We start from the raw sequence: 57,671 nt of genomic DNA on the forward strand, positions 1-57,671 counted from the left end.
GCTCAAACGCTTATTAAGGACGTCCTTGCGGGCGTGATCATGCTGTTCGAGGATCTGGTGGCCGTTGGCGATTACGTCGATCTTCAGTTCGCAGAGGGAACCGTCGAAAACGTGAATTTGCGCGTCACCCAGGTGCGCGGCCTCAACGGCGTCCTGTGGACGGTGCGCAACGGTGAAATCATTTCGCTCGGCAATTACTCTCGAGGCCTCGGAACCGCGTTTGTCATGCTCGATATCGCGAGCGGCGCCGATGATGCTGCGGTGACGGAGGCGATCCACACCGTGTTCGATGCGCTCAAGGCCGACCACAAGTGGTCAAAGCTCATTGTCGGCGCGCCCGAGGCTACTGGAATTCTTTCGGTGGACGGTGCCCGCTATCAGCGCCGAATTACTGCCGACACCATCCCCGGCAAACAGTGGGAGGTGGAGCGCGAGATCCGCAAGCGCCTTCGCGTCGAGTTCGATAAGCGGGGCGTCGAGTTTGCGCTCCCCCGCTTCCAGGAGTCGGCATAAACGACTTTAGGTGCGCCTGAAGGTGGACGGTGCACCCGTGATGCTCTCGAGGGCCGTGCGCAGCTGTTCCGGCATGCGCACGGCCTTTCCCGTTGGCGCCTCGACGATCACGATCACGGTGCGTGCCTTGGCGTAAGGGTGCTCGGGCTCCTCGGCCGTGTGAATCTCGTAGTCGAGGTCGAGGGACGCACCGCCGATCTTCGATACCCACATGCGCACGATGACACCATCACGGCGATAGCCAAGTGGGCGCATGTACTCGATTGTGTGGGCCGCCACGAGTGTCTGGAACGGTCCGCCCGGAGAGAGTTCCTCGAGCGCCGTTGGGTAGGCAGGTGCACCGTTCGCGAGTTCAGTTTCCGACGGTTGCCAAAAAGCCCTCGTGCGGGCTTCTTCGAGGAGCCGCAGGTACGCCGTGTTGTTCACGTGCCCGTACCCGTCCAGGTCACTCCACCTGACGGGTACGGGGATGTCGAGATACGCCACGGGCTGGCCGCTAGTCGGTCCTGTGATCGAACGTGCCGTGAATGCCGACGCTTTGGATCACGCCGGTCGTGGGGTTTGGTTCGCGGTGGCGGAAGGCAAGGGCGATGATGACCGCTCCCGCAAGTGTGAGCGCGAGCGCGACCCACCACGAAGCACCTGCCATGACGAGCGCCGGAAGCGTCGCGATCGTGAGGATATCGACGAACCCGATCGGAATGTACGCGATTCCGTAGTAGTCGAGGGTCTTCGACTTCATGTCGGGGTCGACGATGCGAAGGAGCGCCATGCCCATGCCGGCAGTGCCGGTGTTCCAGCCCCATGTGAAAATGCCCTGCTCAACCTTGTGTTCGGCGAAGAGCTGCTTCGATACGAAGACGTAGTAGGCGAGCACGAAGAGGGCGCCCGCGGTAATGAGGATGAGAAGCGGCTGCCAGTAGGACGCAACGACCTTCGGATCGATCGACGCCACGCCAAATGCCACGAGGAGGTCGGTCGACATGCCGCTGCCACGTTCAAAGATCTTCCCTTCAAACGCGTTCTCGGCCTTGAAGGCCTTGAGAATGAAGAGCACAACGTAGCCAAGGAGGAAGGACACGCTGAAGGTGGGGACCGAGAGCCACTCGACCTGGCTATTCGCCCACGACGTGAACATGTACGCGAAGGCCGCGATCATGAAGAGCAGGCCCAGGTGGTAGGTGATCGGGTCAAGGCTCGTCGCGGACACGGGGGAAACGCCGATCGATTCGCGGTTCTCCTCGGCGATGATGCCGGTGCGCAGGTCTTTCGGAAGCGACTTGAAGTCCTTGAGGTAGGCGGTGTTGCCGCGCATCGATTCGACTTTGATGATCGCAATGCCGCCCACAACTGAGAGGACGATGCCGATGGTGGCGGAGGTCATGCCAAGGGAAAGCGCCTCTGGCCATGTGTCCCCGAAACCGTCGGCAATCGCAGCCGCAGTGCCGTGCCCGCCCATGAAGCCGGCAGCCAGGAGGAGACCGAAGCCGTCCGGCAGATCGTTAAAGAAAAGGCTCAGGATCCCGAGCGCAAAAAGGAGGCCGAAGCCCCACTGCAATACCGAGATGGCCTGGGAGACGGACCACATGGTGCGCACGGCGCGAAAAACGTTGCCGAGCCCCGCGATCTTCGAGGTGAACGGCAGCGCCGCGAAGACGACAGCAATGAGAATCGACGAGTAGATCGGGACGGAACTGCTGAACGGAATAATGTTCAGGACGTTGGGACCCAAAATCAAGCCAAGGAGGCCGGCGATCAGGCCGGCCGGCAAAAAGAGAGACTGGATGGGCTTGACCCAGGCGCGCAGCAGCACGCCGATGAGGATCAAGAGGCCCATCCAGCCAAGGTCGGTAAAGACATCCCACGCGCTCATGGTTCACATCCTTTGACTCGTCTCGGTGATAGAAGGAAACGAGTCACGGTACCACGCGCGAAGGCACCTGAGTCACGTTCAGGTAACGGGGAGCACCGAACGGGACTTAGTCCGCGAGTTCTCCCATGGGGCCCCAGCCTTCTCCTTCAATCTCCTTCGAGATAATCTCGGGGGTTTCAGCAACGAGCGGGCGCATGGTGTCGAGGCCGGCCTGGAAGTGCGGGTAGTTGACGTGCTTCTCGCCCGCTTCGCCGTCGCGGTACATCTCCACAAGAAGGAACTCGTTCTCGCGTTCCGTGCTGCGGTACCACTCGAAGAAGAGGCAGCCTTCCTCCGCGCGGCACGCGTTCGTGTAATCGGTGAGTTTCTCGAGGAAGGTGGCGGTTTCTTCGGGCTTGACCTGGTATTTCACGTTGATGAAGATCATGCCCTCACCTTAGCCCTCGACGCTGTACGTGGCCTTGCCGCCAAATCAGCAGGTGCGCGAACCAGCGCTAAGGCCGGCGACGATGTTCTCCACAACGTCTCTCGCGGGCGGCTCGATGCTCGCGATAATCCCGGCTTCGTCATCGCCAAGCTGTTCGAGGGTCGCGAACTGGGAATCGAGTAGCGAGGCAGGCATGTACTCGTGGTGACGGTGCGCAATACGCCCGGCGATGAGTTCTTGGCTTCCTGCAAGGTGGACGAACGTGAGATCGGGTGCGTAGGAGCGGAGCTGATCGCGGTAGCAGCGTTTCAGGGCCGAGCACACGATCGCGCACGTCACCCCCTTCGCTCGCTCGGTCGCAATCGTGCGGCCAATAGCGTCAAGCCACGGGGCACGGTCGTCGTCGGTGAGCGGCGTGCCGGAGGCCATCTTCTCCTTGTTCGCGGCCGGGTGCAGGTCGTCCCCGTCAATGAACGCAAGGCCCAACCGTTCGGCGAGGGCTCTTCCGACGGTGGACTTCCCCGTGCCCTGCACACCCATGATGATGAGCGGGGTTTGGCTCACGACGCGTCTCCTTTTGACTGTGGGCGGCAAAAATCTGCCTTCCACTCTAGAGGATCCATCAGGATGCGCACCTCTAGGATTAAGAGAACGAAAGGAACGCCATGCCTGCTTCGAGCACCCACAATCTCACCCTTGCGATCGCCGTTGACCTTCCCGAAAAAGAGTGCGCCTTAATCCGCGAGCGCGAGCCCCGTGTGAATGTCGTTCCCACGGGCCCTCTCGCGCGGCCGCGCCGCTATAACTCCGATTGGGTGGGCGATCCTCATTTCGCACGGTCCGAAGGTGACGAGCGCCGCTACCGCGAGATCCTCGAGAGTGCCGATGCCGTTGTGGGACTTCCCGATGATGACCCGCAAAAACTCGCCGCTCTCGTGCGGAGCAATCCGAAGCTTCGCTGGGTCCATACGATGGCTGCGGGCGGGGGCGCCCAGGTGAAAGCCGCGAACCTGAGCGAGGAGGAGCTCACGCGCGTGACCTTCACGACCTCGGCTGGCGTGCACGGCAGTACTCTTGCAGAGTTCGCGATCTTTGGGCTTCTCGCGGGCGCGAAGAATCTGCGCGGCCTCGAGCGCGACCAGTTGGCACATGAGTGGCCGATCATTCGCGTGCATCCGCGGCACCTCGATGAAATGACGGTGCTCGTGCTCGGCCTCGGCGGTATCGGTAAGGCCGTGGCCTCGCGGCTCAAGGCTTTCGGCACCGAGGTCTGGGGAACCTCGCGCTCGGGTCGCGCTGTCGAGAATGTGGACCGCATCGTGCCGCTCGCCGACCTTCACGACGCACTGTCGAAGGTCGACGCGATCGTGGTCACGCTTCCCGGTACGGACGAAACACGGCATATGCTCGATCGGCAGGCGTTTTCTTCGATGAAGAAGGGCATGCTTCTCGCGAACGTGGGTCGCGGAAGCGTGATCGACGAAGCGGCGCTACTTGACGCTCTCGACGACGGCACTGTCGACTTCGCCGCACTCGACGTGGTGGAACACGAGCCCCTGCCCAGCGATAGTCCGCTGTGGGATCACGAGAAGGTTCTCCTCAGCCCCCACTCAGCTGCACTGAGCTCGCAGGAGGGCATGCGCATCGCGGCAATCGTGGCACGCAACGCGACGGCACTCCTCGACGGTGAACCGCTCACGAATGTGGTCGATACCCTCAACTTTTATTAGGAGAGCGTTCATGCGCCCTTCGTTAAGATGGGCGCATGTCGATTCCCGAGCCAGAAGCCGTGACCCGCAGCCTCCTCGATCTTTTCGAACTTCGGAAGATCGATGGGCCTGAACACACATTTGAGGGAACCTCGCTCCCCCAGCCCGGTGGGCACGTGTTTGGCGGGCAGATGATGGCGCAGGCACTCATCGCCATGGCGCGGACCGTGCCGGAGGGGCGCCGCGTGCACTCGACCTACGCCTCGTTCCTCGAGCCCGCTCGCGCGAGTGAGCCGCTGACCTTCACCGTGCGTACGCTTCGAGACGGCGGGTCGTTCTCCACCCGCGCACTCGAGGTGACGCAGAACGGAAAACTCATCCTCACGGTGAACGGTTCGTTCCAGGAGCGTCAAGAGGGCGTGCACCACGTGGACGAGGTAGCGTCGGAACACTCCCCCGAAACTCTCCCAAGCACACGCGAAGAACTGGGCCAAGTAAACCACCCGCTCGCGCAGTTCATGGCGTACCAGCGCCCCGTGGATATCCGTAACGCGACCGGCTCCCTATATTTCACGCCCGATCCTGAAAAGCGCGCCGAACAGGCCGTGTGGATGCGCACCCTCACCCCGATCGGCACCCGCGATCCACTCACCCATGAAGCGTTCCTCACGTACGCGAGCGATTACACGCCCTTCGAGCCGACCATCCGCCGCCAGGGCCTCACGTGGCTTACGCCCGGCCTGCGCGTCGCCACTCTCAACCATTCGATGTGGTTCCACTCGGATGTCAACGTTGACGACTGGCTGCTGTACGTGCAGCGCTCCCCCGCCGCGACCGGCGGCCGCTCGCTCAGCGTTGGTCAGATTTACACGCGCGAAGGCTCGCTCGTCGCGACCGTGAACCAAGAGGGCATGTTCCGCATCCGCTCGGAGGTGAAGGACAGTGACCACCCCGCCCTTTGATCCGAGCGCCCGCGTCGAGAAGGTTGCCACCGGAGCGGCCTGGGCTGAGGGCCCTTTGTGGTACCCCCTCGAGAAGGTTGTGCGCTTTAGCGATATCCCGAACAACCGCATCATCCAGCTCGATCCCGCCACCGGCGAAACACTCGTGTGGAAGAGCGGCGTCAACTACACGAACGGCCGCGCTCACCACCCCGATCTGGGGGTCGTGGAATGCAATCACGGGACTCGCTCGCTCGATAAGGCGCCGCTCGTGCCGTTCATGGACGCAGAAATGCTCATCGACTTCTTCGAAGGCGGGCGCCTCAACTCCCCGAACGACGTTGCCGTGCACCCGATCGAGCACACGATCTGGTTCACCGACCCTCCCTACGGGATTCTCAGCGAGGGCCAGGGGCAGCCGGGCGAGATGGAGTACGGGCGCGCGTACGTGTTCAAGCTCGATCATCACGGCGACCTCGAGGCCGTTGTGACCGAACTGAGCCGCCCGAACGGCATCGCTTTCAGCCGAGATGGGAAACGCCTGTACGTCACGAACACCGCCGACAACCCGAACAAGCCCGAAGAGAACGCCCCCGAATCCGTCACGGATAGCGCGGGCCGCCACCACATTTGGGCTTTCGACCTTGACGCCGACAACGCGGTCGTCAAGGGCAGCGGGCGCCCGTTTGCCTGCCCCGAGGCTGGGGTTCCCGATGGCATCACCGTCGACGAAGAGGACCGCGTATGGTCCTCCGGCGGGGACGGGGTGAGCGTGTTCGATTCCGACGGCTCTCTGATCGCCCATGCGCCCGTTCCAGAAGTGGTGTCTAATCTCTGTTTCGGCGGTGAGAGCGGCCAAGACCTGTTCATTACGGCTACCACGAGCCTCTACCGGCTGCGCACGAATACGCGCGAGCCGTGGAGTTTCGCCTAGCGATTACTCGTTGCAGCCTCGGGAAAGAGCATCGCGGTCCACGATTCGACGAGCCGCTCGAGAATCTCCCCGCCTACTTCGTCGAGGCCCGGACCGAGCTGACCGAAAACCTCGGCGCTGATCGTGCCGAGTAGCGCGCACCAGAGGTCGATCGTGGTCGCCGCGCGTCGAGTGGCCTCGCCGCGGTCTATTGCGCAGTCTTCTCCTGTCTCGGCCTCCGCGTTGTCGAGAGCGTGCCGGCCAACGGCCCCGAACACGTCCTCCAACCCACCCTCGAGGAAAGCGGCATACGTGTCGCTCGGGTTTGCGCCGACGGAAGTGCCGGACGCGACGATTCGCGCGAGGCGGGCGAGTAGCCGAGTACCCGGTGCGATTGTGCGTTCGGCTGGCGCGGTATAGCCGGGAACGGGTGTGCCGTACACGAGGCCCCATCGCGCTGTGTTTGCGAGCGCCCATGCGCGCATGGCGCGCGCGAACGTTCCGAGATCCTCGGGGCTTTCTGCGCCGCACCGCTCTTCTGGGTCCAGACCCAAGGCGTCGTCAACGGCATCAGCAAGGTCGGTGTAGGCGTCGACGACGAGTAGCGTGAGCAGCTCATCGCGGTCGCGAACGTATCGGTACAAGGCCGATGACGCGACCGACATGTCGCGGGAGATTTCCCGCAACGAGAGGTCTGCGGGGCCTTTCTCCTCAAGCTGCTGCTTGGCGAGGCGCAGGATTTCGGCTTCCATGCGCCGCCGATTCTCGGCGCGGCTTCGGCGTTCATTCATGCGTCCATCCTCGCATTTCACATTCTCGAATTCGATATCGAGAGCAGTGCTCTTGTTTTAAGGAGCGCGAGCACCTATATTTTTCAAACGAGAGCACTGATCACACTTTTGAGAGGCGTCATGAAGATTCTCATCACGGGGGCCGGACAGATCGGCAATGCAATCATCAGATCACTGCGCGCAACGGGCGACGATGTGACAGTCATCCGGCGCAGCACACACCCAATCGAAGGTGTGCGCGTTATTTCTGGCGATGCAGGCGAACGCGCTCTACTCGAACGCGAAGCGCGCGCCGCGGACGCGATCATGCACTGCATCCACGCGCCCTACACTGCACAGGCCTGGCGAAAAGAACTGCCCCACCGCGAGCAAGCAGTCATGGACGTCGCCGCAAGCCTTGGGATCCCCGTCATCTTCCCCGAATCCGTCTACGCCTTCGGGACGCAGGCGCACGATCTGCACGAGGGTGCGCCGATACATCCGTGCTCTCCCCTGGGGGACGTGCGCGCCGAGCTCCTCGACGCTCGCGCGGCACACGCGGCGCACACCGCGAGCATCGTCGCCGCCGACCTTGTGGGAAAGGGCGCCTCCGCGAAGGCATCGGTGCCAACGATGAGCATCGTCAACCCCACCCTTGCCGGTAAAGCGTGCTGGACATTCGGAAGCCTCGATACCCCTCACGCCATGACGTTCGTATCGGATCTCGCCGAAGCCATGATCCACGTGGCGCGGGAGCACACGCGCGTTTTCGCGAGCAACTCGAGCGTGACGCTCAATGCCCCCTCCCCCGCTCCAATCACTTTCCGAGAACTTGCACGCACCGTCTCCGCCCGCGCGAACGTGAGCGAGCCGAAGATTCGCACAATCCCGGCCTGGGCACTCTCTTTAACGGGGCTGGCGAGCCCCACACTCCGTTCGCTTTCGCAGCAACGATATCTGTGGGACTCGCCATCACGCCTCGCGCCTGGAGCGCTCACCGAAGAGCACGGCCTCGAGTCAACGAGGTGGAGCGAGGCGATTTTCGCCTAGAGCGCGGGGCTCACGCCATCGCGGCGTTGCCCTCTTCCTGGGCTTTCTTGAGACCTTCCTCGGCGGAGAGATTGCCCGCGAAGATCTCCTGGAAGATGGGCATCACGGCATTGAGGCCGGCGAGGGACTTTGCGCCGGTATCTGCGGGGCCGGGGTTCTTTGCCGCTTCGATGAACTGCTCAACGTCGACGCCCTGATCCTTCCAGAAGTCCACGAAGGACTGCTGCGCATCCACGTGGCCAGGGAACGAGATTCCCTGCTCACCGAGGGGAATCTGCCCCTCCTTCGAGCCGAGCCATTCGAGAAGCTTCACAACCGACTCCTGGTCCTCGCGCTTCGCGTTGCCCGCGGCAACCACGCCATGCACGAGCGACTTCGCACCGTTCGGGCCCGCCACCATGGGGGCGATCGCCCACTCGAAGGCGCCGTCAACCGAATCGTGGATCGTCTTGAGGCTAAACGGGCCGCTCTGGAAGAGACCGAGTTTGCCCTGAATAAACAGGTCACGCGCGAAGTCGCCATTCGTGTTCGTATCGGCGGCCGAAGGCGCAACCTTGAGTTCGTTCACGAGGGCAGCGAGGTAGGAGAACACCTGGATGCCCTGCTCAGAATCAAACGCGTACATGTCGTTGTCGTCCTGCCACTCGGCACCGTTCGAGCTCAGGAAGGGGCCGATGATGGACTGGCGATCGCACGCCGCGTTGAAACCAAACATGCCGTCCTTCGTGAGTGCGGTCGCGGCATCGCGAAGGGCATCCGAGCCGGCGGTGGGATCGAAGGCGAGGGTCGTGGGGTCCACACCGGCAGCGTCGGTGAGGTTCTTGTTGTAGAAGAGGGCGATCGAGTCCCAAACCTGTGGAACACCCCAGAGCGAGCCGTCGCGGGTGTACAGGTCAACGACGGCCTTCTCCCAGTCCTTCACGGATCCACCAAGCTCCTCCGAAACATTCACGAGCGCTCCGGCCTGCTGGAATTGGGTGAAGCTCGCGGAGTTCAGCCAGAACACGTCTGGGGCGCTATCCGAAGCGCCGTCGGAGAGATCGAGCGGGAGCTTCGTCCAGTAGTCATCCCACGGAACAACCTCGACATCGACCTTGATCCCCGATTCCTCGGTGAATTTCTTGAGCGATTCCTCGTAGGCTGCCTTCGCCGTGTCATCCCAAATGCGGAACTTCAGCGCCCTGGCGTCGGAACCCGAGCCCTTTTTCGCGGACGAGCCCGAATTCGACGGCGAGCACGCGGCGAGTGCCGCGGCCGCGGAGGCGGCGAGTCCACCGGAGAGAACTGTGCGACGTGAAACCATGGGAAGCCCTTTCTTCAGCGGTCGTGCGGGCACGAACGCGCCACGCAATGTCTTGAGACCTAAGCATACCCGATATTTATGGGGGGCATAAGAGATCTTTAGCGCAGCTCGGTTCCGCCGATCGATTGCGCCACCTGCTTCTGGAACACGAGATACAGAAGAATGAGCGGAATCATCGCGAGCGTCGTTGCCGCCATGACCATCGTCCAGTTGTTGTTGTACTGGGTACTGAGTGCCGAGGTCGCAACCGTGAGGGTTTGCCACGTCTCACCCGTGGTAATAATGAGCGGCCACATAAAGGAGTTCCAGTGGGTCACCACCGTGATAACGACGAGCGTCACGATGATCGGACGGTTGAGAGGCACCACAAGGTTGCGAATCAAGCGTAGGTGCCCCGCGCCATCCACGCGCATCGCATCGAGGAGCTCTTGTGGAACGCTACGAAAGTTCTCGCGCAGCAGGAACACGGCGTAAGGGCTGCCAAACATGAACGGTAGTACGAGAGCCCAGAACGTATTGCGAAGCCCCAACTCTTGGAATGCCAGGAAGAGCGGCACGACAACCACGACTTGAGGCACGAGCAGAGTCGCGATGAAGGCCCAGAACAGCAGATCGCGGCCGGGGAACTCCAAAAATGCGAACGCATATGCGGCAAGAATCGAAAAAATGATCTGCCCCACGAGGATCACCGCGACCATTTGGGCCGTCACGGCAAATGGGGTCACAAAACTGTGCGGCCCCGTGAAGAGCGCCGTAAAGTTCTCGAGCGTCGCAGGATCCGGGAGGTGGATGGGGCCCTGGCGAAGGAAGTCACTCGGCTCACGCAGCGCCGTCATGATCGACAGCGAAAACGGCGCGAGAGTGAGCACGGCAGCAATGATGAGGATCGTGTAGGCCACGATCGCCGAAAGAACCGACTTTTTCTTCATGAACACCACCCTCAGGACATGTCGTAGGTGATGCGGCTCGAGAAGAACCGCTGCTGAATAAACGAGAGAGCAGCGAGAATCACGAAGAGAATCACGGCCACCGCCCCGGCGCGGCCAAGGCGCCCAGCACCGAACGCCTCGTTATAGATCAGCGAGGCCACCACCTGCGTGCTATTACCGGGGCCTCCCCCGGTCAGCGAGTACACGGTGTCAAACACCTGGAAGCTCGCGACCATTTGCGTGAGGGCCACGAAAAACGTCGTGGGATTCAAGAGCGGAAGGGTAATCGCGAAGAAACGGCGCACGCTGCCCGCGCCGTCGAGCTCCGCAGCCTCGTAGATCGATGGTGGGATCTTCTGAAGGCCGGCCTGATAGAAAAGCGCGTTATATCCGACGGCTTGCCACACCGCCACGAAAGCCACGGCCGGAAGGGCGAGCGTGTGCGACGTGAGCCACTCGATTCGTGTTCCGAGCAAGGCGTTGAGGGCACCGTAGGTCGGCTGGTAGATCCACTTCCACACCACACCGATCGCCACGGGGGCGCACACCCACGGGATCACCACAATGATCCTGAACAGTGTCGACCCGGGGAACATTTTGTTGAGTTGAACCGCGAGCAGGAGGCCTAGCGCAATGCCGAGAGGCACGCTCATGAGTGTGAACAGAAGCGTCACGAAGAGCGAGTTCCACAGCGCGTCGCCGCTGAACAAGATCTCGTAGTTTTTGAAGCCGATGAAGTCGCGGGAGCCCACGATCTCCCAGTTCGTCAGCGAAAGACCGAAGGCCACGACGACGGGAAGAAGAATAAAGGCGAACACGCCGATCGCTGCAGGCAACACGAAAAGCCACGAAAGAATCGGGTGGCGGAGTCGCATCACAGATTCAACTCCTTCCACCCGATTCTCTCTGGACTGTGGCCGGAACTTATGCCCGGCCTAACGATTGGCTATGCCAGCGTACACCCCGATCACTGGGCAACGCGCACAAGGCCAAGCTCAGCGGTGTGAGCAAGAACGCGATGCGAGGGGACAACGCGCACGGTGTAACCAACCGCACCCAGGCTCTCAAGCTGGCGCGAGGCCGCGTAGCGACCGTCAACGCCCTGGGTCATGGGGGCCACGATCGTGTCGGTAAGGTCCCCCTCGTCGTTGACGTTGCCCACGATGAGCTGCACCTCGACATCCTCAACATGGATCGAGGCCAGTTCAACGCTCGCGCTCACGGCAAGAACATCACCGTCAACCGAATCCTCGACGTCGTGAACACTCACGCCGCCCCAGCCCTGCGCGAGGCGCTGCTTGTATTCGGCGAAGTCGTGCGACAGGCCCGGCTCGTTCGCAAACAGCGCAACCGCCTTTGATGCGGGCGCGTACAACTCGTTGACGTAATCGCGCACCATGCGGGTCGCGGTGACCTTCGGCGCAATTTCCACGAGGGAATTGCGCACCATTTGCAGCCACTTCGCCGGAACGCCGTTCTCGTCGCGGTCATAGAACAGCGGAACGATGCGGTTTTCGAGAATGTTGTAGAGGCTCTCCGCTTCGAGGCGGTCACGCTCAGCACGGTCCTCGATGTCGACCGTATCGATCGTCCAGCCGGCATCGTCGGTCGCCATTTCGTCCCACCAACCGTCGGACGTCGAGAACGTGAGCCCGCCGTTGAGCGCAACCTTCATGCCTGAGGTTCCCGAAGCCTCCTCGGGGCGGATCGGGTTGTTGAGCCACACGTCCGAACCCGACACGAGGTACTGCGCCATGCGAATGTCGTAATCCGCGAGGAACACGATGCGGTGGCGCACCCCGTGATCGTCTGCGAATTGCACGAGGCGCTGCATGAATTCCTTGCCCGGGTAATCCGCGGGGTGTGCCTTACCGGCCACGACGATCTGCACCGGATGCTCCTCGTTGAGGAGAATCTTGCGCAAACGCTCAGGCTGGCTCAGCATGAGCGTGAGGCGCTTGTAGGTCGAGACGCGGCGCGCAAAACCAATCGTGAGCACGTTCGGGTCGAGAACCGAATCGACCCAACCGAGCTCGCCTGGGTGAGCACCGCGGCGCACCCACGAGCGACGCACATCTTCACGCGCACGCTCGACAAGGTTCGTGCGAAGCGTGTTGCGCACCTCCAACAGCGACTCATCGCTCAAAGTTCCAAGCGCAGACCAATCACTGAGCGCCGAAAGATCCACGTCACCGAACACGCTCTTGTACAGCGCATCCATGGGGCGCGAGATCCACGTGCGACGGTGCACACCGTTTGTGATCGACGTGATCGGCACTTCCGCCTCGTCAAAGCCCGGGTAGAGGTCCTTGAACATGCGGCGACTCGTCTCGCCGTGGAGCTTCGCCACACCGTTCGACCGCTGGGAAAGCCGGAAGCCCATGTGGGCCATGTTGAACACGTGGCCGCCATCCTCGACGCCGAGCGCGAGGGCTGCTTCAACCGGCAGGTTCGGCACGAGGTGCGAGATCCCGTTGCCATCGGCATCGAGGAAGTGGCGCAGTTGACCGGCGTCAAAGCGGTCGATGCCGGCGGGCACGGGCGTGTGAGTCGTGAACACCGAGCCCGCGCGGGTCTGTGTGAGGGCGGCATCGAAGCTCAGCCCCTTGCCCATGAGCTGGCCGATCCGTTCAAGGCCGAGGAAGCCCGCGTGGCCTTCGTTGAGGTGGAACACATCGCGTTCGCGGCGCCCCTCGAGCTCCGCGAAGCGCTCAACGGCGCGCACGCCACCAATGCCAAGAACGATCTCTTGCTCGATGCGGTGGAAATGGTCGCCGCCGTAAAGACGGTCAGTGATCTGGCGGGCGCCCTCGTCGTTGCCCTCGACATTCGTGTCGAGCAGGAGGAGCGAAATACGGCCCACCTGCGCTTTCCACAGTGCAATCGTGACGATGCGCTCGCCGGGGAACGTGACATTCACGCACACCTGGTCACCGTCGGCATCTGTCACTGGCACGACCGCGAGATCTTCCGTGACGTTCTGCTTGTAGTTTTCCTGCTGCCAGCCTTCCCGGTTGAGCGATTGCGAGAAGTAGCCCCACTGGTAGAGCAGGCCCACGCCGATGAGGTCAACGCCGAGATCGGAGGCCGACTTGAGGTGGTCGCCCGCAAGGATGCCAAGGCCACCGGAGTAGATCGGGAGGGTCGGCGAGATACCGAATTCCATCGAGAAGTACGCAATCGCGGGAGATCCCGGCGCTTCCTTTTGGAACCAGCGATCGGAACTCATGTAGTTCTCGAGATCCGCGAGACGCGCGTCAAGAGCCGCGCGGAATTCCGGATCTGCAGCGACCTCGCTGTAGCGGCGCGCGGGAACCATCCCAAGCTGCACAACGGGATTGCGGTTGCTCTCCTCGAATGCGCGCGGGTCAAGCGCCTCGAAAAGGTCGCGAGTTTCGGCGTTCCAGGTCCACCGGAGGTTATAGGCGAGGGTGCGAAGTCCCTCGAGCTCAGCGGGAAGTTCGGACGTGACGGAAAGGGTACGTAGTGCCTTCATACCCCTTAAGGTAGCCGAGCCCGCCGCTCACCATGGCTTTTCCGCATGAAATGTTCTTGCGGAGTTTGCTCAAGGTTAGCGGCGGGCTCGACCTCGGCGATCGTTACTGGATATCGCGAACTTTCGAACAGTCCCACGCACACCAGATGAGAAGCGCGAGCGTGACGAGGCTTTGGAGAACAGGAAGTGCGATTGGGAGCAGCGGAACCTCCGCATCCGTCTTCACAGCGTTGATGATGGAGCCGAGGATGCTCACCGTCTCAATAGACCACGAGTCGACATTAAACGACAGGGGAATGAGGATGGACACCACACCCACGAGTTGCGACACCACGGCCCACATGAACACCGCGACAATCACGGGCCCCGCGACTCCAAGCTTGCCCAAGAACCCCTTGCTTCCCACAAGCACGGCGAAATACACGTAGACGAGGAACGACACGACCCCAAGCACAATCCACATAAGCCCGCACGTCAACACCACCGGATGCTCACGGAAAAGTTGCCCAACTGCGGTCAGGAGATCATCGAGGGCGAGGGCTCCTTTGGGTGCAAGAAACGCGAACGAAAGAACCACCATCACGAGCATCCCCACGACCGATACGGATAGAGCGAGCACGCCGCTCACGAGCTTCCCTGCCAAAAGGGCGAGCCCACCGACGGGCCACGTGCGAGTGACCGGGGCTTCACGCCCCACCATGCTCACGTAGAAATACCCCGCAAGCACTAGGCCGGTCGCGGCGACCAACAGGCCCGCAGCCATCCATACACCCACAAAAGCAACCGGCTTGAGAGGCGCCACGAGGGCCCCTAGGCCGGAGAACGCGAGTGCCACCGCAATACCTGCGAGCGTTGCCATGCCTGTCATCGGTAGCATCCGGCTCACATCGAGCCGAACGACGGTCCCGACCCCAGGCAACCTCATGCTATCTGCGTGTGCGTTCATATCCATACACCTTCCTCAGTCGATCGACGAGCCCGTCGCCCGTCTGTTCACGCAGTTCATCGGGACAGACATCGTCGACGATCTGCCCGCGGCGCATGAGAAGCGCCCGATCCACGATCAACTCGAGATCCTGCACCATGTGAGAAGTAATAAGGAGACAACAGTCGTCGCCGAGAGCCGCGATCACCTCGCGCAACGTTTGCTCGCGCGAAAGCGGGTCGACGCCAGAGATCGGCTCATCGAGAAGGAACAGCCGCGCGTCGCGTGCCATGGCGAGCGCGATATGCGCCTTTTCCTGCTGCCCTTTACTAAGTTCGCGCAAACGCCGTGTTGGCTCTACCCCGAAGTTTTTGAGTATCGCACGCGCCTTAGCCTCGTCGAAGTCCGCGAACACCTGCCCAAACATGCGCATGCAGGACTCGACAGTAAAGCGCGCAGGAAGCGCCGACCGATCCGGCAGGTAGCTCACCATCGATTTCGATCGTGGCCCGACTAATTCGCCGCACACCCGCACTTCGCCAGAATCCAGTCGAACGAGGCCCGCGACTGCCTTGAGGAAGGTCGATTTTCCACAGCCGTTCTCACCGATCAGACCGACGATGCTTCCAGGCTCGACGTCGAGATCGACGCTGTCGAGGGCAGTCGTCGCCCCGTAGGCCTTTGAAGCCTTGGCTACTCGCAAAAGTTGCGAAGTCATGGTTTTTCACCCTTTCGAGAGCGATCTAAGAGACGCTCACGGAAGAGCGTTTCAATATCCTGGGGCGAGAGTCCTAGCCCCGTGAGCTGCTCGAGTGCACGATCCGCGATCGCTTCACTCTCGCTAGTTTTGAGATCATCCGTAGCGCCATCAGTCACCAGCACTATGCGCCCCGATGTTCGTTCACTCTTGGTATGGCCCCGACGGTCCATCTCGGCGAGGGCTTTCTGCACAGTGTTGGGGTTGACGCGATAGTCGAGGGCGAGGTCGCGAGTCGAAGGGACCTTTTGGCCCGCAATCCATTCGCCCGACGCAATTTTTCGCGTGAACTCCTCGACCAACTGAACCCACACCGGTCTCGAAGTGTCGAACTCCATCCACACCACCTTGTCTTACTGTATTACGCACTTAGTACAGTAGCACACTTGTGAGGGCAAAGAAAACCCGGGACCTCAAGAGTCCCGGGTGTTCTTATCGACTCCTTCGCTCAAAGGAGCGAGCGACGTTATTAGTCCCTCGTGAGGCGGCGATGCGTCACACGATGCGGACGCGCGGCGTCCTCTCCAAGACGTTCAACCTTGTTCTTCTCGTACGACTCGAAGTTGCCCTCAAACCAGTACCAGTTCGAGGGGTTCTCCTCGGTGCCCTCGTAGGCGAGGATGTGGGTCGCCACTCGGTCAAGGAACCAGCGGTCGTGGGAGACCACCACGGCGCAGCCGGGGAAGTTCAAGAGCGCATTCTCGAGCGAGCTCAGGGTTTGAACATCGAGGTCGTTGGTCGGCTCGTCGAGAAGCAAAAGGTTGCCGCCCTGTTTGAGCGTGAGGGCGAGGTTCAAGCGGTTACGCTCGCCGCCCGAGAGCACGCCGGCCTTCTTCTGCTGGTCCGGGCCCTTGAAGCCGAACTGCGACACGTACGCACGCGAGGGAATCTCCACCTTGCCAACCTCGATGAAGTCGAGGCCATCGCTCACGACCTCCCAGAGGTTCTTCTCGGGGTCGATGTTCTCGCGGTTCTGGTCAACGTAGCTGATCTTGACGGTCTCGCCGACCTTGAGCTCGCCCTCGTCGAGAGGTTCGAGCCCCACGAGGGTCTTGAAGAGGGTGGTCTTGCCCACGCCGTTCGGGCCGATCACGCCGACGATGCCGTTCGGTGGGAGCGAGAAACTCAGGCCATCGATGAGAACACGATCGCCGAAGCCCTTCTTGAGGTTCTTCGCGTCGATCACGACGTTGCCGAGGCGCGGGCCCGGCGGGATCGTGATTTCTTCGAAGTCGAGCTTGCGCATCGACTCGGCTTCCTTCGCCATCTCCTCGTAGCGAGCGAGGCGCGCCTTGGACTTCGCCTGGCGACCCTTCGCGCTCGAGCGCACCCATTCGAGTTCTTCCTTGAGGCGCTTTTGGAGCTTTTGATCTTTCTTGCCCTGGACCTCGAGGCGTTCCTGCTTCTTTTCGAGGTAGGTCGAGTAGTTGCCCTCGTACGGGTAGAGGTGGCCGCGGTCGACCTCAGCGATCCATTCGGCGACGTGATCGAGGAAGTAGCGATCGTGGGTAATCGCGATAACGGCACCCTCGTAGCTCTGCAGGTGCTTCTCGAGCCACAGCACGGACTCGGCATCGAGGTGGTTCGTGGGCTCGTCAAGAAGGAGCAAGTCCGGCTTCTGGAGGAGGAGCTTGCACAGTGCTACTCGGCGACGCTCGCCACCGGAAAGGTGCGTCACGGGCTCGTCGCCGGGCGGGCAGCGCAGGGCGTCCATCGCCTGCTCGAGCTGCGAGTCGAGATCCCAGCCGTTCGCGGCGTCGATCTCCGTTTGAAGAGTGCCCATTTCGGCCATGAGCGCGTCGAAATCGGCATCGGGTTCACCCATGAGTTCGCCGATCTCGTTGAAGCGCTGCACCTTCGCGTAGAGGTCGCCCATGCCTTCCTGGACGTTCTCGAGAACGGTCTTTTCTTCGTTGAGGGGCGGCTCCTGCAGGAGAATGCCCACGCTATAGCCGGGGCTCAGGCGTGCCTCGCCGTTGCTCGGCTCATCAAGGCCCGCCATGATCTTGAGGATCGTCGACTTACCTGCGCCGTTCGGGCCGACCATGCCGATCTTGGCGCCCGGGAAAAAGCTCATGGTGACGTCGTCAAGGATGACCTTGTCGCCCACTTGCTTGCGCGCCTTGTACATGGTGTAGATGAACTCTGCCAATGTCTCTCCATTTGACTCGTGGGTTGGTTTCCCCGCCATGCCGCCGGCTCGAGCCGCGGCGGCGGGCACAATGGTGTCAGTCTAACGGTGACGCCTGCGTTTCAGCCGAGCGGAACCCCACGTGCGGTAAGGATTTCACGCGCGATTTCCCAGCCCGGTCGGTCGGGCTCGGCGGCGGTGTCCGACGCTAGCGTGCGGTCATTACGAGGCCAATAATGCGCATCGATGCCGAGCTTTCGGGCCGCGTCGACGTTCGACTGCAGGTCGTCGAAGAAGATCACGTTGCCGGGCCTCGCGACCCCGCCGGTCTCGTGGGCGATCACATCGAGAAGGATCTCGAAAATCTCGGGGTCGGGCTTTTGCACCCTTTCCTCGGCGCTGATGATCGCGAATTCGAATACTTCGAACCACTCCTGCCTGCGCAGGTAGTCACCGAAGGCAGCATTCGTGTTCGACAGGATCGCGAGCCGCACTTCGTTGCGCGCGAGGTCGTGAATGAGCTCGCGGCTCCCCTTGGCGATTTCACCCCAGTAGCGGTCGTCGAGGTCAGCGAGGTCAGCGATCTCGTCCGCCGTTGGTTCGCCGATCGCACCTGCCTCGCACACGGCTCGCCAATAGTCCTCAAGCGAGATCTCGCCGCCATCGAGCTTTTTCCTCTCGCCCCAGTACACCTCGCGTACAGCCTCGTAATCGCCACCCACCTCGCGGTGGATCACGGGGACGGGGTGGTGGTGCGCGGCGAGCACCCCACCGAAATCAAAGACCACCGTGAGCTGCGTGACCGGATCCTGCGACTTGCGCCTCGCGCGTGCCATGACTCCTCCTCTGTTCCTCGTGTCGAAAGCGAGTAAAACGTGTTCTCAGGGCCTAGCCGCACGTGGCAAGGCCCTCGATAGATCCTTGATTCGCGATCTGTTCGACGGCCTCAATCGCTTCGGTGAGGGAATCGACCCGGACCACCTGAAGCCCCTCGGGAATGTGCCCTGTGACATCTTCACAGTTCGAACCGGGAGCGAGGAAAAACTCGGCGCCGTCGGCCCTTGCCCCGATCATTTTCTGGCGAATCCCGCCGATCGGCCCCACCGCGCCCTGTTCGTTAATCGTGCCTGTGCCCGCAATCTTCTTGCCGCCGGTGAGATCGCCCGGGGTCATTTCGTCGTAGATCGCGAGGGCAAAAATCATGCCGGCGCTCGGGCCACCGATCCCCTCGAGCGCGAAGTTCACCTTGACCGGGAATTCGAAGCCGCGGGCAAGCACGATCCCGAGGAGCGCTCGATCCCCCTCGTAGCGCGGGGTGAGGGCGAAGGATTTTTCCGCCCCGTCGCGCCGCACGGTCACCTCGACTTTCTCTCCGCGCGCAGTAGCGCCGATCGCGTCGCCCGCTGCCGAAACATTCTCGATCTTCTGGCCGTTGACCTCGAGCACCACGTCCCCGGGCTGGAGCTGGTTCGCGGCGCCACCATCACTTCGCACACCCGCGACCATCGTCGTTGTCGAATAGGAAACCCCCTGCTTGGTGAGGGCCGCCGCGATCGCCTCTTGTTGCGAGCCGTTCATTTCGACGGTGTTCATGAGGCTGTTGTCTTCTGCGTCCGCATCGTCGGGGTACAGCGCTTCGACGGGAATAATCGAGCGATCCCGATCGAACCACGCGGTCATCACACCCGCGAGCGGAATGTCGTATCCGGGCGACCCCTGCACCGACACGGTCGTCATCCGCAGTTCGCCATCGCTCGGGCCGTCAGCTCGATTCTCGACGCTCACGATGTCCTTGCCCTCGTATTCACCGAGCACGTTGAGCGAGGGTCCGGGCGATTCAACAACGTACGGCGCGGGCAGCACCGCGGCGACCGCAGTGAGCACCACGAGTGCGAAGGCGGAGGTGCACACCGTCCACAGGCGACGCTTGTACAAGCGAGGATTCGTGATATTCGGCGGCGTGGCCGTGAGTTTCTTGAGGGGCTTTTCCACGTGGCTATTGTCCCAGACAATCATTTCTCTCGCTTGCAGATACCTTCGCGGGAAGCGAAACGTCTACCTCCCGTCCGTCGCTATCGCTACGCTTGGAGAATCCGTGATCGGCGGTCACCGCCGCCTCAATCGTAAGGAGCGCGCATGAGCGACGAGTCCAACGAAGAAAACCTCCGCAAGTTCCTCGAGGAGATTTTCCAGGGGCAAATCCCCCCGGGCGCACTGGAGGGCCTTGACCTTTCCGAGCTCGCGAAGGGGGCGGGCCTTCCCAGCGATCCCGCGATGCTCCGCATGGCCGCGCTTCAAATGCAGTCGCTTTTCGCCGCGGGAGGCGATGGGCCCGTCAACTGGAAGCTTGGTCATGATCTGGCGCGCCAGGTCGCATCGGGTAACGTCACGCTCCTTCCCACGGGGGCGCTCCCCCAAATCGGTGGCACATCGATCGGCACGGCCGGCGATCCAAACGTGAGCGAGGCCGACGAGCACGCGATGCGTGAAGCCGGCAACGTGGCGGCGATGTGGCTCGCGGAGAAGACCGATTTCGCGGTTGTGAGCGACGCGGTCGAGTGCTGGAGCCGCGGCACATGGGTGAACCGCACGCTGCCACGCTGGCAAAAGATCGTCGAACCGGTCGCGCAATACATGGCCGAGGCCATCGGCGACGCGTTTGCGAAGCAGCTCGGGGAACTCGGTGGACTCGAGCAGCTCGGTGGCGCCGGGCCACTCGGCGCCATGGGCGGGGCTCTCGGCGATCCGAGCTCGATGATGAAGAAAATGGGCGGCACGATGTTCGGTCTCCAATTTGGGCATGCGATCGGCTCAATCGCACGTGAGGCCATCGGAGTTACCGACCTTTCGCTCCCCCTGTGGACGTTCTACGCTCCCGTGGTCGTGCCCGCGAACCTCGCCGATGTTCTCGAGGGCACCGACCTCGACGTTGATGCGGCACGCATTTTCTTCACCGCGCGCGAGATCGCCCACCAGAGCCTCTTCAAGAGCGCACCCTGGCTCCCCGAGCATCTCTTCACCGCAATTGAGGGATACGCGCGAGGGATCACCCTCGACATGGGGGCTCTCGAGGAAAAAATCCGCGACTTCGACGTCAACAATCCCGCAGCGATGAGCGCCACGAACCCCGAAGACATCTTCACCTTCACGCGCTCCGCCGACCAGGAGCGAGCCCTCACGGAGCTCACGACGACCCTCGCGCTTATCGAATCATGGGTCGACCTGGTCGTGACAGAGGCCTTGCGCGAGAAACTCCCCCGCTTGGACGCGATGCGCGAACTCGTCCAGCGGCGACGCGCAACGGGCGGTAGCGCTCTGGATACCCTCACGAATCTCGTGGGGATCGAGCTGCACCCGCGCTCGGTCAAGGAAGCGTACGCGTGGTGGGAGTCGGTGCTCGCCACCGAGGGCATGGAAGGTCGCGAAAAGGTCTGGGCCCACCCGGATCTTCTCCCGAGCCCCGAGGTTCTGAGCGGGCGTCCGCAGGCCCCTCAGGCGCCCGTGCCCACCAAGGATTCCGACGGTGACGGGCTCCCCGATCTTCCCGAGTTTGGCGCGATGAACTCCGCCTCCCCCGATTTCGATGAGGAGCTTCGCAAGTTGCTTGACGGTGAGTTCGACGATCGAGGTGATGAGCCCGGGGATACTCCCAATGGCGATGGAAAGCCGGGCGACGATCAGTGAGCCTTCCCGGAAGCTTTCTCGCCGAGCTCGAGGCGTGCGCGCCTTCTCGAGAGAAGCAGCGATTCCTTGCGCTCGCAACCTCGAGCGAAAGCGCTCACCTCAAATCGAGCGGTCCCGTGCACTTCACCGCGAGCGGGATCGTGATCGACGCCTCCGGCCAGTTCGTTGCGCTTCACCACCACCGCAAGGTAGGCGCGTGGCTCCAATTCGGCGGGCACATCGAGGCAGGCGAAGAGAGCTTCGAAGAGGCCGCTCGGCGAGAAGTCGCCGAGGAATCGGGCCTCGCTGAGCTCGCGATCGTGGGCGCCGCGCCGTTCACGCTGCACGCGCACAGCCTCAATAAGAATTTCGCGGTCTGCAGCGAGCATTGGGACGTGCAATACCTCATGCGTGCGGCCGTCACGCCCGCCTCCCCCACGGACGCCCTCACCTTGAGCGAGGAGAGCCACGACGTTCGGTGGTGGCGGCTCGAGGCCCTCCCTGCAAGCGTCGTCCCCGACCTTAAACCTACGCTCGCAAAGCTCCGCGCCTAAGGAGCACCTTGGCTAGGGCTGCTCGGCAAACGAGTACCCCTCGAGGAAGCCGTTGGCCCGCTCAAGCTTGGGATACGAGGCCTCGAGCTGACGAAAGGCCCGCGAGTGGTTCGGTTCGAGGAGATGGGCGAGCTCGTGCACAAGAACGGATTCGATCACGTAGCTCGGCATGTCTTTCAAGATATGAGAGAGGCGAATTGAGCCATCGGCGCTCGTGCACGAGCCCCAGCGCTTGCCCTGGTTCGTGACCCACCGCACACTCGAGGGTCGGGGCACGCTCGGCATGTACTTTTCCCTCAGCGCAAGGGCAAGTGCCATGAGTTCCTCATCACTCGCGGCCGCCGGTGTGGCACGGTTTCCATACTTCGCGTACATGTCTCGCGCCCACTTGCGCGTTTCACGTGCCGAAAGTCTCGCGGGAACGAGAAGTTCAAACACTCCACCTCTGCGACGCGCGGTGATGGTTTTTCGGCGGCGAGTGGAGCGCACCACCTCGATGGGCTCGGAGATGCCATCGAGGAGTAGTTTTTCGCGTTCGGGGCGTCGCTGGGGCACGGTGCGAGTCTAATGGGGAACTGGCTTGACAAGCAGCCCAAGGTTGTGGATAAGCCCGGCAACATGAGGACCTCCGTCCCACTTGTGACACATCGATGAGGACTGCAACACATGTTGCAAAAAATTAATATTCACCATCACGATACGAAAAATGCCCAGGTCATTGAGCACATTAGACCTCTACGCCCAATTATCCACACACACTTTCCACACAGCTTGACAGGGTGTCCACAACAATCGCTAAGTTATCCACAATGCCGACCCGTCGCCGCTTTGACCGGGGTCGAACAGGCCACTACATTCGATGGAGAAGCGATCCTCCGGGAAAACAAATGCTCGCGAGCGGGGAAGGCCCGCGTGCATTAAGCGTCCCCGGGGGGTCGCCCTTTTTATGCCGCTCCACCCCATCACCCGACACCCCAAACCATCTCTTTGACACCCGTACTTGCGAACCATTCCCAAAAACGCCTCTGACGTGCGGTTTCTCCGTCTCCTCCGCGGAGTGTTGAGTTCCTAAGTCCTCAAAAATGCTTATACAGTGGCCACGAACAGAGAGTTCATCACAATCCCTAGGAGCAACCATGGCTGACGAAACCTACACGGGCGAGTTCTACTGCGTGAAGTGCCGCGCGAAGCACGAAGCAACCGGCACCATCCAGGTCAACGACAAGGGCCGCCGTGCGGCGAAGGCTGAATGCCCCGAGTGCGGCACGAAGCTTAACCGCTTCCTCCCCAGCAAGTGAGTGCACGCGGGCGCATCCGTGCCCGCCCCGCATATCCATGAAAGAACGAACCGGTGCCGCCACGGCACCGGTTCTTCTTTGCCTTCTTAGCGTGCCTCGGCGATGATCGCGAGGACCTCCTCGCCGAACTGCGTGAGTTTCGACTGCCCCACGCCGGGAACCTGATGAAGCTCCTCGAGGCTCGCGGGGGCTCGATCCGCGATCGCCAGAAGGGTCGAGTCGGTAAACACCGCAAAGGCGGGCCGCTTGAGCTCGCTCGCACGCTCACGGCGCCAGGCCCGTAGCTTTCCGAAGAGTTCGGCGCTCTCCTCGCCCCCGCAGCCCGCGTGGCGGCCGACCTTCTGCTCGCCCGGAGTTGTGAGAGCTTCGCCGCAACCTTTGCATGTCGTAAAAATGCGGGCGCCGCGCCGCCCGGTCGTACGTTTCATCGCCGTTCGCTCAGCGACACCTTCGTCACGGTGGTCGAAGCTCCCCGCAATGAACCGCGAGGCCTTCCTCGACGCTTTCGCACCTTCGCTGCGCGCCGCGGCCCACGTCACCGTGAGAACGTCGCGCGCACGTGTCATCGCGACGTAAAACAGGCGCCGTTCCTCCTCGATCTCCCTGTCCGTTTTCGCGTAGGAGATTGGGAAGGTGCCTTCACTCGCCCCGACAACGAACACCACGGGCCACTCGAGCCCCTTCGCGGCGTGCACGGTCGCGATCGTCACGGCCTCACTCACGGGAGCACTTTGCGCCTCGCGGCGTTCCTCAAGCTCGGCAACGACATCCCTGAGGCTCGCGCCCTCGCGCTCGGCAATCGAATCGGCAACCTGCACGAGAGCGTTGAGCGACGCCCACCTCTCGAACACCGCGCCGCGTGCTTCGGGAGCCTTGTCCGACCAGCCCCGCGAGGAGAGCACATCGCGCACAATACGGCTCACATCGGGATCATTTCCGCCACCTGCACCGAGTGCCGCGCGAAGCGCGCTCATCGCCTCGTGGACCTCGCGCCTTTCGAAGAATTTTTGACCGCCGCGCACCTGATACGCGATGCCCTCGCGGTCAAGAGCGTCCTCAAATCGTTCGCTGTGGGCGTTGACACGCAAGAGAATCGCGATTTCGCTCGCGCTTCTCCCGCCACGAATGAGCTCGGCAATCGACTTCGCGACCTCTCGCGCCTCAGCGGTCTCATCGGGGTAGCCCACAACGAGGGGCCGGGTGGCGTCGGACCGCTGCGCCCGAAGCTCCACGTGCGAGTCCCGACCTTCCTTAGCCCTCGCGAGCACGGCGTTCGCCACTTGCACGATCTGAGGGCTCGAGCGGTAGTTGCGCTCGAGGCGGATTACACTCGCGCGCGGGAACTCCTTTGTGAAATCGAGGAGGTAGCTCGAGTCGGCACCCGCATAGGAGTAGATCGTCTGCGCCGCATCGCCCACGACGCACACGTCGCTCGCATTGCCGAGCCACGCGCGCAGGAGCCGGAACTGCAGGGGCGAGATGTCCTGGTACTCATCGACCGTGAAGTGACGGTATTGGGAGCGCACGGCATGTGCCATGTGCGGGTGCTCCTGAATCATCGAGGCGGTCAGCAGCAGAACGTCCGCAAAGTCGATCAGGTGAAGTTCGGTCTTGAGGTCCTCGTACTGGGTCATGATTCGCGACAGGGTGCGCGGCTCGAACCCCGCTACGCCCTCGCGCGATAGGCGCGCTGCGGCAAGTGGATACTCTTCGGGCAAGATCATCGAGGACTTTGCCCATTCGAGCTCGGCGGAAATGTCGCGGAGCGCGGCGGGATCCGCGCGCATGTGCAGGCGCCCCATCGCTTGGGCCACGAGTGGGAGAGTTCGATCCACGAGGTCAGGCGCGGGGCCTCCAACAGTCGAGGGCCAGAAATAGGTGAGCTGCCTGAGCGCCGCTGAGTGGAAGGTGCGTGCCTGGACGGCCGGCACCCCAAGGTCGCGAAGGCGCGAGCGCATCTCGGCCGCTGCCTTGGTGGTGTAGGTGAGCGCGAGAACGTGGTTCGGGGCGTAGCCGCCGCTCGCGATCGCGTAGGCGATGCGGTGCGTAATCGCTCGGGTCTTGCCGGTGCCAGCGCCCGCGAGAACGCACAGGGGCGCCCCAATCGACTGAGCGACCTGGCGTTGTTCAGGATCGAGCCCCTCGAGGATGCGCTCGGCCCCACTGGTCGGTGCGGTGTTCACGAAAGCTCTCCCTTCCTCCACGCGGTAATCATCGAATGGGCGATTGAGGTCGAGGGCGGCAAGCGCACGTCGCCCCGTTCGAGAGCTTCGGTCAGCTCTTCGCGCGTGAACCACGTGGCGCTCGCGAGCTCCTCGCGCTGGAGGGTGATATCCGTTTCGGCACCGTTCGCAAGGCGCGATGTGAACGCCACCATGATCGAGCGTGGGAACGGCCACGGCTGGGAACCGAAGTATTCGAGGTCACCCACGACGAGGCCAGTTTCCTCGTGAACCTCACGTTTGAGGGCATCCTCGAGATCTTCGCCGGGCTCCACGAAGCCCGCGAGCGCGGACACCATGCCGTTCGTGAAGCGGTGGTTTTTCGCGAGAAGCGCGCGATCGAGACCGTCGCGTACAAGGGTGATGACGGCGGGGTCGGTGCGCGGAAAGGTTTCGTGCCCGCCCTCGCAGGTCTGGGACCAGCCGTCGCGAGTGGCGTGCACGGCACTACCGCAACGCGTGCAGTAGCGGGCGTCGCGGTGCCACGTCAGCATCCCCACGGCGCTCAGCGCGAGGCTTCGTTCACGCCCCTCGAGCATCGGCGCGATCTCACGGAGGCTACGCATGCGGGTGCCATCGGGAAGTGCCGCTCTCGCACTGTCTGCGGAACTTTCCGCGTCAAGAGCCCATACCTCGCCGTCCTTCCAGGAGCCGAGGAACACGGTGCCCGTGCGCGCGAGGGTCCACAGGTGCAGTTCCTCGCCCTCGCCCTCGTGCACAGCGACCTCGTCGCCTCGCACGAGGATCACGTGCTTTTCAATTTCCTCCTCCGCGGGGGTGGGGATTCCTCGCGCGTCGCCCGGTGCCGAGAAATGAGAGGTGAGGTACGTGTGAGGAAAATTCATGGGCGCATGCATGTGTCCCACAGTATCCAACGCGCACGAAATGGTTACGGTTAGAGGGTGAGACGAAATTCCTATGCACTGGCCGCCCTTGCCACGGCCGGGATTCCCGGTGTGATTCCCGTGGCCACTTCCTCAACCACGCCCGAGGGCGAGGAAATCGAGTCTGCGCTCGTGCGCGACACGCAGGACCGCCTGTGGGTCGTGAGCGCCCCCTCGACGCCCACGGCGGGTGCGCGTCTCGCGAAGGAGATCGGCGTTCTCGAGGCGCTTTCTCGCACCGAGCTCGCCCCGTATTTGCAGGCTCCGCAGGGTTTCGCGTCGATTCCCGAGGGGGGACGCGCAGCCATCGCACTCGCGCTCGAGGGCACTTCACTGCACCTCGATGAAGTCAGCCACGATCATGTGCTCGCGGCGAACCTTGGCCGCGCGGTTGCCACAATCCACAACGCGCCGAAGGCTGCGTGCCAGGCGTCGGGCGTCGAGGAATTCACGGCGGAAGAGGTGCGTGCGAACTACCGCGCAAGCGTCGCACGTGCACTCGCGGAGCACCCGATTCCGTCGGCCGTTGCGCAGCGCTGGAACCACTTGCTCGCGGAGGATTCGCTGTGGCAGTTCACTCCTCGTTTCACCCACGGCTCGATCAATGAGGATACGGCCCTCGCCGTTGGCACTGAGGTTTCGGGCTTCACGGGATGGGAAAATGCACAGGTCGCCGACCCTGCTCGCGACCTCACGTGGATGCTCCACGGCCTGGACGCCCCCGCCTTCGAGGCATTCTTCACGGCCTATTGCGCGAACCTCGATGTGCGCCCTGACGCCCGCCTCGAGGAGCGCACCCAGCTCGTCGGCGAGTTCGCCGTGCTCGAGTGGCTGCTTTCGGGCAACGACACGAACGATCAGGCGATCGTGGCTGACGCTCTCGAAATGCTGCGCGACGTCGATGATGATCTCGCAGAACTCGCCCGGCGCGAAGCCGAGCAAGAGTTCGATGAGCTCGCCTCGCACGACCCCGAGGTCACGCCGGAGCGCTGATCTCCTACCCGAGCTGGGCGAGGAGCTCGACCAGCTCTTCCTCACGTGGATGCTGCGTGATCTCCACCGTGCGCTCAGCCGCAACGTAGTGGAACTTCGTCTCGATGTTCTCGAGTGGCACACCCGTTTTCTGGTGCCACGCGAGGCGGTACACGGTGAGCTGAAGCGCCTTGCGTGCGAGCTCCTCGCCCGAGGGCACACGCCCCGTTTTCCAGTCGACAATCCACACGCCCTCGCCTTGCGGATTCGGGTAGACCGCATCGATTACTCCCGAGAGGAACGCTCTTTCGAGCGCGAGTGAGACGGGGATTTCGAGCGCAAGGGGCGTCATGTTCGCAAATATCGAACGATCGAATTTTGTCTTGAGCTCCTGCAAGCTTTCACGCGTGCCGTCGTCCTCCTGATCGAGCAAGAGGTCGTCCACATCGAGAAGGGCGCCGTGGGTGTGTGTCTCCTCAACCCAGGCGTGAAAACGCGTGCCGAGACGCGCGCTCGTGGAGGGCTTACGGGGCATGGGCCGCACGAGTTCACGCACGCGCTCTGGCGCATTCGCACCCGAGAGCGCTACGAGATCCGAAGGGCTCAAACGCGACGGGAGGTACACGCTGCGCGCTTCGTGCTCGGCTCGGAGATTCGCGATCACGTGCCGCGTGGCCTCGGTGAAAAGGGCGAGGTCAGGCTCCTCGCTGATATCAGCGAGGGCATTTACTCCGCTCGCGCGGGCGGTTCCGACGGCTGCCTTCGCCTCCTTGACGTCTTTTTCCCGCGTGTGCGGGGCGGTAGGCCACTGGGCGAAGCGAGGGGCAGATTCAAGCGGGTTCTCGGTACCGATCTCGCCTTCGCACTGCACGAGCTCTACGCCGTCGAGCGCGCTGATCTCGTGCACGAAACGCGAGGCCTGGCGCGGCTTTGACGCCCCCTCACTCCATGCTGAGTGGGTGAGAAGGGCACTCTTTTTGGCGCGTGTGAGGGCAACGTACATAAGCCGACGCTCCTCGCGGAGGCTCTCGGCACCGTTGTCGAGGCGAAATTCCTCGAACATCCCCTCAAGCTCCACCTGCGTTGCTGCCTCAGCCCAGCGAAGCTCGGAGAGGATTTCCCCGTCGCCACGAAGCTCAACGGGGATGGTCGCAAGCGAAAGCTCGTTGACCCATCCCGGCTCACGCGGTGCGGGGTACTCCCCCGGGGTCTCGGGTTTCGCGGCGCTCTGGCGCGTGTAGGAAGGGAAGCTGCCTTCGGTAAGCGAGGCGATCGCGACGTGGTCCCATTCGAGACCTTTCGCGGCGTGGACGGTCGAGATGACGACGGCGTTCGGGTCGCTCGCCTGCGTGGATGCAGCCTCGAGCCCCCGCTCCTCGGTCTCGGACACGTCGAGGTGCGCAAGGAAAGCCTCGAGGCTCGGTGCGCTTGCAGTGCGTGCGTAGGTCTCCGCGTGCGCGCGCAGGCGCTCGATGTTCGCGAGCGCGTGTTGCTGATCGCGACTCGGATCCGATTCAAGCGCGATGTCAACGCCGAGGGCGCGCACCGCTACCGTCACGAGATCCGGAATATCGAGCCCCTGGGCGCCGCGAACCTCCCTTATGATCTGCGCGAGGCCGGCGAGTCGCGCCCGTGCGGAGGCGCTCAAGCGCTGTCCCGCGGGGCTCACAAAATCGTGGGGCGGCGGCGAGGTCACGGCATCAACGAGGGTGAAGGCGGCGCCGGGGTCCGAGAGCGCCGCTCGCGGCCCCGCACTCCGCTCGAGAGCGCGGCGCCACGCACCAAGCGCGGCGATATCGGCAGGGGCGAGCCGGAATCTCGGCCCTTCGAGAAGTTCCACGAGTGCATCGGAGCGCGAAGCGTCACTGATGACCTCGAGCAAAGAGCGAACGTCGCTCACCTCGCGCTGTGCGAGGAGGGAATCGCCGCCGGCAACGCTCACGCTCAGCCCCGCGGATTCGAGGGCTGACTGTAGAGCGGGAATTCGTGAGCGCGAACGCACGAGCACAGCGGCACTCGGGGGTGCCTCGTCGAGGGCTTCGGTTTCATCCTCGTGCGCGGTGCGGATAGTCGAGATCCACTCGGCGATCGCGGTAGCCTCATCAAATTCGGTCGCGTGCGCGGCAACGGTGATCGCACCGGGGCCCGCATCTGGGCGCGGGGCAAGCGTCGGAACGGTGATGCCAGCCGTGCTGCCCGCGAGAGGCCTGCTGATGGCATTCGCCCCCGTGAGCAGGGCCGCATCATTGCGCCATGACGTGCTGAGCGTGTACTGCCGCACGGGACACTCCGCACTTCCCCACCGCTCGACAAACGAGGAGAGGGACGCTGCTGAGGCACCGCGCCAGCCATAGATCGCCTGGTTTGGGTCACCCACGGCGCACGTCGCGTGCCCCGAGCCGAAGAGGGAAGCAAGAAGCTGGAGCTGCGCGACCGACGTATCTTGGAACTCGTCGAGAAGCACGACCCGGTGCTGCGCGCGCGCATCCTCGCGCACTTCGCTGCTCGCTTCGGCAATCGCAGCGGCAAGACTCACCTGGTCGGAAAAATCAATCGCCCCCCGCTCGCGCTTCTCACGCGCGAATGCCTCGAGGAGTGGCACGAGAGACCGGCGCTGCTCGAGGATGCGCCACAGGCGCTTCACGCTCGCGGGAGCGGTGCGCTTTTTCCCACCCTCACCCTGGAGCGGGAGATTCATGGTCTCGACCTCGATCTCGCGAAGGTACTCGTCAAGTTCTCGCGGGGTACGCAAGTGATCGCTCAGCGCCCCCGAAAGCGAGAGCACTGCGCTCGCGACCGTGCCGCTCGAGTGGTCGAAGGGAAGCTCGCCCTGCCACGATTCAACGAGGTCGTAGGCGATCTGCCACGCGGCCGCGGGCGGAATCACGGTGAAGTCCGGATCGATGCCGATGCGAAGCGCATGCTCGTGAACGAGATCGAGAGCAAAACCGTTGTAGGTCGCGACGCGCGGCGATTGTCCGCCGAGCTGCACGGTACTCGCGGCAAGTGTTGCTGGCGGCTCGATACCTGCCGAGACCATCGCCGAGGTGAGGCTCGCGAGCCTTCGGTCAATACGCTCGGCGAGTTCATGGGCAGCCTTTTTCGTGAAGGTCAGCCCGAGCACATGTCGGGGTTCCACAAGACCGTTCGCGATGAGCCACACGACCCTCGCCGACATCGTTTCAGTTTTCCCGCTTCCCGCGCCCGCGACGACGAGGGCTGGGGCGAGAGGCGATTCGATGACCGCCACCTGTTCAGGCGTGGGCTCGTGCTGGCCAAGAAGATGCGCGACCTCGCGCGCGTGAAAACGCACCGTGGTCACATTTCCTCCTGGTAGAGCGGACATGAGCGCTTGACGGGGCACACCGTGCAGTGGGGGTTGCGCACCAGACTCACGCCGGCGGAGCGCAAGCGTGCGTCAATGTCTCGCACAAGCTTCTCAAACCACTCGGGGTCATCGCCTTCGCCGAGCGACGGCTGGTACCGTACAGCACTCGATTTTGCGTCTGTGCCAACGTACACGAGGCTCGCTCCCTCGAGCTTTTCCCCACTTCCGTCGTGCGCGAGCGCGTACTGGTAGGCGGCAAGCTGCGGGTCGCGTTCCGCATCCGCTTTTGACTTCGCGGTTTTCCCCGTCTTGTAATCCACCACGCGAAGGCCGCTCGTCTCCCGCTCGATCCGGTCGATCGAGCCGCGGATCTCGACCCCGTCGCCGAGCGCGACCGAAAACCGCTTTTCGACCGCGGCGACGTTTTGGTGCGCGCTCTGATACGCGCCAAGTTTTTCGAGCATGCGGATGAGGCGCGCGCGCTCGGCTCGCGTACGCCAGTTCTGCTTCTCCATGTCTTCCGCGACCTCACTCTTGGCAAACTCGGCGACGAGTTCTGCCGCACCTGCCTTTGGATGGGCCTCGGCGAGCGCGTGAACGAGTGTGCCAATTTCTTGCGCTGCTCCACCTGGGTTACGCGCGCCCGCGCTCTCGAGGAGGAACGCGCGCGGGCACTGCGAGGCCGTCGCAAGGCTCGACGGGGAGAGGGTGAGCGTACTGCCCGAAGGGAACGGAGCATCGGTACGCGTGAGGGCCTGGTGGTACCAGGTTTCGGGGTTCGCACTTTCGACACCTTCACGCTCGAGCGCAGCAAGGAGCGAAGCGAGGTGGGTTCTGCCGGGACTTTCGCGTGGCTCGACCGCGAGCGCACGTGCGAGTGCAGCAACGAGCTGGCGGGTTTCGGGGAACGGCCCCGGGTTCGCGCTCGCAAGGGCCGACGCCACCCAGCCAAACGGCATCCCCGTGCTTCGCGCGTCGTTGCACAGCACCCGGAAGAGAGCGGAGGGCGCCGTGTCCTCACTCTCCACCGCGGTCACAAGAATGCGGTTTCGCGCGCGGGAAAGCGCCGCAATAGCGAGGCGGATCTCGTCGTTAAGGTTTGCACTTCGCCGAAGTGCACGCAGCTCGGCGCGGTTGAGCGCGATGCCAGGGTTATCGAGGTGGAGCGCAAGATCGGCGGCTCCAAGAATTCCCGAGCGAAGGCGAAGATTCGGCCAAGCTCCCTCGTTGAGGCCCGCAAGGATGACGGTATCGAAGCTCTCTCCCGCGACGGCTGCAGGCGTGAGCACGCGAACAATGCCGCTCACCCTTCCGCGGGCGCTGAGTGAATCTTCCGGGACGGCCTGGGCTTCAATATGGGCCATGAAGACGGCGATGTCGTCGCCTCCGCGGCGTTCCTCGTAGCGGTCGGCGGCCGTGAAGAGCGCTCCGAGAGAATCGAGACGTGAGTTGGCGAGTTTTGCGCGCGATCGAGCCTGCACGGTTGAGGCCAGGGCGATCGCGTCGTTCTGCCACCGAGTAGCGAGGTGCGAGGACTCCCACGCGGCCCACAGGAGCGGGAGGATTCCGTTCTCTCGAGCGGCCACGATGGCCTCGCGCATGCGCCGCAGTCGCCGAAGGGGCGCCGTGACCGCACGGAGATAGCGCTCCCTGCCATGTGCCGTGCCCTCGCTCTCTTTCGTCGCATCCGGCAACGGCGTGTCCGTGTTCTCCACGATCGCAAGGATCGCCGCATCCCCGAGGGTGTGCGTGCCGTGTGCGAGGGCCCAACGACGCAGCTCACGCAGCATGCCGTCGTCCATTCCGCCCCAGGGCCCACGCAAGATCTCCACGAGTCGCTCGGCGCGTAGCTGCTGCATCCCGAGAGCCCACGCGAGGATCGTGAAGAGATCACGGATGACGGGCTCGTCTCGCAGCGGATTCGCGCGAAGAGGGGCCTCAGCGTCGATTCCCACGCGTGTGAGGCGCTCTGCAAGGGCGCGTGCAGCCGAGGCGGAACGGCAGACGACGGCGATATCGTCGCGAGAGACGTCGTGCACGGCCCCGAGAAGACGGATAGCTGTGGCGATGTCGCGCGCCTCGCCCTCGTCATTCGCGGCGAGCGCGAATGCGAAGGCCTCGGAGGTGCTTTCCTCATGCGCTGCGCTCCGCAGCGCGCTCGGGGCCCCCGCGAGCGGTAGTCGCGACGCGAGTAAAGCTGTGACCCGGGCGAGCGCGGGGTGTTGATCGAGTCCCCCGTCAAGCACGAGCGATGCGCATTCGCGGTGTGCGAGCGCCGGTGAATTCGCCATGCGCGAGGCCGCATCCGGCATGCCTCCGCGGAACCCCTCGACAGTCGTATCAGGGCTCGACGTCACGAGCACGCGGGCGGCACTCGAGGCGAGCGCCGTGACGATTCGCACGCCACTCGCGGTGAAATCCTGCGCGTCATCCACGGCAAGCAGAGCCACCTCGTCCGCCGCCTCGATCACCGCGCACGCGCGATCCACGAGCACCCCGGAATCGAGGCGAAGACCGGCATCGATCGCCATAGTGCTCTCCAGCGCGAGCGAGTCGAGATAGGACTCGAAAACGCTTGCTGCCGCCTGCCATTCCTCGCGCCTGAATTCCACGCCGAGCGCGGCGAGCTGCGCAGGTGTCATGCCCCGCTCGGTGCAACGGCTCACGAGGTCGCGAAGTTCCGCGCGAAAACCCGCGAGAGAGAGGGCCGCCGGGTCGATCGATTCTGGCCACGTCGTAGGAATCTCCGCGAGGAGCTCTTCGAGAAGCGCGTCCTGATCCGCACCGGTCACAAGGCTCGGCTGTGCGCGCCCGTTCCGCGCCGCTTCCTCACTCACGAGGGCGAACGCGTAGGCGAGCGGCGTCATGATGGTGGGAAGTTCACGCCGCCGCTCAGCGCCCCTGCCATGGGCTGCCATGGCGCGACGCGAAAGCTCGTCGCGAAGAAGCGCGGCGCGCTCCCTCGTGGGAGCGAGAAGCACGACGGACCGGGCCTGAGTTCCCTCACGCATCGCTTCCCATGCAGCGTGGGCGCACAGGGAGGATTTTCCGCTTCTCGGTGGACCGTAGGCGAACGTCGGAATCCCTCGCTCCACGCACTCGAGCACGTGCGCTGCCGCCACGCCCGGAGTGTCCCTCGTAAAATTCGCGAGTTTTGACGGGGCAGTCATCGACGCAAGGCGCAGGCCCGCGGGCTTTTCCTGCATTCTTCTCCCCTTACCTGACCGAGCTTCCACCAGCCTAGATGTAGGTATTTCATCCCATCATGGGGGTGAGACAACTAAACTACCCAGATAAGACTCCATCGCGTTGATCACCAACGCCTACCCGAACCACCAGGAGACACCATGCGCCGCCGCCTTCCTCGCGCAGAACGCCGCGCCCAGCTTCTCGACGTCGCCACGTCGTGTTTCGGTGAGCGCGGGTACCATCCCACGTCGATGGACGACATCGCCGAGGCCGCTGGTGTCACAAAGCCCGTGCTTTACCAGCACTTCGATTCTAAAGAGGATCTCTACATCGCCGTGATCGAGCACATCGGTGAAGTTCTTCGCGCTCGTATCGACGACTTCGCTTTCGAGGGGGCTTCGACCAAAGACCGCGTGCGCGAGGGCATCGAGGTGTTCTTCGGTGTGTTCGACACGCGCTCAAGCATGCTCAAGCTCTTTTTCGGGAGCGAATACGTGACAGAACGCGTACAGGAGGAGGTCACGCGCGCGACCTCGCGCGCCGCCGAATCAGTCGGTTCGCTCCTTGCCCGTGCTCGCGAGCTCTCCCCCGAGCAGGCAGTCGTCGTGGGGCGCACATTCGTGACGTCGGTGCAAGCGATCGCGCGCGAAGCGGACGGCGCCTCGGATGAGCGCCGCGAACTGATGCTGTCGTCACTCGCGAAGCTGCTCACGGGCGGCATCCGCGCATTCGAGCCGCGCAACGACGAACTCACCAAGAATCCCGAGTAACCGCTCTCAGCGAACGCTGCACTCTTTTTCGCCCACGGTCGATACACTGGGATCAGTGTGCGCTGCGCGGCCAGCCCGCCGAGCGCCGCTGACCTTTTGCCGCGCCCCCGATCCTCGCCACGATTTCACCGAGGTTCGTGCGGTGAGTGCGGCTCGCAAACCGTGCGCCCCAGTGCGCACATGAGAAAAGGACACCCCATGGAAATTCGCATTGGCGTCACGCATTCGTCGCGGGAACTGTCGCTCGAAACCGACATGAGCGCAGAGGATCTCTCCGCACTCGTGGAAAAGGCCATCGCCGAGAGCTCGCTCCTCACGGTCAAAGACACCAAAGGTCGCACGGTTCTCGTGCCCGGGGCGCGCATCAACTACGTCGAATACTCGACCGAAGAGCCGCGCCGCGTCGGTTTCCTGGGCTAACGGAAAGTAGTACCGGAACGTGACTGACAACCAGACTTTCGCCGACTTCGGCGTGCGCGTGGACATCGTCTCCTCGCTCGCGGAAAAAGGCATTACCACCCCCTTCCCGATCCAGGCCATGACCCTCCCGATCGCCCTGAAGGGGCGGGACATCATCGGCCAGGCCAAGACCGGCACGGGTAAGACTCTCGGCTTCGGCATCCCCGCGCTCGAAACGGTGGACCGCGATATTCCCGAGAGCGACTCGGCATTCGGTAAGCCGCAGGCCCTCATCGTTGTGCCCACACGCGAACTCGCGGTTCAGGTGAGCACCGACATTCAGGCCGCGGGTAAGCGAGGCGGCGCTCGTGTGCTCACGGTCTACGGCGGCCGCTCGTACGAGCCGCAGATCGAAGCCCTCAATAAGGGCGTCGACATCGTCGTGGGCACCCCGGGGCGCCTGATTGACCTCATGCGCCAGAAGTACCTCGACCTTTCGCACGTGAAGGTCGCGGTTCTCGACGAGGCCGATGAGATGCTCGACCTCGGCTTTCTCGAGGACGTCGAAAAGATCCTCAAGGCCGCACCCGCAAAACGCCAGACCATGCTCTTCTCGGCCACGATGCCCGCGCAAATCATGGCGCTCGCGCGTCGCTTCATGTCGCACCCCACCCATATTCGTGCCCATGATCCAGGCGATACGGCCCGCACGAAGGCCGACATCACGCAGGTCGTCTACCGCGCCCATCAACTCGACAAGATCGAGGTCCTCGCGCGCATTCTCCAAGCGGAAGGCCGCGGGCTCACCATCGTCTTCACGCGCACCAAGCGCGAGGCCGATCGCACGGCCCACGACCTCGAGTCGCGTGGATTCGCCGCCGCTCCCCTGCACGGCGACCTCGGCCAAGGCGCACGCGAGCAAGCACTGCGCGCGTTCCGCACGGGCAAGATTGACGTGCTCATCGCGACCGACGTCGCGGCGCGAGGTATCGACGTCGACGACGTCACCCACGTCATCAACTACACGGCGCCGGAAGACGACAAGACGTTCCTTCACCGCACAGGCCGCACGGGCCGCGCCGGCAAGCGCGGTACGGCGGTCACGTTCGTCGACTGGGAAGACCTCGCACGCTGGGCGCTCATCGCCCGCCAGCTCGGCCTCGAATCAACCGAGGCGCGCGAAACCTACTCGACCTCGCCACACCTGTTCAGCGACCTCAACATCCCCGAGGGCGCGAAGGGCACGCTCCCGAAGAACAAGCGCACGCGCGCGGGGCTCGATGCAGAGAAGATCGAGGATCTCGGCGGGCCCGATTCACGTAATCGACGCAGCGAGCACCGTCACCGCGGTGGGAACCGTCGCGGTGGTCGCGGAAGCGGTCGCGCAGAGCGAAACTCCACCGAGCACGCCGCGAAGACCGAGGGCGAAAAGGCGCCTCGCAAGCGCCGCCGCCGCTCGCGCACCCGCCGTGTCAACGGCAAAGTTGTTGAGCGCAAGAACGACTAGCGCACATGGCCCCTACGCGACTAACCGCAGTTCGCGATCTCGGTGCGGTGACTCGCGAGCCACGCTGTGAACTCACTCGGGTTAAGCGCGGCCTTCTCACGAGCTTCGGGGAGGGCCGCGCTTACCGCCTCGGTGTGAGGCACAACCGACGTCGGTGCCGAACCGCTCTTGTGAAGATCGATCTCGCCGCCTGTCGCAAGGCTCAGGAATGCGAGGTAGGCCGCGAGGTTGGTTTCGCTCGCCGTGGCAAAACCGCCGCACGGGGAAATGAATTGGCTCATGCCGAGCGCCCCCGCAGTTTGCACGAGGTTCGGCCTGTTCGAGGGGAGGGCCTCGCGGTCGCTTGGATCAACGAGGAGCGTCGCCGTGGAGACGTCGGACTCGACGAACCGGTGCGTGCCCACAACACTCGGGATCATGTCACTCGGCAAGAGATCAACCCCGGGCGCAAGCTGAGCCTGAAGCCTCGAAAGCGAGGTCTCGAATGGGCGCGGCGTACACACTTTGGGGTTCTCCCCCGCACAACTCGCCTCAAAAGCCGACTTGACGGGCTGCACGCGACCGTCGTTCGAGATCCCCCCAGCTAGCGCGAGAGCCGCCACGAGCACGCCCCCGCTCGCCCACGTGAGCGACCGCTCGCCGATCGCCGGCACGATGATGCCCACGCCGAGCCACAAAAGCGCTCGCAGCGCCGCGCTCGTGAGCGTCGGCTCATAGAAGAACCAGGGCGTATCCACGTAGCCGCCGAGGGCCGGAAGCGCGGCCGAGGCACCAAACAGGAGCGTCCACCAGGCAACGAGATACGCGAGCACGCCCGCGGCCAAGATCGCGAAAGCGCTGTTGATGCGCAGTGTGAGCACGGCTCCGCCAAGCGTCAGGCTCGACACAAAAGCCCACGTGCCGATGCTCCACAGCACCCACAGGAGCACATTGATCGCACTCATATCACCAACGCCCCACCACACGAGGCTCAAGGCCAGCACCACGAGTGCCGGAACAAAGGTAAAAAGTGCGCCCCACAGTATGGAAGCGATCACGAACGCCGGGGAGATTCGCCGGGATACGCGCCCAGCCCCGCGCTGAAGCCAATTTTGCTTTTCTCTCGCTTCTTCGACGGCGCGCTCGGCAAGGCTTCGCCAGGCAAACACGAGTGCCCCCGCCACGCTCGCGATGAGACACGCAATGTTTTGGGTGGCCACAAACACGCTTGGCCCCCACCCAATCCACACGCTCGACGTTGCCGTAAGAGCGAGGGCAATGAGCGCAAAGGTTCCAACGGTCATGGGAATAGATGCCGACGGTTTGCCGATGATCACCCGGACCATTTCACGGAGGTCATCCGTGTGCCTCGCGCGTCGAGAGCTCACCATTACCCATCACAACCTTGCAGAGGTCGACTCGAGAAGCCGCTCAAGGTTCTCTTCGCTCGTGGTGTTCTCGCCAAGGCGATTGGGTTTTCCGCTTCCGTGATAATCGCTCCCGCCCGTGACGATGAGGTCCTTCTCGCGCGCGATCGTCAAGAGCGCCTCACGCGCGGGCTCGCTGTGTTCGCGGTGGAAAACCTCGAGACCGTCAAGACCGGATTCAACGAGTTCTAGGCAAGCGTCGGAACTGAGTCCCTTGCCCCGCTTGCCGGTCATGAGGTGTGCCCCCACCGCAAGCGCACCGCAATCGTGGATCCCCGCAATCGCGTCAGCGGCATCGAGGGCCCGGTAGGGCACGTAGTAGGGCGAGTGGGGTGCGAGCATGCACTGGAAGGCCTCTGAGCGGTCCGTGACGACGCCGGCGCGGGTGAGAGCGTCGGCAATGTGGGGGCGCCCGACGCTTGCGACGCTCACACCACGCCCACTCGCAATCTCGAGCACCGCCTCCCATGAGATGGGGAAATCCTCACTGAGCCGCTCGACAATGCGCTGGGCGCGCTTTTCACGCGAGTCGCGCACCTCCTCGAGCGCCAGCGCAAAATGAGAGCCGGGGGCAGGGGTATTGCCGAGCGCGAGGAGGTGAATGCTGCGCCCGCGGTGCTTCGCGGAGACCTCCATTCCGGGGAGGAACCCGAGTCCCGCTCTCGTCGCGGCTTCGCGTGCTTCACCGATACCGCGATCCGTGTCGTGGTCGGTGAGGGCAATGACCTCAAGGCCCGCGGCCCGTGCCTGCTCAACGAGGGCGGTCGGTGTTTCCGTCCCATCGGACACTGCTGAGTGGGTATGAAGGTCAATTGCGTGCATCGTTCTTCCTCTCACACCTCGTAGTTGGTGGCCAGGGTGGCTCTTGAGGCTCCCCCGTGAGAATATCGAAGGGTGAGTGAGATCAAGAATTCAAAGTCCAACGCCACCGATACCACCGACGATCTGAAGTCGAGGGGCGATACCCGCAGTCAGCGCCCCACGAGCCAGGCCTTCCTCGACTTCCTCACCCAAGGATGGGATGAGACCCTGCCCCCGTCGGGCCGTCGCGCTGTCGCCGATTACACACCCGCGAGGCGGGACTCCCTCGTGGAGACGATGCCCGCAACCCGCATGGTGCTGCCCGCTGGCGGTCTCAAGGTCCGCAGTAACGATTGCGACTACCAGTTCCGCCCCCACACGGCGTTCGCCTACTACTCGGGCCTTCGCACCGATGAGGAGCCCGATTCGGTGTTCGTGGTGGAGCCCGATGCCGACAACCCCGGCAAGAGCCGCGCGACCTACTTTTTCAAGCCGCGCTCCGGCCCCGAAACGCACGAGTTCTTCGCCGATTCTCGCTACGGCGAGATGTGGGTGGGACGCCGTCCCACGCTCGAAGAAGTCGAGGAGCAGATCGGAGTGCCGTGCCGCCACATCGATGACCTCCGCGACGCACTCGCGAAGGATCTCGGCGACAATCTCGATCTCGCTGTGATCGAGGGCGTCGATGAACGCATCGATTCGCTCGTGGCAGAGTTGCGCGAGCAAAACGGTCTCGAAGGCGGGGAAAAAGCCCACGCCATCAATAACTTCCTCCAGCAGAGCGCCTCCGAATCTCGCGTCGTGAAGGATGCGTGGGAGGTTGAGCAGATGCGTACCGCGGTCGCGACGACGATCAAGGGCTTCCACGAGGTCGTGAGGAACTTCCCCGAAGCAATCGCCCACGAGCGTGGCGAACGCGTTGTGGAGACCGTCTTCAACCGCACGGCACGCGCCGACGGCAACGGGGTTGGTTACGACACGATTGCCGCCTCGGGCCCGAACGCGTGCACGCTGCACTGGGTGCGTAATAACGGCGCGGTGAGGGAGGGCGACCTGATCCTCATCGACGCTGGCTGCGAGGTGGATTCGCTCTACACTGCCGATGTCACGCGTACCCTCCCCGTGACGGGCACATTTACCGAGCCGCAGAAGAAGGTCTACCAGGCCGTTCTCGACGCCGCTGACGCCGTGTTTGCCGTCGCGAAGCCCGGCATGAAGTTCCGCGACCTGCACGCGACCGCGATGGAGGTCATTGCGGATCGTCTCGATAAGTGGGGCCTTCTGCCCGTGAGCGCCGAGGAGTCCCTCAAGCCCGAGGGTCAGTACCACCGCCGCTGGATGGTGCACGGCACGAGCCACCACCTCGGCATGGATGTCCACGACTGCGCGCAGGCACGCCGAGAAATGTATCTTGACGCCACTCTCGAAGAGGGCATGATTTTCACGATCGAGCCGGGCCTGTACTTCAAGGAAAACGACCTACTCGTTCCCGAAGAACTGCGCGGCATCGGCGTGCGGATCGAAGACGACGTTCTCGTCACGAAGGACGGCGTTGAGAACCTTTCGCGCGAACTCCCCCGCGAAATTGACGCGATCGAGGCCTGGATGGCGGAGCTGCTCAAGTGAGCACCCACGAGCGTTTTTTCGCCGCGCGCCTTGCGGGCACGGGTCTCTTCGACCCGCTCGGCGACCGCATCGGCAAAGTCCGAGACGTCGTCCTCATCCCGCAGGAGACCCATACCGCGCGCGCGGTTGGTCTCGTGGTCGAGGTTCCGGGCAAGAAACGCATCTTTTTGCCCATCACAAAGGTCACCTCGATCTCGACCGGCCAGGTGATTTCCGACGGCTCCCTCAACATGCGTCGGTTCGAGATGCGCAAGAGTGAGATTCTCGCGATCGGTGATCTTCTCGACCGCGAAGTGAGTCTCGTCGATGGCACGGGCAACGCTTTCGTCGAGGACGTGGCACTCGAGCAGGATCAAATCTCCAAGGAATGGGAGATTTCAAAGCTTCACGTGCGCCGTGCAAAGGCGAAGAACGCGTTCTCGAAGCTCGTGGGCCGGAATGAAACCCTCACGGTGGGCGTCGACGATGTGAGCGGTTTGTTCGGTACACAAGCCGAGCAGTCCGCTCAAATCCTGCTCGCCTCCTATTCGGATCTCAAGCCCGCTGACCTCGCAGACCTCATCCAAGAGATGGAGCCGAAGCGTCGCGCCGACATTGTGCGCGACCTCTCGAACGAGCGTCTCGGCTGGGTTCTCGAGGAGCTGCCTGAAGATACGCGCGTCGAGCTCATGCAGGGCCTCGAGTCGGAGCGCGCCGCGGACATTCTTGATGCGATGGACCCGGATGACGCCGCGGACCTCCTCCAGGAACTCCCCGAGCCGCTCGGCCAGGACTTGCTCACGCGCATGGAACCCGAGGAAGCGGAAGACGTTCGCCGTCTCCTCGCGTACGACGAATACACCGCCGGTGGCCTTATGACGACCGAGCCGCTCATCGTGGCTCCCGAGACCCCGGTCGCGCACTGTCTCGCCCTCATTTCGCGCGAGGAGATCTCCCCCGCACTCGCGTCGATGGTGTACGTGTGCCGCCAGCCGCTCGAAACGCCCACGGGGAAGCTCCTTGGCGGCGTGCACTTCCAGCACCTCCTCCGGGAGCGACCTGAAAGGCCCGTGGGGGAGATTATCGACCAGGACCAGGTGACGATGGCCCCCACGAGCCATCTCCATGACGTCACGCGCGAGATGGCGACGTACAATCTTGTGTCACTTCCCGTGGTGGATAAGGACTCCCGGCTTTTAGGGTCCGTCACCGTCGATGATGTTCTCGACCACGTTCTCCCCGAGGACTGGCGCGAGAGCGATGAACCTGTCGCGACGACATCGACGGGGCAGATTGATCTCACGGGAATCGCGAAGGCCATTTCGGATCAGGAGGGGTGAGCACTATGGCACGAAGCAAAAAGAAGCGCCCCCAGCTCGACGATCCGGCACGGAAGAAACGTGGCCTGTGGCGCATGTTCTCGAGGCGACGCCCGAAAGACGACAACAACGACGGTTTCGGTCGCATGGCCGAGGCGATCGCGCGCTTCATGGGTACGCCCGCGTTCCTCGTGGGGATGACGATCTTTTGTGGCGTGTGGCTCGGATGGAACACCTTCCTTCCCGAATCGATCCAGTTCGATCCTCGAGCGCTCAACTTCACGCTTCTCACGCTGATCCTCTCGCTCCAGGCGTCGTACGCCGCTCCCCTCCTGCTCCTTTCGGATAACCGCCAAGCCGATCGCGACCGCGTGCAGGCTGAGCAGGATCGCCAATCAAACGAAAAGGCGCACGCCACCACGGAGTTCATCACGCGTGAAATCGCGAGCCTCCGCATTGCCATGGCGGATGTCGCGACCCGCGATTATGTGCGCGGCGAGCTTCGCGATCTGCTCGAGGAGATCCAGGCAGGCGACGACGATTTGGTGCCGGCCGCCGAGACCGATGACGGCGCCGATCCCCTCGAGCCCTCACGCGACCATGCGCACTTGCGTTCGCTCCTTCGCGAAGACATCCGCACCGTGCTCCGCGAAGAGCTCGAGCAGATGCGCGCAGAAGAAGCAAAGTGAGTCACGGTGAGTCCTGACCTCTCCTCGCAGGTCCGCTCTGCGCTCACGCGCGTGATCGACCCTGATCTTGGCCGTCCCATCACCGATGTGGGCATGGTCGAGTCGGTTGAGGTCACGGCGGAAGGCGTTGCCCTGATCCACCTCGTCATGACCGTCGAGGGGTGCCCCATGCGCTCGCGCATTGAAAAAGATGCCGCCGAGGCCGCTTCTCGTGTCGCTGGGCTCACGGAGGTGCGTGTCACGTCAGGCACGATGAGCGAGGAGCAGCGCCGCGCGCTCGTCGACGAGCTGCGAGCTCAGCGCCGCGAGGTGCCCTTCAATAAGCCGGGCTCTCTCACGCGGGTCATAGCGGTCAGCTCGGGCAAGGGAGGCGTCGGAAAGTCCACCGTGACCGCGAACCTCGCCCTCGCCCTCACTCGACTCGGGTACAGCGTGGGCGTGCTCGATGCCGATATTCACGGATTTTCGATGCCTGGAATGTTCGGCGTGAGCACCCAACCAACGCGCGTGAACGACCTGCTCATGCCGCCGATCGCGCACGGGGTCAAGGTCATGTCTATCGGCGTTTTCGTGCCCGAGCACCAAGCAGTCGTGTGGCGCGGCCCGAAGATGCACCGCGCGATCGAACAGTTCGCAACGGACGTGTTCTGGGGCGATCTCGATTTTCTTCTCCTCGATCTCCCACCAGGCACGGGCGACGTCGCAATCTCCGTTGCGCAGGTGTTGCCCACGGCAGAACTTCTTGTCGTGACAACTCCGGATTCGGCGGCGAGCGGCGTTGCCTCACGAATCGGCTCGCTCGCACGCTCGACCGAGCAGAGAATCATCGGGGTCGTCGAGAACATGAGCTGGCTGAGCGTCGACGGCGGCGAGCGCCTTGAGATCTTCGGGACCGGCGGCGGCGAGCGCGTTGCGTCCCAACTGAGCGAAGATCAGGGCACGGAAGTTCCGCTTCTCGGTCAGGTTCCACTTTCGCCCCGCGTACGCGAGGGGTCCGACGCCGGTGAGCCTCTTACCGCTTCCGATTCCTCGAGCGAGGCCTCCAAGGCCTTCATGCGCATCGCCGACCACCTCGCGAAGCCGCGCGGTCTCGCGGGTCGCAAGCTTCCGCTGTCGCTCGCCTAACGCGCACCTGCGAAGGTACGGCGCCCCACCGGTCTATGTGGCTTCGGGGTCGAACGGGGTGCCGTCGGGCACCTTCTCCTCCGCTTTGCTCGCGCTCGCCTTGCTGCCCGAGCCGCCCTTGGCCGCTGCACCGACGCCCGCAACCGCAGCCGACGTGGCGCTCGTGGAGCTTTTTACAGCATCGCGAAAATCGTTGACGTCGTCTTCAAGGCCGGTCGAATCCCACGCCTCACGAATGATCTTGCGCGGATCGTATTGGCGAGGATCGTATTTCTTGAGGTCATCGACGGCGATGCCCATCTCGTCTTCGATCGACGCTCGCGATTCATCCGCCCATTTACGCAGGTCACGAACCCAGTGAATCACCTTCCGGGTGTACTCCGGGAGGCGCTGCGGGCCCACGAGGATCACGAAGAGCAGGGCGATGATGAGGAGTTCCCATCCTCCGAAGGTGAGGAAGAACTCTTGACCCATCGCTGTGCCTGCCTTGTCTCGTTCCGCTCGTAAAAATGGTGCTCCGCCATTATTGCACGCACGGGTGGGAAACTCGCGCGTCGTGGCCTAAGCTTGAGTGCCACGAAATTCACGAGGAAAGAGGGAGCGGGAATGGCAACGGGCAAGTTGGCGAGTTGGACGCTCAGCGAGGAATTCCTCGACGAGGAGCGGCTCTTCGCCGTGCCCGGTGTGTGCGAAAGAGCGCGCGAGCGAGGGAGCGCAATTGGGCTCCCACCGGTTCTTGCGGGGTCGGCTGCGCACGCCCGCAGCGTCGTGGCCCTGCTCGGGGCCCGCGCAATCGTGCAAGTGGGAGCGGGGGCGGGAGCGCTCAGCCTCTATCTCGCGAGCGCGATGGGTTCCGACGCTACCCTCACCGCGATCGACTCCGAGCCGGAAAACGTGAGGCTTGTGCGCGAGGCTTGCACGGAAGCGAAGATTCCTGAGGCGCGCGTGCGCACCATCAATGCACAGCCTCTAGAGGTTTTCACACGGCTTACACGCGGCGCTTACGACATGATCGTGGTGAATGCGAGCGAACCGAAGCTCGATGCGCTCGTCGAGGGGGCACTCAACATTTTGCGTTCCGGCGGAGCGCTCGTCGTGATGAATGTGATGCATCACGATCGGCTTGGTAACCCCACCGCGAACGACCCGCAGACCATCCGGATACGTGAGGTCGTAGCCGGTCTCAACGAGCGCGAAGATCTCGTGGTGTCGATGTCACCGGCAGGTGACGGGGTGCTGACGGCAGTCAAGGCGAGGCTGTGAGGGCATAACCCCCACAGCCTCTAGGCAATTCAGAAAAGGAAGTTAGGCGGGAACAACCTTATTGAGCGCGTCGCGCAGCTCGCGCGCTTCATCCGCCGAAATCTCTACGACGAGACGACCGCCGCCCTCAAGCGGAACTCGCATGATGAGGCTCCGGCTCTCTTCAGCCACTTCGAGGGGGCCGTCGCCCGTACGAGGCTTCATCGCTGCCATGATCGTTCGCCCTTTCTCTGGCAATGGATCTATCGCTTCTATTCTCCCACTATCATTCGCACAATCCTGGGAGAGGGCGAAACACGCGCGATGAGCAGCTACTCCATCTCGCGCTTGAGAACGTCAACGACCTCGTCTGCGGTATCGACGATATTGATGAGATCGGTATCGCCAGGAGAGATATATCCATAGCCCGCCTGGACAGTTTGCTCAAGCCAGGCCACGAGCCCGCTCCAGTACTCACGGCCTACGAGGATGAGGGGGAATTTCTTGATCTTGTGGGTCTGGATGAGGCAAAGCGCCTCGAAAAGTTCATCGAAGGTGCCAAAACCACCGGGGAACGCCACGAATGCTTGTGAATACTTGACGAAACACGTTTTGCGCGTGAAGAAATACCGGAAGTTCACGCCGAGCTCCACGTACTCGTTCATTCCCTGCTCGAATGGAAGCTCGATGCCGAGCCCCACGCTCGTCGTGCCCGCCTCGACCGCACCGTGGTTGCCAGCTTCCATGATGCCCGGGCCGCCGCCCGTAATGACCGCGAGGCCCATCTCACCGATGCGCCTTGCCACCTCGCGTGCAAGCTCGTAGTGCGGATGCTCAGGTTTGGTGCGCGCACTGCCGAAGAGGGCGACAGCCGGTCCAAGTTCCGCAAGGGCGCCGAAGCCCTCCACGAACTCCGACTGGATGCGCATCACTCGCCATGGATCCGTGTGAACCCAATCGCCTTTCTCCGCGTTTTGGAGGAGACGCTGATCGGTGGTTTCGGTGGGACGCTGCTTACCGCGGAGAAACACGGGGCCTTTTCGGTAGTCGCTCAAAGAGCCGTGATGAAGCTTTTTCATGATTTCCACGTTAGCGGAGGAACCGCTCAAGAGACTCATAACACTGGGTGAGAGCAGCCGTCGGAAGATATTCTCCATCCGTGTGCGCGAGAAGCGGATCTCCCGGACCGAAATTCACGGCCGGGGTGCCGAGCGCGCTGAAACGCGCCACATCGGTCCAGCCCTGCTTCGCTTCCACGCTCACGCCGTCACCGAGAGCGGCAAGAAAATCCCGTGCCGCAGGCCGCGTGAGGCCTGGGAGTGCGCCACCCGAGGAGTCCGTGACCTCAAACTCGAGGTCAAGGCCCGCGAAAACGTGTTTCACGTGCGCGAGCGCTTCGTCTTCGGTCACGTTCGGCGCGAAACGGTAGTTCACAAGGATCTCGGCGCGGTCGGGAATCACGTTCGTGGCGATTCCCCCGTCGATCGCCACCGCGTTGAGGCATTCGCGGTAGACGAGCCCGTCGATCTCCACGTCCTTCGGCTCATACTCCGCAAGGCGCGTGAGTGCCCCGGCGAGACCGTGAATCGCGTTCTTCCCGATCCAGGCGCGCCCGGAGTGTGCCGCAACGCCGCGAGCCGTGAGACGCACGCGTATCGTGCCCTTGCACCCGGCCTCCACTCCCCCGTTCGAAGGCTCACCCAGAATCGCAAAATCTGCCTCGAGAAGCTCCGGCCTCTCGCGCGCAAGGCGCGTGAGCGAGTTGAGGCTCGCTTCCACCTCCTCGTGGTCGTAGAAGATCCACGTGAGGTCGTGGCGCGGCGTCTCGAGGGCGCACGCGAGCGCGAGGAACACCGCAACGCCGCCCTTCATATCGCACGCACCGCGGCCAATCAGCCGCTCCTGCCCGTCCACGACCTGCACGCACGACGGAAGATTGCCCGCGACGGGAACGGTATCGAGGTGCCCGGCGAGAATCACCCGTTCCGCGCGGTCGAGATGCGTGCGCGCGATCACCGTATCGCCATCACGAATGACCTCGAGATGACCGGCGGCGCGAAGGGTCGTCTCCACCTTGTCCGCGAGCGCAGTTTCATTTCCCGAGACCGACTCCGTATCGACGATCGCGCGCGCGAGTTCGGTGAGGCCCGCCTCGAGGGGTAGGGGTGTTGAGTTCGTCATGCGCACAAGCCTAGAGGTTTTCGGCGCGCTCTAACGAAATCCGAAGAGGCGCGCTATAGCCTGTGAGCCATGACTGAGAACAAGAGCGCATGGGGAATCGGTCTCGCGACCATCGCGAGCAACGGCACGACCCTCGACACGTGGTACCCGGCCCCCGAACTCGGCAATGCTCCCGAGAACCTCGCCCAGAGTCCCCTTTCCGAAGCACTTAAAAAAGCCGCGCGCGATGATGCCGCACGCGGTACACGCCAGGAGGTTGTCACGCGCGTGATCTCCCTTGAGGAACCGCCGCATGATGCCTCGGATGCGTACTTGCGCCTCCATCTCCTTTCCCACCGCCTCGTCAAACCCAATGAGCAGAACCTCGAGGGGCTTTTCGGCACTCTTGCGAACGTCGTGTGGACCTCGGAGGGACCGTGCGCCGTGGAAGGCTTCGAGGACACCCGCCTTCGCCTCATAAGCGAGGGCCGCCGCCCCACGGTCTACTCGATCGATAAGTTCCCCCGCATGGTCGATTACGTTGTGCCCGAGGGCGTTCGCATTGGCGACGCTGATCGTTTGCGCCTCGGGGCACATCTTGCAAGCGGCACAACCGTGATGCACGAAGGCTTCGTGAACTTCAACGCGGGCACCCTTGGCACCTCGATGATCGAGGGTCGCATCTCGCAGGGCGTCGTCGTGGGCGATGGTTCCGACATCGGTGGTGGCGCCTCGACCATGGGTACCCTTTCGGGTGGCGGGACGGAGCGCGTGAGCGTCGGAGAGCGCTCGCTCGTGGGAGCGGAGGCCGGCGTCGGTATCGCCCTTGGCGACGACTGCATCGTCGAGGCCGGGCTGTATGTCACCGCGGGCACGAAGGTCACCCTCATCGACGGCGAGAGTCGTTCCGTCGTCAAGGCTCGCGACCTCTCCGGGGTGCCGAGTCTCCTGTTCCGCCGTAACTCGCAATCGGGCGCCGTCGAGGCCGTCTCGCGCTCGAACAAGCGCGTTGAGCTGAACTCCGACCTTCACGCGAACTAACCATGGCCAAACGCCCCGCGCTGTCTCGCGTGGTCATCCCGCTCACGCTCCTCGCGGTTTTTCTCGCGGTCGTGGGCGGGAGCTTCGCTGCGCTCACTCTCTTTGACGGCGGCCAACGCACGGGCCGCTGCACCGCGAGTGGGCTCTCGACATCGCATTCGTACTCGACCGAGCAAACCCTCAATGCCGCCACGATCAGTGCGGTCTCGATCGACATGGGGCTTCCACCGCGCGCCGCGTCGATCGCCCTCGCGACCGCCTACCAGGAGTCGAAGCTCAAGAACATCGACTACGGGGATCGCGATTCGGTTGGGCTCTTCCAGCAACGCCCCTCTCAGGGGTGGGGCACGAAAGAGCAGATCATGGATCCTGTGTTTGCCTCGACGGCCTTTTACGAGAAGCTCGCCAAGGTCAAGGGGTACGAGAACATGGAGATCACCGTCGCGGCGCAAAAGGTGCAGCGTTCAGCATTCCCCGATGCTTACGCCGATCACGAGGTCGAGGGGCGCCTCTTCTCCTCTGCGCTCACCGGCAACAGTGGCCCCGAGCTCGAGTGCGATCTCGCCGCCGCAGGCGGTCCAGCGCACCCAGAGAAACTTCGCGAGTCTCTCGCGCGCGAGTTCACCCGGATGAGCGAGTCAGGCGAGGTGGAAAGCTCGCTCGGCGCCGCGGGATCGAACGCACCGGAAGGCGCGGGAGCGACGACCGTCGTCATCAAGACGGCCGACGAAAAGCGCGGTTGGGCGCTCGCGAACTGGACCGTTGCTCATGCCGCGAAGGACAATATCGTGGGGGTCGACTACCGCGGCCAGCGCTGGGACCGCTCACGGCACGTCTCCCGGACGTCGTCACAGTGGGACAGCGACGCAACGGGCGGCGCAGGCGGCGAGGATGACGCGATCGTGATCTACTTCGCGAAGGGGGCGTGAGCCGCAGCCACAGCCTCGCTTATTCGGCCTTCTTCTCTCGCGCCTTCAGTTCCTCGCGAAGATCGTGAAGCAGGAGCTCCGACGTGCCCGTACGCTCCTCGATCGGCACGTATGCGCGCTCGGCTTCGCCCGTGTAGATCTGACGGGGGCGCATGATCTTGGTGTCGGGATCGTTGATTGCTTCTTGCCACTGGGCGATCCACCCGGGCAGACGCCCGATCGCGAACAGCACCGTGAACATGTGCGTGGGAAAACCCATCGCCTTGTAGATGATGCCCGTGTAAAAGTCGATGTTCGGGTAGAGGTTCCGCTCGATGAAGTACTCGTCGCGAAGCGCAATTTCCTCGAGCTTCATCGCGAGCTCGAGCCGCTCATCATGGATGCCCAGCCGCTCGAGCACCGTGTCGGCGATGCCCTTCACGAATTTCGCACGCGGATCGTAGTTCTTGTACACGCGATGCCCAAAGCCCATGAGGCGGGTCGAATCATCCTTGCTCTTGACCTTCTCCATGAACACGCGCGGATCCTGGCCAGACTTTCGAAGGTCGTCGAGCATGTGCATGACGCGCGTGTTGGCGCCGCCGTGCGCCGGGCCGGAAAGCGCGGCAACGCCCGCTGAGATCGAGGAGAAGAGGTCCGCGCCTGCCGACCCCACGAGACGCACCGCGGTCGCTGAGCAGTTCTGCTCGTGATCGGCGTGGAGAATAAACAGCTGCTCGAGTGCACGCACCACGACCGGGTCCGCCACGAAATCTTCCACCGGGAACGCAAACATGAGCCGCAGGAAGTTCTGCACGAGGCTGAGCGAGTTATCGGGGTACATGAGCGGCTGACCGTTCGCGACACGATGAGCGTACGCCGCCATCGTGGGCATCTTCGCGAGCAAACGCAGAGTCGAGATGTGCACCTGCTCTGGATCGCTCGGGTCGAGCGAGTCCTGGTAGAAGGTCGACAGTGCGCTCACACCCGCCTGGAGCACCGCCATGGGCGCCGCATCGCGCGGCAGGGCGATAAACACGCGTTTGAGGTTCTCGTCAAGAAGTGTGCGCTGCTCGATCGAATGCACGAACTGGTCGAGCTGCCCTTTCGTGGGAAGCTCGCCATAGATCAAGAGGAAGGCCACCTCGAGGTAGCTCGAGTGTTCAGCAAGCTGTTCGATCGGGTAACCGCGGTGCCGGAGGATTCCCGCCTCGCCGTCGATGAACGTGATCGCGGAGGTCGTGGGAGCCGTGTTCATGAACCCCGGGTCGAACGTCACTGCCCCCGTTTCCTTGCGCATGCGGGCGATTGACACCCCGAGGTTCCCCTCGGTCGGCTCGACGAGCGGCAGATCCAGGCTTCGGTCATTCACACTGAAGTGTGCGGTCATCGCGTTCCTTTCGTGTCTCTCGCGGCTTGCTAGCGGGCAGCTCGCAGCCGCGCGGCAGCGCTGTCGATGCGCTCGTCGGATGCGGTGAGGGACACGCGTACGTGGCGTGCACCTGCCTCGCCGTAAAAGGTACCGGGGGCGGCGAGGATTCCCAATTCTGCAAGACGCTCGATACTCGCGTTACTCGACTCCCCGAACGTAGTCCACAAGTACAACCCGGCTTCGGAGTGCTCAATGCGTCCACCGAAGGCCTCGAGCGCGGGGGCGAGACTCTCACGGCGGGCGCGGTAGGTTTCGCGTTGGTGGGAGGCCGACGCCTCCTCGCCGAGTGCCGCGGTCATAGCCTTTTGAATGGGGCCGGGCATCATGAGTCCCGAATGCTTGCGAACCGCGAGTAGTTCCCCTACGAGGGCGGGATCACCTGCCACGAAGGCGGCGCGGTAGCCCGCGAGGTTTGACTGCTTCGACAGCGAGTAGGCGCACAGCATCCCCGTAAGGTCGCCATTGTTCACGCGCTCATCAAGAATCGAGGGCGCCTCCTCAACATCCCACGTCAGCGGCGCGTAGCATTCGTCGGAAGCAACGATGATGTCGCGCTCACGCGCCCACGCCACGAGCGTACGCATCTCCTCAACGCTCAGGACCGCCCCCGTGGGATTCGAAGGCGTGTTGAGCCACAGCAGGCGCACCGAGTCGAGGCAAACGTCGGAACCGAGCGCCCCCTCCCCCTCACGCGCAAGCGCACGCACATCGAGCGGGACGGGCCGGGCTCCCGCGAGCCGTGCACCGAGGTCGTAGGTGGGATAGGCGATATGAGGAAAGGCGACCGCCTCCCCAACGCCGATGCCGAGCTGGAAGGGGAGGTGGGCCACGAGTTCCTTCGAGCCGATCGTGGGCAGCACGCCACTCACCTCGAGGGCTCGGGGAGCGCCGCGGTGTGCGCGACAAAAATCGACGATGGCCTCACGCAACTCCCCCGTTCCGGCAACCGTCGGATACCCGTGCGCATCCGAGGCGGCCGCGAGTGCCTCCTGTGCAGCGCGGGGCGTTTCATCGACGGGAGTGCCCACCGAGAGATCGACGATCCCGTCCGGGTGCTGCTCAGCTTTCGCACGCGCCGAGGCGAGTGAGTCCCACGGGAAGGAAGGCAAGGTCGAAACGAGAGAGGTTCGCGAAGTCATGGTGCTCATCCTACGACTCGAAGTGGGCTTGAGTGGGAGGGCGAGCAGGCGACCCCGCGACCCGAGAGTGGCTCAGGCCTCGAGTGGGTTCTCCTGCGGCGGGAGCTTCTCGATGACCTCGTGGTCGAACGGCTGCGGGCCGAGCTTCGCGGCGCCGCCTGGGCTTCCGAGCTCGTCGAAGAATTCGACGTTCGCGCGGTAGTACTCGCTCCACTGATCGGGGAGGTCGTCCTCGTAGTAGATGGCTTCAACGGGGCACACGGGTTCGCACGCACCGCAATCGACGCACTCATCGGGATGGATGTAGAGCGAACGCTCACCTTCGTAGATGCAATCCACTGGGCATTCGTCTACACATGCGCGGTCTTTGACATCAACGCACGGGAGGGCGATGACGTAGGTCATGGCTTCACGGTCCTTTCTTCGCGCTTAGTCGCGCGCGCAATGTTTCTAATTTGGAGGGCCCACACGACCGCTGCACCCACGAGCGGCACGATCACGCCAAGAAATTGGGCTGCCCAGCCCTGCCACTGTGCCTCGCCGGCAATCTGCGCTGGGACGAGGAGCCCACCGCCGAGCGACGTACCAGAAAAGTACATGGCAACCAGTGTGAAGGCGAGGGCATCCATGAAGAGCGGGAGCTTACGCCCGCTGAGGGCGATCAACCCGAGGGTCGCAATCGCCTGGAATGCACAACCAAAGGCAACTCCCCACGGCACGCTCACCCCGCCCACGGTGGAGCGCATACGATGCGTCCCAATCACGACGAGGCCACCGAACACACCCGCGATCACGCCCACGATGATCTCCGTGCGGCGCGATGCGGGCGCGGTGCCATCAAAGAAGATGCCACCGCCGTTCGGATCCTTCGCATTCATCACGTGACTCCCGGGTCAGGAGTTGCGGGCACGGGCGCGCGCACGAGCGCGCTCGGTCGGGTCGAGAACGACCTTGCGGATGCGCACGATCTCGGGGGTCACCTCGACGCATTCGTCCTCGGCGGCGAATTCGAGTGACTCTTCGAGTGTGAGCTTGCGCGGCGGAATGAGGTTCTCGAACGCGTCAGCGGTTGCCGAGCGCATGTTCGTGAGCTTCTTTTCCTTCGTGATGTTCACGTCCATGTCTTCGTTGCGGGAGTTTTCACCAACGACCTGGCCCTGGTACACCTCGGAAGTGGGTTCAACGAAGAACGAGCCGCGCTCTTGGAGGTTGATCATCGCGTAGGGGGTCACGGCGCCAGCACGGTCAGCAACGAGCGAGCCCGTGTTGCGGAATTCGATGGGGCCCATCCAGGGCTCGAAGCCTTCGGCGAGCGAGGAGGCGATGCCGGTACCGCGCGTTTCGGTCAAAAAGCGCGAACGGAAACCAATAAGGCCGCGCGCGGGAACGAGGAACTCCATGCGCACCCAGCCCGAACCGTGGTTGTTCATGGTTTCCATGCGCCCCTTGCGGGAGGCCATGAGCTGCGTGATTGTCCCGAGGTATTCCTCGGGAACGTCGATCGTCATGCGCTCGATCGGCTCGCACGTGACGCCGTCGATCTCGCGGGTCAGCACCTGCGGCTTCCCCACGGTCAGTTCGAAGCCTTCGCGACGCATCTGTTCAACGAGAATCGCGAGAGCGAGCTCGCCGCGGCCCTGAACCTCCCATGCGTCTGGGCGATCGGTGGGCAGAACCTTGAGGGACACGTTGCCGACGAGTTCGGCATCGAGGCGGTCCTTCACCTGGCGGGCGGTGAGCTTGTGACCCTTGACCTTGCCGGCGATCGGCGAGGTGTTGATGCCGATCGTCATCGAGATCGCGGGGTCGTCCACGGTGATGAGTGGGAGCGGACGCGGATCGTTGAGGTCGGTGAGGGTTTCGCCGATCATGATGTCGGGGATACCCGCAACGGCCACGATGTCGCCGGGGCGCGCCGTGCGCGTCATCTGCTCGCGTGTGAGCCCCTTCGTTTCGAGGAGTTCGGTGACCTTCACGCTCTTGATATCGCCGTGGCGGGTCGCCCACGCGACCTGCTGGCCTTTCTTGAGCTCGCCGTTCTCGATGCGCAAGAGCGCGAGGCGGCCGAGGAACGGCGAAGCATCGAGGTTCGTGACGTGTGCCTGCAGCGGCATGTCGTCGTCATACTCGGGAGCGGGGATCGATTCGAGAATCGTCTTGAAGAGCGGTTCGACCGTCTCGGAATCGGGAAGCTCGCCGTCGGCGGGCTTGTTCGCGCTCGCACGCCCAGCTTTGCCGGAGGCGTAGATCACGGGGACGTCGAGCAGCGCGTCGAAGTCGATCTCGGTGTTCTCTTGCGAGAGGTCCTCAGCGAGGCCGAGAAGAAGATCCGTTGTTTCGTTGACGACCGCGTCGATGCGGGCGTCGGGACGGTCAACCTTGTTCACGACGATGATCACGGGAAGGCTCGCGGCAAGGGCCTTGCGCAGAACGAATCGGGTCTGCGGGAGCGGTCCCTCGGAGGCGTCGACGAGGAGAACGACGCCGTCGACCATAGAAAGACCGCGCTCGACCTCGCCGCCGAAATCGGCGTGGCCCGGGGTGTCGATCACGTTGATCGTAATGCCCTCGGGGTGCCCGATCTCGGCTGCCGTCGGCCCCGAGTAGTGGATCGCGGTGTTCTTCGCGAGGATCGTGATGCCCTTTTCGCGCTCGAGATCACCGGAGTCCATCGCACGCTCGTCGACTTTGTCGCGCTCACCGAACGCGCCGCCCTGGCGAAGCATGGCGTCCACGAGGGTCGTCTTGCCGTGATCGACGTGGGCGACGATCGCGACGTTTCGAAGATCGGAGCGGTGCTGAATGGTCATAGGAGCCTTATCTGTTCGGGATCGGCGGAAAGTCTCGTGAGGTGTGGGGGTCCGACGCTTGCCTGGCCCACGCGCGCCCGATTCATGGTAACGCGTCCAGGCTCCCAATCCGCCGCGTGTGGGGTCTCACGTGGCGAATAGAAATCTGCCTCACAGACTGAGGGATCACAATAGAAACATGAGTGAAAACAGCAACCTCTCCCCCATCCCAGTTGATCCGACAACCACGGAGGCCTGGCAGCGCCTCGAAGAACACGACGGCATGCTCGACAAGGGCCTGCGCGAGGTGTTCGCGGAAGACCCCGATCGCGCGAAGAAGCTGAGTTTTGAAGCGGCGGATCTGTTCGTCGATCTCTCGAAGAACCTTGTCTCCGAGGAAACCGTCGGCCTCCTTCTCGATCTCGCGAAAGAGACGGGGGTGTGCGAGCGCCGCGATGAGATGTTCGCGGGCGCGCATATCAACACGACCGAGGATCGCGCCGTTTTGCACACCGCCCTGCGCCGACCTAAGGGCGCGACGCCCGCGCTTGAGGTGGATGGTCAGAACGTCGATCACGACGTGCACGAGGTTCTCGAGCGCATCTATGAGTTTGCGAACAAGGTTCGCAGCGGCGAATGGACCGGCGTGACGGGGAAGAAGATCGAGACCGTCATCAACGTCGGCATCGGCGGCTCCGACCTCGGCCCCGTGATGGTGTACGAGGCACTGCGCCCGCTCGCGGATGCGGGGATTGAGGCACGCTTCATCTCAAACATCGACCCGACCGACGTGGGCGAGACGACGCGCGACCTCGATCCCGAAACAACCCTCGTGATTGTTGCGTCGAAGACGTTCACGACGCTCGAAACGATTACGAATGCGAAGCTCGTGCGCGCGTGGCTGCTCGATGGCCTGCACGCCGCGGGCGTCGCTGAATCGCAGGATGCCGAAGCCGTCGCGAAGCACTTCGTGGCCGTCTCGACCGCACTCGACAAGGTCGAGGAATTCGGTATTGACCCGGCGAACGCCTTCGGGTTCTGGAGCTGGGTGGGCGGTCGCTACTCGGTCGATTCGGCGATCGGCACGATCCTCGCCGTCGTGTTCGGCCCCGAGGCCTTCGAAGAGTTCCTCGGCGGCTTCCACGCGATGGACGAGCATTTCCGCACGGCAGCTCCCGAGGAAAACGTGCCTTTGCTCATGGGGCTCGTGAACGTGTGGAACGTGAACTTCCTTGGCGCCGAGACTCACGCGGTTCTTCCCTACAGCCAATTCCTTCATCGCTTCCCCGCCTACCTCCAACAGCTCACGATGGAGTCCAACGGCAAGTCCGTGCGTTACGACGGCTCTGCCGTGACTGCGGAGACCGGCGAGATTTTCTGGGGCGAGCCCGGCACGAATGGTCAGCACGCCTTCTACCAGCTCATCCACCAGGGCACGCGCCTCATTCCCGCGGATTTCATTGCGTTTGCTAATCCCACCTACGCACTCAAGGACGGCGATACCGACGTCCACGAACTCTTCCTCGCGAACTTCTTCGCGCAGACCAAAGCGCTCGCCTTCGGCAAGACCGCAGAGGAAGTTGAGGCCGAGGGGACGACCGGCGCGCTTGTTCCCGCACGCGTATTCTCAGGCGACCGTCCGACCACCTCGATCATGGCGAGCGCTCTCACTCCGAGCGTCCTCGGCCAGCTGATCGCCCTGTACGAGCACATCACCTTCGTGCAGGGCGCAGTGTGGGGCATCAACAGCTTCGATCAGTGGGGCGTTGAGCTCGGCAAGCAGCTCGCGAAGCAGTTGACGAGCGCCGTCGCGGGCGACGAGTCGGTTCTCGCCGAGCAGGATTCCTCGACCCGTCAGCTCATCGAGTACTACCGCGCGCACCGCGCCTAAATTGCGCGCTTAAGAAAACGGGACCCCGCCGAGGCGGGGTCCCGTTTTCTTTGACGAGTGGGTAACCCCCACAACTCCTATGCAATCCAACGCCGTTGCGGCTCGGCAGTCGGTCCGCCTAGCGGGATTCCCGCGAAGTCCCGCGACTTTGTCTCTAGGATGGACGTGGCGTAAGACATAACCGAAGGAGAGTGGCATGAAGGTCGGCATTCTGACTTCTGGCGGCGACTGCCCGGGACTCAACGCGGTCATCCGCGGAGCTGTCCTCAAGGGAGATTCCATCTACGAAGATGAATTCGTGGGCTACCTCGACGGCTGGAAGGGAGTGCGCGACAACGAATTCATCCCGATCCCTCGACGCCTTGTGCGCGGCATCGGCCGTCAGGGCGGAACGATCCTCGGCACCTCGCGCGTCAACCCCTTCCACGAGGACGGCGGCGGCGCCGAGGGTGTGCGCAAAGTTCTCGAGGACCACGATGTCGACGCCCTCATCGCTATCGGTGGCGACGGAACACTGTTCACGGCCAATCGACTCGCAGAGGCCGGCATCCCCGTGGTCGGCGTCCCGAAAACAGTGGATAACGACCTCGACGCCACGGACTACACGTTCGGTTTCAATACCGCCGTTGATATCGCAACCGAGAACCTCGACCGCTTACGCATGACGGGCAACAGCCACCACCGATGCATGGTCGCCGAAGTCATGGGGCGCAGCGTCGGCTGGATCGCCCTCCACTCGGGCATGGCCGCGGGCGCGCACGTGATTTGTATTCCCGAATTCCCGCTCACGATCGACGAAATCTGCGAGTACGTTGCGCAGCGCGCTGCACGCTCAAAGCGCCGCTCCCCACTCGTCGTCGTCGCCGAGGGGTTCGTTCCGAAAGACGCGCCGGCAGACTTCATGGACTACGAGATGGACGAATTCGGCCGACCGATCCTCGGCGGCGTCGCCCAGCGCCTCGCCCCCTATATCGAAGAAGCCACGGGTATCGAAACCCGCGCGACCGTACTCGGACACATCCAGCGCGGCGGCGAACCGAATGCGTACGACCGCGTGCTCGCGACTCGTTTCGGTATGGCCGCGATCGACCTCGTGCACGAAGGCGGTTTTGGTCGCATGGTCTCGCTACGCGGGACCGACATCGTGAACGAGCCGCTCACCGAGGCAATCGACTCGGTGAAGCGCGTGCCCAGGTCCAGATGGGACGAGGTTCGCGTCCTTTTTGGGTAGGACGCCGCGCATTTGCGCCCCAGTCCCGCTTTTTGATAATAATTCAAAACATGCTGACCGCGCTCGCCCTCACCACAATTGCCGGGCTCGCCACGATCCTCGGCTCTCTCATAGCCTTGAGTGAACGTGCCCGCGAACCGAAAGCCCTAGGCGCAGCTCTCGCGTTCGCCGCAGGTGCGATGCTCACCGTCAGCGCTCTCGAGCTCCTCCCCCACTCGATCGGTGTGCTCGGAGCGGGCACGACCACCCTTTACTGCGTCGCCGGCCTCGTCATTATTGGCGCCCTCGACCTTGCCTCGCGAGCGTGGGAGCGCCGTGCGGTCACGAGCGCTAGGGAGGCGACGCAACCGTCGGACCCCTCAAGTGCACG

At 63.3% G+C, this 57,671-nt stretch carries 53 protein-coding genes (2 of these 53 running past the window's edge); 22 read left to right on the forward strand and 31 right to left on the reverse strand.

Annotation, left to right across the window (positions count from 1 at the left end; all coding sequences use genetic code 11):
- A protein-coding gene (locus D8M36_RS06410; RefSeq protein ID WP_126847662.1) for a mechanosensitive ion channel family protein crosses the window boundary here: on the forward strand, positions 1-513 show its 3' portion. 414 nt of this gene lie to the left of the window's left edge; 513 of the gene's 927 nt are visible here — the last part of the coding sequence; its start codon lies off the left edge, out of view; it ends in the stop codon at positions 511-513.
- Positions 514-519: 6 nt separating this feature from the next.
- On the opposite strand, the gene D8M36_RS06415 is transcribed toward D8M36_RS06410, so the two are convergent.
- From D8M36_RS06415 to D8M36_RS06430, 4 genes are all read right to left on the reverse strand, one after another.
- On the reverse strand, positions 520-999 hold the full coding sequence (locus tag D8M36_RS06415; RefSeq protein ID WP_161970219.1) for an acyl-CoA thioesterase: 480 nt from the start codon (positions 997-999) through the stop codon (positions 520-522).
- A gap of 10 nt (positions 1,000-1,009) precedes the next feature.
- Entirely contained in the window at positions 1,010-2,386 is a 1,377-nt protein-coding gene (locus tag D8M36_RS06420) for a sodium/glutamate symporter (protein ID WP_126847665.1), read from the reverse strand.
- Between the two features lie 106 nt (positions 2,387-2,492).
- Positions 2,493-2,813 (reverse strand): putative quinol monooxygenase, encoded by a 321-nt coding sequence (locus D8M36_RS06425; protein ID WP_126847667.1) that lies wholly within the window; start codon positions 2,811-2,813, stop codon positions 2,493-2,495.
- A gap of 45 nt (positions 2,814-2,858) precedes the next feature.
- Entirely contained in the window at positions 2,859-3,377 is a 519-nt protein-coding gene (locus tag D8M36_RS06430; RefSeq protein ID WP_126847669.1) for a gluconokinase, read from the reverse strand.
- 101 nt (positions 3,378-3,478) lie between these two features.
- Here D8M36_RS06430 and D8M36_RS06435 point away from each other — a divergent pair, with 101 nt between their 5' ends.
- The 3 genes from D8M36_RS06435 to D8M36_RS06445 are packed head-to-tail and all read left to right on the forward strand — an operon-like array spanning position 3,479 to position 6,397.
- Complete coding sequence (locus D8M36_RS06435) at positions 3,479-4,543, forward strand: D-2-hydroxyacid dehydrogenase (RefSeq protein WP_126847671.1); 1,065 nt, start codon at positions 3,479-3,481, stop codon at positions 4,541-4,543.
- Positions 4,544-4,578: 35 nt separating this feature from the next.
- Complete coding sequence (locus tag D8M36_RS06440; protein ID WP_126847672.1) at positions 4,579-5,484, forward strand: acyl-CoA thioesterase; 906 nt, start codon at positions 4,579-4,581, stop codon at positions 5,482-5,484.
- A complete protein-coding gene (locus tag D8M36_RS06445) occupies positions 5,465-6,397 on the forward strand; it encodes an SMP-30/gluconolactonase/LRE family protein (RefSeq protein ID WP_126847674.1) in 933 nt (310 codons plus the stop codon). The genes D8M36_RS06440 and D8M36_RS06445 overlap by 20 nt, the downstream gene beginning before the upstream one ends.
- Here the strand turns inward: D8M36_RS06445 and D8M36_RS06450 are convergent.
- Positions 6,394-7,167 (reverse strand): TetR/AcrR family transcriptional regulator, encoded by a 774-nt coding sequence (locus D8M36_RS06450; RefSeq protein WP_126847676.1) that lies wholly within the window; start codon positions 7,165-7,167, stop codon positions 6,394-6,396. The two genes, D8M36_RS06445 and D8M36_RS06450, sit on opposite strands and share 4 nt — an antisense overlap.
- Before the next feature lie 120 nt (positions 7,168-7,287).
- Here D8M36_RS06450 and D8M36_RS06455 point away from each other — a divergent pair, with 120 nt between their 5' ends.
- A complete protein-coding gene (locus D8M36_RS06455; RefSeq protein ID WP_126847678.1) occupies positions 7,288-8,196 on the forward strand; it encodes an NAD-dependent epimerase/dehydratase family protein in 909 nt (302 codons plus the stop codon).
- A gap of 10 nt (positions 8,197-8,206) precedes the next feature.
- Here the strand turns inward: D8M36_RS06455 and D8M36_RS06460 are convergent, their stop codons facing one another.
- The 10 genes from D8M36_RS06460 to D8M36_RS06505 all read right to left on the reverse strand — a co-directional run bounded on the left by D8M36_RS06460 (position 8,207) and on the right by D8M36_RS06505 (position 19,729).
- A complete protein-coding gene (locus D8M36_RS06460) occupies positions 8,207-9,499 on the reverse strand; it encodes an ABC transporter substrate-binding protein (RefSeq protein ID WP_126847680.1) in 1,293 nt (430 codons plus the stop codon).
- A gap of 98 nt (positions 9,500-9,597) precedes the next feature.
- A complete protein-coding gene (locus D8M36_RS06465) occupies positions 9,598-10,428 on the reverse strand; it encodes a carbohydrate ABC transporter permease (protein WP_126847681.1) in 831 nt (276 codons plus the stop codon).
- A gap of 11 nt (positions 10,429-10,439) precedes the next feature.
- Positions 10,440-11,303, reverse strand: coding sequence for a carbohydrate ABC transporter permease (locus D8M36_RS06470; RefSeq protein ID WP_065247535.1), 864 nt, complete (start codon positions 11,301-11,303; stop codon positions 10,440-10,442).
- Between the two features lie 92 nt (positions 11,304-11,395).
- On the reverse strand, positions 11,396-13,924 hold the full coding sequence (glgP, locus tag D8M36_RS06475) for an alpha-glucan family phosphorylase (RefSeq protein WP_126847683.1): 2,529 nt from the start codon (positions 13,922-13,924) through the stop codon (positions 11,396-11,398).
- Positions 13,925-14,027: 103 nt separating this feature from the next.
- Positions 14,028-14,783 (reverse strand): hypothetical protein, encoded by a 756-nt coding sequence (locus D8M36_RS06480; protein WP_126847685.1) that lies wholly within the window; start codon positions 14,781-14,783, stop codon positions 14,028-14,030.
- A 67-nt stretch (positions 14,784-14,850) separates the two neighbouring features.
- Positions 14,851-15,567: an ABC transporter ATP-binding protein gene (locus D8M36_RS06485; protein WP_074297311.1), complete on the reverse strand. Its 717-nt coding sequence runs from the start codon at positions 15,565-15,567 to the stop codon at positions 14,851-14,853.
- Positions 15,564-15,944: a GntR family transcriptional regulator gene (locus D8M36_RS06490; RefSeq protein WP_074297313.1), complete on the reverse strand. Its 381-nt coding sequence runs from the start codon at positions 15,942-15,944 to the stop codon at positions 15,564-15,566. Before D8M36_RS06490 ends, D8M36_RS06485 begins: the two co-directional genes overlap by 4 nt.
- Before the next feature lie 131 nt (positions 15,945-16,075).
- A complete protein-coding gene (gene ettA / locus D8M36_RS06495) occupies positions 16,076-17,758 on the reverse strand; it encodes an energy-dependent translational throttle protein EttA (protein WP_065247530.1) in 1,683 nt (560 codons plus the stop codon).
- A gap of 101 nt (positions 17,759-17,859) precedes the next feature.
- Positions 17,860-18,573: an HAD family hydrolase gene (locus tag D8M36_RS06500; RefSeq protein ID WP_074297315.1), complete on the reverse strand. Its 714-nt coding sequence runs from the start codon at positions 18,571-18,573 to the stop codon at positions 17,860-17,862.
- Positions 18,574-18,625: 52 nt separating this feature from the next.
- Positions 18,626-19,729, reverse strand: a complete 1,104-nt coding sequence (locus D8M36_RS06505) for a YlbL family protein (RefSeq protein ID WP_161970220.1) — start codon at positions 19,727-19,729, stop codon at positions 18,626-18,628.
- 144 nt (positions 19,730-19,873) lie between these two features.
- On the opposite strand from D8M36_RS06505, the gene D8M36_RS06510 reads away from it, so the two are divergent.
- Complete coding sequence (locus D8M36_RS06510; RefSeq protein ID WP_126847689.1) at positions 19,874-21,421, forward strand: zinc-dependent metalloprotease; 1,548 nt, start codon at positions 19,874-19,876, stop codon at positions 21,419-21,421.
- Positions 21,418-21,954, forward strand: coding sequence for an NUDIX hydrolase (locus D8M36_RS06515; RefSeq protein WP_126847691.1), 537 nt, complete (start codon positions 21,418-21,420; stop codon positions 21,952-21,954). Before D8M36_RS06510 ends, D8M36_RS06515 begins: the two co-directional genes overlap by 4 nt.
- Positions 21,955-21,966: 12 nt before the next feature.
- Here the strand turns inward: D8M36_RS06515 and D8M36_RS06520 are convergent, their stop codons facing one another.
- Complete coding sequence (locus tag D8M36_RS06520; protein ID WP_238638405.1) at positions 21,967-22,509, reverse strand: M48 family metallopeptidase; 543 nt, start codon at positions 22,507-22,509, stop codon at positions 21,967-21,969.
- Between the two features lie 581 nt (positions 22,510-23,090).
- Here D8M36_RS06520 and D8M36_RS10140 point away from each other — a divergent pair.
- Entirely contained in the window at positions 23,091-23,252 is a 162-nt protein-coding gene (locus tag D8M36_RS10140; protein WP_016664205.1) for a DUF5679 domain-containing protein, read from the forward strand.
- Positions 23,253-23,338: 86 nt separating this feature from the next.
- Here the strand turns inward: D8M36_RS10140 and D8M36_RS06530 are convergent, their stop codons facing one another.
- Entirely contained in the window at positions 23,339-25,435 is a 2,097-nt protein-coding gene (locus D8M36_RS06530; RefSeq protein ID WP_126847693.1) for an ATP-dependent DNA helicase UvrD2, read from the reverse strand.
- Positions 25,432-26,319, reverse strand: a complete 888-nt coding sequence (nudC, locus tag D8M36_RS06535) for an NAD(+) diphosphatase (RefSeq protein WP_065247525.1) — start codon at positions 26,317-26,319, stop codon at positions 25,432-25,434. Before nudC ends, D8M36_RS06530 begins: the two co-directional genes overlap by 4 nt.
- Positions 26,320-26,376: 57 nt before the next feature.
- On the opposite strand from nudC, the gene D8M36_RS06540 reads away from it, so the two are divergent.
- A complete protein-coding gene (locus tag D8M36_RS06540) occupies positions 26,377-27,351 on the forward strand; it encodes a phosphotransferase (protein WP_065247524.1) in 975 nt (324 codons plus the stop codon).
- Positions 27,352-27,355: 4 nt separating this feature from the next.
- On the opposite strand, the gene D8M36_RS06545 is transcribed toward D8M36_RS06540, so the two are convergent.
- Positions 27,356-30,652, reverse strand: a complete 3,297-nt coding sequence (locus D8M36_RS06545) for an ATP-dependent DNA helicase (protein WP_238638406.1) — start codon at positions 30,650-30,652, stop codon at positions 27,356-27,358.
- Positions 30,649-33,864 carry a PD-(D/E)XK nuclease family protein gene (locus D8M36_RS06550; protein ID WP_126847697.1) on the reverse strand — a complete coding sequence of 1,072 codons (3,216 nt, stop codon included), beginning with the start codon at positions 33,862-33,864 and terminating at the stop codon, positions 30,649-30,651. The genes D8M36_RS06545 and D8M36_RS06550 overlap by 4 nt, the downstream gene beginning before the upstream one ends.
- Positions 33,865-34,005: 141 nt before the next feature.
- Here D8M36_RS06550 and D8M36_RS06555 point away from each other — a divergent pair, with 141 nt between their 5' ends.
- The 3 genes from D8M36_RS06555 (at position 34,006) to D8M36_RS06565 (ending at position 36,523) form a co-directional block, all read left to right on the forward strand.
- The gene (locus tag D8M36_RS06555; protein WP_074297330.1) at positions 34,006-34,617 is read left to right on the forward strand and encodes a TetR/AcrR family transcriptional regulator; all 612 of its coding nucleotides are present in this window, start codon (positions 34,006-34,008) and stop codon (positions 34,615-34,617) included.
- Between the two features lie 198 nt (positions 34,618-34,815).
- The gene (locus D8M36_RS06560) at positions 34,816-35,037 is read left to right on the forward strand and encodes a DUF3107 domain-containing protein (RefSeq protein WP_065247520.1); all 222 of its coding nucleotides are present in this window, start codon (positions 34,816-34,818) and stop codon (positions 35,035-35,037) included.
- A gap of 19 nt (positions 35,038-35,056) precedes the next feature.
- On the forward strand, positions 35,057-36,523 hold the full coding sequence (locus tag D8M36_RS06565; protein WP_126847699.1) for a DEAD/DEAH box helicase: 1,467 nt from the start codon (positions 35,057-35,059) through the stop codon (positions 36,521-36,523).
- Between the two features lie 20 nt (positions 36,524-36,543).
- On the opposite strand, the gene D8M36_RS06570 is transcribed toward D8M36_RS06565, so the two are convergent.
- Both D8M36_RS06570 and D8M36_RS06575 read right to left on the reverse strand, forming a co-directional pair.
- Positions 36,544-37,893, reverse strand: coding sequence for a hypothetical protein (locus D8M36_RS06570; protein WP_126847701.1), 1,350 nt, complete (start codon positions 37,891-37,893; stop codon positions 36,544-36,546).
- Positions 37,894-37,899: 6 nt separating this feature from the next.
- Complete coding sequence (locus tag D8M36_RS06575) at positions 37,900-38,751, reverse strand: PHP domain-containing protein (RefSeq protein ID WP_126847703.1); 852 nt, start codon at positions 38,749-38,751, stop codon at positions 37,900-37,902.
- Between the two features lie 72 nt (positions 38,752-38,823).
- Between D8M36_RS06575 and D8M36_RS06580 the strand changes: the two genes are divergently transcribed.
- Genes D8M36_RS06580 through D8M36_RS06595 form a run of 4 tightly spaced genes read left to right on the forward strand, consistent with a single transcriptional unit; the run spans position 38,824 to position 43,468 of the window.
- Positions 38,824-40,356 carry an aminopeptidase P family protein gene (locus tag D8M36_RS06580; protein WP_126847705.1) on the forward strand — a complete coding sequence of 511 codons (1,533 nt, stop codon included), beginning with the start codon at positions 38,824-38,826 and terminating at the stop codon, positions 40,354-40,356.
- The gene (locus D8M36_RS06585; protein ID WP_126847707.1) at positions 40,353-41,675 is read left to right on the forward strand and encodes a magnesium transporter MgtE N-terminal domain-containing protein; all 1,323 of its coding nucleotides are present in this window, start codon (positions 40,353-40,355) and stop codon (positions 41,673-41,675) included. Before D8M36_RS06580 ends, D8M36_RS06585 begins: the two co-directional genes overlap by 4 nt.
- A gap of 5 nt (positions 41,676-41,680) precedes the next feature.
- Positions 41,681-42,343: a DUF1003 domain-containing protein gene (locus D8M36_RS06590; RefSeq protein WP_065247514.1), complete on the forward strand. Its 663-nt coding sequence runs from the start codon at positions 41,681-41,683 to the stop codon at positions 42,341-42,343.
- A 6-nt stretch (positions 42,344-42,349) separates the two neighbouring features.
- Positions 42,350-43,468: an Mrp/NBP35 family ATP-binding protein gene (locus D8M36_RS06595; protein WP_126847709.1), complete on the forward strand. Its 1,119-nt coding sequence runs from the start codon at positions 42,350-42,352 to the stop codon at positions 43,466-43,468.
- Positions 43,469-43,501: 33 nt separating this feature from the next.
- Here the strand turns inward: D8M36_RS06595 and D8M36_RS06600 are convergent, their stop codons facing one another.
- Positions 43,502-43,942, reverse strand: a complete 441-nt coding sequence (locus tag D8M36_RS06600; protein WP_126847711.1) for a twin-arginine translocase TatA/TatE family subunit — start codon at positions 43,940-43,942, stop codon at positions 43,502-43,504.
- A gap of 132 nt (positions 43,943-44,074) precedes the next feature.
- On the opposite strand from D8M36_RS06600, the gene D8M36_RS06605 reads away from it, so the two are divergent.
- Entirely contained in the window at positions 44,075-44,731 is a 657-nt protein-coding gene (locus D8M36_RS06605) for an O-methyltransferase (RefSeq protein WP_065247511.1), read from the forward strand.
- 42 nt (positions 44,732-44,773) lie between these two features.
- Here the strand turns inward: D8M36_RS06605 and D8M36_RS06610 are convergent, their stop codons facing one another.
- The 3 genes from D8M36_RS06610 to dapE form a co-directional block, all read right to left on the reverse strand.
- Entirely contained in the window at positions 44,774-44,944 is a 171-nt protein-coding gene (locus tag D8M36_RS06610; protein WP_065247510.1) for a DUF3117 domain-containing protein, read from the reverse strand.
- 98 nt (positions 44,945-45,042) lie between these two features.
- A complete protein-coding gene (locus D8M36_RS06615) occupies positions 45,043-45,789 on the reverse strand; it encodes an LOG family protein (RefSeq protein WP_074297467.1) in 747 nt (248 codons plus the stop codon).
- 10 nt (positions 45,790-45,799) lie between these two features.
- Positions 45,800-46,891 carry a succinyl-diaminopimelate desuccinylase gene (gene dapE / locus D8M36_RS06620; protein ID WP_065247509.1) on the reverse strand — a complete coding sequence of 364 codons (1,092 nt, stop codon included), beginning with the start codon at positions 46,889-46,891 and terminating at the stop codon, positions 45,800-45,802.
- 69 nt (positions 46,892-46,960) lie between these two features.
- Here dapE and dapD point away from each other — a divergent pair, with 69 nt between their 5' ends.
- Positions 46,961-47,911 carry a 2,3,4,5-tetrahydropyridine-2,6-dicarboxylate N-succinyltransferase gene (gene dapD, locus D8M36_RS06625; RefSeq protein ID WP_065247508.1) on the forward strand — a complete coding sequence of 317 codons (951 nt, stop codon included), beginning with the start codon at positions 46,961-46,963 and terminating at the stop codon, positions 47,909-47,911.
- A gap of 2 nt (positions 47,912-47,913) precedes the next feature.
- The gene (locus tag D8M36_RS06630) at positions 47,914-48,840 is read left to right on the forward strand and encodes a hypothetical protein (protein ID WP_126847713.1); all 927 of its coding nucleotides are present in this window, start codon (positions 47,914-47,916) and stop codon (positions 48,838-48,840) included.
- A gap of 19 nt (positions 48,841-48,859) precedes the next feature.
- Here D8M36_RS06630 and D8M36_RS06635 read toward each other — a convergent pair whose 3' ends face one another.
- The 5 genes from D8M36_RS06635 to typA form a co-directional block, all read right to left on the reverse strand.
- Entirely contained in the window at positions 48,860-50,209 is a 1,350-nt protein-coding gene (locus D8M36_RS06635; RefSeq protein WP_126847715.1) for a citrate synthase, read from the reverse strand.
- Positions 50,210-50,238: 29 nt separating this feature from the next.
- Positions 50,239-51,390: a succinyldiaminopimelate transaminase gene (gene dapC / locus D8M36_RS06640; protein ID WP_126847717.1), complete on the reverse strand. Its 1,152-nt coding sequence runs from the start codon at positions 51,388-51,390 to the stop codon at positions 50,239-50,241.
- 72 nt (positions 51,391-51,462) lie between these two features.
- On the reverse strand, positions 51,463-51,795 hold the full coding sequence (gene fdxA / locus D8M36_RS06645) for a ferredoxin (protein WP_126847719.1): 333 nt from the start codon (positions 51,793-51,795) through the stop codon (positions 51,463-51,465).
- The gene (locus D8M36_RS06650) at positions 51,792-52,268 is read right to left on the reverse strand and encodes a hypothetical protein (RefSeq protein WP_126847721.1); all 477 of its coding nucleotides are present in this window, start codon (positions 52,266-52,268) and stop codon (positions 51,792-51,794) included. Before D8M36_RS06650 ends, fdxA begins: the two co-directional genes overlap by 4 nt.
- 15 nt (positions 52,269-52,283) lie before the next feature.
- Positions 52,284-54,200, reverse strand: a complete 1,917-nt coding sequence (gene typA / locus D8M36_RS06655; RefSeq protein ID WP_126847723.1) for a translational GTPase TypA — start codon at positions 54,198-54,200, stop codon at positions 52,284-52,286.
- 178 nt (positions 54,201-54,378) lie between these two features.
- Here typA and pgi point away from each other — a divergent pair, with 178 nt between their 5' ends.
- The 3 genes from pgi to D8M36_RS06670 form a co-directional block, all read left to right on the forward strand.
- Positions 54,379-56,070 carry a glucose-6-phosphate isomerase gene (gene pgi / locus D8M36_RS06660; protein WP_065247495.1) on the forward strand — a complete coding sequence of 564 codons (1,692 nt, stop codon included), beginning with the start codon at positions 54,379-54,381 and terminating at the stop codon, positions 56,068-56,070.
- Between the two features lie 196 nt (positions 56,071-56,266).
- Positions 56,267-57,301 (forward strand): 6-phosphofructokinase, encoded by a 1,035-nt coding sequence (locus D8M36_RS06665; protein WP_016664171.1) that lies wholly within the window; start codon positions 56,267-56,269, stop codon positions 57,299-57,301.
- Between the two features lie 50 nt (positions 57,302-57,351).
- Positions 57,352-57,671 carry the 5' portion of a ZIP family metal transporter gene (locus D8M36_RS06670; protein ID WP_161970221.1) on the forward strand. The gene runs 454 nt beyond the window's last position, so 320 of the gene's 774 nt are visible here — the first part of the coding sequence; its start codon is at positions 57,352-57,354; its stop codon lies beyond the right edge, outside the window.

The sequence above is a fragment of the Dermabacter sp. HSID17554 genome (assembly GCF_003989295.1).
GTDB classification, from domain to species: Bacteria; Actinomycetota; Actinomycetes; order Actinomycetales; family Dermabacteraceae; genus Dermabacter; species Dermabacter vaginalis.

Bases quoted from the DNA above. Each gene is read 5' to 3' on its own strand.
- D8M36_RS06485 (WP_074297311.1), bottom strand. From the start codon at position 15,567: ATGACTTCGCAACTTTTGCGAGTAGCCAAGGCTTCAAAGGCCTACGGG.
- fdxA (WP_126847719.1), bottom strand. From the start codon at position 51,795: ATGACCTACGTCATCGCCCTCCCGTGCGTTGATGTCAAAGACCGCGCA.
- D8M36_RS06630 (WP_126847713.1), top strand. From the start codon at position 47,914: ATGGCCAAACGCCCCGCGCTGTCTCGCGTGGTCATCCCGCTCACGCTC.
- D8M36_RS06435 (WP_126847671.1), top strand. From the start codon at position 3,479: ATGCCTGCTTCGAGCACCCACAATCTCACCCTTGCGATCGCCGTTGAC.
- D8M36_RS06510 (WP_126847689.1), top strand. From the start codon at position 19,874: ATGAGCGACGAGTCCAACGAAGAAAACCTCCGCAAGTTCCTCGAGGAG.
- D8M36_RS06500 (WP_074297315.1), bottom strand. From the start codon at position 18,573: ATGGCACGCGCGAGGCGCAAGTCGCAGGATCCGGTCACGCAGCTCACG.
- pgi (WP_065247495.1), top strand. From the start codon at position 54,379: ATGAGTGAAAACAGCAACCTCTCCCCCATCCCAGTTGATCCGACAACC.
- glgP (WP_126847683.1), bottom strand. From the start codon at position 13,924: ATGAAGGCACTACGTACCCTTTCCGTCACGTCCGAACTTCCCGCTGAG.
- D8M36_RS06555 (WP_074297330.1), top strand. From the start codon at position 34,006: ATGCGCCGCCGCCTTCCTCGCGCAGAACGCCGCGCCCAGCTTCTCGAC.
- D8M36_RS06665 (WP_016664171.1), top strand. From the start codon at position 56,267: ATGAAGGTCGGCATTCTGACTTCTGGCGGCGACTGCCCGGGACTCAAC.
- D8M36_RS06450 (WP_126847676.1), bottom strand. From the start codon at position 7,167: ATGAATGAACGCCGAAGCCGCGCCGAGAATCGGCGGCGCATGGAAGCC.
- D8M36_RS06575 (WP_126847703.1), bottom strand. From the start codon at position 38,751: ATGCACGCAATTGACCTTCATACCCACTCAGCAGTGTCCGATGGGACG.
- D8M36_RS06440 (WP_126847672.1), top strand. From the start codon at position 4,579: ATGTCGATTCCCGAGCCAGAAGCCGTGACCCGCAGCCTCCTCGATCTT.
- D8M36_RS06550 (WP_126847697.1), bottom strand. From the start codon at position 33,864: ATGCAGGAAAAGCCCGCGGGCCTGCGCCTTGCGTCGATGACTGCCCCG.
- D8M36_RS06650 (WP_126847721.1), bottom strand. From the start codon at position 52,268: ATGAATGCGAAGGATCCGAACGGCGGTGGCATCTTCTTTGATGGCACC.
- D8M36_RS06470 (WP_065247535.1), bottom strand. From the start codon at position 11,303: ATGCGACTCCGCCACCCGATTCTTTCGTGGCTTTTCGTGTTGCCTGCA.
- dapD (WP_065247508.1), top strand. From the start codon at position 46,961: ATGACTGAGAACAAGAGCGCATGGGGAATCGGTCTCGCGACCATCGCG.
- D8M36_RS06425 (WP_126847667.1), bottom strand. From the start codon at position 2,813: ATGATCTTCATCAACGTGAAATACCAGGTCAAGCCCGAAGAAACCGCC.
- D8M36_RS06455 (WP_126847678.1), top strand. From the start codon at position 7,288: ATGAAGATTCTCATCACGGGGGCCGGACAGATCGGCAATGCAATCATC.
- D8M36_RS06605 (WP_065247511.1), top strand. From the start codon at position 44,075: ATGGCAACGGGCAAGTTGGCGAGTTGGACGCTCAGCGAGGAATTCCTC.
- D8M36_RS10140 (WP_016664205.1), top strand. From the start codon at position 23,091: ATGGCTGACGAAACCTACACGGGCGAGTTCTACTGCGTGAAGTGCCGC.
- D8M36_RS06560 (WP_065247520.1), top strand. From the start codon at position 34,816: ATGGAAATTCGCATTGGCGTCACGCATTCGTCGCGGGAACTGTCGCTC.
- D8M36_RS06465 (WP_126847681.1), bottom strand. From the start codon at position 10,428: ATGAAGAAAAAGTCGGTTCTTTCGGCGATCGTGGCCTACACGATCCTC.
- dapC (WP_126847717.1), bottom strand. From the start codon at position 51,390: ATGACTTCGCGAACCTCTCTCGTTTCGACCTTGCCTTCCTTCCCGTGG.
- dapE (WP_065247509.1), bottom strand. From the start codon at position 46,891: ATGACGAACTCAACACCCCTACCCCTCGAGGCGGGCCTCACCGAACTC.
- D8M36_RS06480 (WP_126847685.1), bottom strand. From the start codon at position 14,783: ATGGCAACGCTCGCAGGTATTGCGGTGGCACTCGCGTTCTCCGGCCTA.
- D8M36_RS06610 (WP_065247510.1), bottom strand. From the start codon at position 44,944: ATGGCAGCGATGAAGCCTCGTACGGGCGACGGCCCCCTCGAAGTGGCT.
- typA (WP_126847723.1), bottom strand. From the start codon at position 54,200: ATGACCATTCAGCACCGCTCCGATCTTCGAAACGTCGCGATCGTCGCC.
- D8M36_RS06600 (WP_126847711.1), bottom strand. From the start codon at position 43,942: ATGGGTCAAGAGTTCTTCCTCACCTTCGGAGGATGGGAACTCCTCATC.
- nudC (WP_065247525.1), bottom strand. From the start codon at position 26,319: ATGAATTTTCCTCACACGTACCTCACCTCTCATTTCTCGGCACCGGGC.
- D8M36_RS06615 (WP_074297467.1), bottom strand. From the start codon at position 45,789: ATGAAAAAGCTTCATCACGGCTCTTTGAGCGACTACCGAAAAGGCCCC.
- D8M36_RS06490 (WP_074297313.1), bottom strand. From the start codon at position 15,944: ATGGAGTTCGACACTTCGAGACCGGTGTGGGTTCAGTTGGTCGAGGAG.
- D8M36_RS06590 (WP_065247514.1), top strand. From the start codon at position 41,681: ATGGCACGAAGCAAAAAGAAGCGCCCCCAGCTCGACGATCCGGCACGG.
- D8M36_RS06420 (WP_126847665.1), bottom strand. From the start codon at position 2,386: ATGAGCGCGTGGGATGTCTTTACCGACCTTGGCTGGATGGGCCTCTTG.
- D8M36_RS06570 (WP_126847701.1), bottom strand. From the start codon at position 37,893: ATGGTGAGCTCTCGACGCGCGAGGCACACGGATGACCTCCGTGAAATG.
- D8M36_RS06460 (WP_126847680.1), bottom strand. From the start codon at position 9,499: ATGGTTTCACGTCGCACAGTTCTCTCCGGTGGACTCGCCGCCTCCGCG.
- D8M36_RS06635 (WP_126847715.1), bottom strand. From the start codon at position 50,209: ATGACCGCACACTTCAGTGTGAATGACCGAAGCCTGGATCTGCCGCTC.